This is a genomic window from Oribacterium sp. oral taxon 108 str. F0425, from assembly GCF_000214455.1.
Lineage (GTDB): Bacteria > Bacillota > Clostridia > Lachnospirales > Lachnospiraceae > Oribacterium > Oribacterium asaccharolyticum.
In genome coordinates, this window is sequence record NZ_AFIH01000001.1 from 1,428,995 (window position 1) to 1,486,665 (window position 57,671).

Genomic DNA, 57,671 nt, shown 5'->3' on the forward strand with positions numbered 1-57,671 from the left:
CGGAAAACTGCATCTTGGACATTATGTAGGATCTTTACAAAGAAGAGTGGAGTTGCAAAATTCCGGGGAATATGACGAAATCAATATTTTGATTGCGGATGACCAGGCCTTAACCGATAACTACGACAACCCGAAGAAAATCAGAGATAACATTATTGAAGTGGCTCTGGACTATCTTTCTGTCGGTATTGATCCCGCAAAGAGTACTATCTGTATTCAGTCGGCTCTTCCCGCACTGCATGCCCTGTCCTTCTACTACTTAAATCTGGTTACCACGCAAAGACTGAGCCGTAACCCGACCGTGAAGGCGGAAATGAAGCAGAAGGGCTATAGCGGAGAAAATGAAAACGACAACGAGGCGGGACTTCCTGCCGGCTTCTTTACCTATCCGGTGTCACAGGCTGCGGACATTACCGCCTTTAAGGCGACAACCGTTCCGGTTGGAGAAGATCAGCTCCCCATGATTGAGCAGACGAAGGAAATCGTACGACGCTTTAACCAACTTTATCAAAGAGAGGTACTTCTCGAGCCGGAGATTCTTCTTCCGAAAAATTCCAGCCAGAGAAGACTTCCGGGAATTGACGGAAAGGCAAAGATGAGTAAGTCCCTCGGAAACGGTATTTACCTTTCCGATGATGAAAAGACTGTTAAAACAAAGATTATGAGTATGTATACCGATCCTTCTCATATTAATATTACAGATCCCGGTCATGTTGAAGGAAATACGGTATTTACTTACCTCGATGCTTTTTCCAAACAAGAAGATTTTGCCGAGTTCCTTCCGGAATATGCGAATCTTGAGGAAATGAAAGAACACTACAGAAGAGGCGGTCTCGGGGATGTAAAGTGTAAAAAGTTTCTTCTAAAGGTTATGGAAAACATGCTTTCTCCCATAAGAGAAGAAAGAAAACGCTGGGAGAATCGCATTTCCGATGTCTATGATATTCTTTATCAAGGCACGGAAAAGGCAAAGGAAACGACAAATGCCACCCTCGAAGAAGTACGAGACGCGATGCGCATCAATTATTTTAAAGGAAATGAAATCATCGGAGAATGGGATAAATGGGTACATGGAAGTCAAGAGGGCTAAGAGGCTCTCTTCTGGAAGAGGAGCTGAATCAGACTATTTCCCTCTATAGGGAAAAGAACCTCGCCCTCATTCAGAAAATACCGACCCCGATTACTCCTATAGAATTGGATAAGAGTCATAAGCAGATTACCCTTGCCTACTTTGACCGGAAGTCCACTGTGGACTATGTGGGAGTAGTGCAGGGGATTCCTGTTTGTTTCGATGCCAAGGAATGTCATAAGGACTCGCTTCCTTTGCAAAACCTTCATGCACACCAAATGGCTTTTATGCAGGACTTTATGAAGCAGGGCGGAATCAGCTTCATCATTCTTTCCTTTACCGAGAGAAATGAAATCTATTATGTGCCCCTTCGAGAGCTTCAACGCTTCACAAAGAGAATGGAAGAGGGCGGTAAAAAGAGTTTTCGCTATGATGAGCTTCTGTGCTCGCACCGAATTTACCGAAAAAAGGACCTTTTGGTGCACTTTTTAGAGGCTTTAAATGAAGATATTTTACTATTAAATGAAATGTCTTCGGAATAAAGAAACAAACTTATATCATATTCTATCGGGTCGTGTTTTATTGGAAAAAACGAACTGGTATCGTGTTTTATTGAAAAAAAGAACTGATTTCATGCTTTATTAGAAAAACAAATACCGGTCTCATGAAAAGACAATAGTATAGAAAAAGGAAGATGAGATGAATATTATCGTAGTCGGATGTGGTAAAGTCGGTCTGAATTTAGCCGACCAATTAAACAAAGAAGGGCATAACATCACTATCATTGATAATGATGAAAAAGAATTACGACATGCTGTGGACTTTCTGGACGTCATGGGAATTCACGGTAACGGCGCAATGCCCCAAACTCTTCGAGAAGCGGGGATTAGCGACGCGGATGTACTGATTGCCGCAACGAATCAAGATGAAGTCAATATGCTTTGCTGCCTCTTTGCCAAAAAGGAAGGACACTGCAGTACTATCGCAAGAATCCGTGATCCGCAATATACGACGGAAATTAAGTATCTTAGGGATGAATTAAACCTCGCTATGGTTATCAACCCGGAAATGGCAGCCGCAAGAGAAATAGAAAGACTGCTTCGTTTTCCTTCCGCTATAAAAATAGACAGCTTTTCCAGAGGAAGGCTCGATTTGATTCGGGCAAAAGTACCGGAAAACAGTAAACTGGTGGGCATTCCTTTTTATTCTCTCAAAAATGAAATCGGTCTGGATGTCTTGGTATGCTGTATTGAAAGAGGAGAGGATGTTCTCATCCCAAAGGGTTCCGACTGCTTTATGGCAGGAGATGAGATCAGTTTTATCGCTTCTCCGAAAGATATTACAGACTTTTTCTTAAAACTCGGACTCGAATATACGCCTGTGCGGGATTGCATGATTGTAGGCGGCGGAAGAGTCAGCTACTATATTGCAAAATATTGCAAAGAAACACACTTGAAATTAAAACTGAAAATTATCGAAACCAATCGGGAACGCTGCGAGTTTCTTGCGGAAGAGTTTCCGGAGTGCAGCATTATCAACGGAAACGGCATAGACCAGGAACTCTTAAAGCGCGAGGGAATCGAAACCACGGATGCTTTTTGTTCCCTTACCGGTTTTGATGAAGAAAATATCATGTTGTCCCTTTATGCGGGAAAATTATCCGATACCCGACTGGTAACCAAAGTAAACCGTATCAGCTTCGAAAATGTCATTCGTGAAATGAATTTGGGTTCCGTAATTTATCCTAAGCAAATTATTGCGGACAGTATCGTTCGCTATGTTCGTGCATTGGAAAACTCGAAAGGCTCCAACGTGGAAACCCTTTATAAAATCGCGGACGGAAGAGCGGAAGCCATGGAATTCCGTGTATTAAATGACCCGGATTTAATCAATAGAAGCTTTTCCGACATGAATTTCAAAGATGGAGTATTAATTTGCGGAATCATTCGAAATCATAAAGTTATCACGCCTAATGGTTCCGATATGATGAAAGTGGGAGATCGCGTAATCGTGGTTACCAAGAATACCGGCTATAACGACTTAAGAGATATCTTGGAAGAGAAGGTAGAAGAGGAGAGTGTAATCCATTATGAACTTTAGTATGATTGTCTATATTTTGGCATGGGTACTGAAAATTGAAGGAATAAGCATGATTTTACCGCTCATTTGTTCCTTACTTTACAGAGAAAATGATATTGCACTTTGCTTTTTCTTTATCGGAGCGGCATCCATTTTACTGGGATATATTTTAACGGCAAAAAAACCGAAGAAAATTGCTTTTTATGCCAGAGAAGGCTTCGTGATTGTAGCGGCCTGCTGGGTTGTTCTTTCTCTGGTGGGTGCTTTACCCTTCTTTATTTCCGGAAGAATTCCGCACTATATAGACGCTTTATTTGAAATTGTTTCCGGCTTTACCACAACCGGTTCCTCCGTACTTTCCGATGTGGAGGCGCTTGGAAAAGGACTCTTATTTTGGCGTTCCTTTTCTCACTGGATAGGGGGCATGGGAGTTCTCGTCCTGGTTCTTACCGTCCTTCCTCTGGGAGGCGGCTATAATATGATGATTATGAAAGCGGAATCTCCGGGTCCGGAAGTTTCCAAAATGGTTCCCAGGGTAGCGGATACGGCAAAAGCGCTTTATAAAATCTACTTTATTCTGACCATTATCATGATTGTGATTTTTCTCCTTTCCGGAATGCCGCTTTTTGATGCCTTATGTATCGGATTCGGTACGGCGGGAACCGGAGGCTTTGCCATTCGAAACTCCGGAATGGCCGATTATTCCATGCTAAGCCAGTTTTTGATTACCGTATTCATGATTCTTTTCGGTGTAAACTTTAATGTGTATTACCTGATTCAGAGGAAGAAGTTTTCGGATGCATTTCATTCGGAAGAAGCCAGAGGCTATCTTATCATTATTGCGGCAAGCACTTTATTTATCACTTTGAATATCTTCCAGAGTATCGGAAGAGGATTTCTCTTTGCTCTGCATCATGCTTTTTTTACAGTAGGAAGTATTATCACGACAACAGGATTTTCCACCTTGGATTTTAATGAATGGGCTATGCCTTCCCAGATGGTAATTTTATTCCTGATGATTTGCGGAGCCTGTGCAGGATCGACAGGAGGAGGCCTAAAGGTATCGAGACTTCTGATTCTTTTAAAAAGTCTCGGAAAAGAGATGCACTTGATTATTCATCCCGAAGCCATCCGAAAGGTACGGCTGGAGGGAAAGTGCCTGGATCACGCGGTGGTTCGTTCCGTCAGTACTTATTTGATTGCCTATTGCTTTATTTACATGATTTCCATATTCCTCATCAGTTTTGACGGATATGATTTTATGACTAACTTTTCAGCCATTTCCGCAACCTTTAACAATATAGGACCGGGGCTGGGAAAAGTCGGACCGCTAAGCAATTTTTCCGTGTATTCTTATTTTTCAAAACTGGTCATGATTTTTGATATGTTAGCCGGAAGACTGGAAATATTCCCGATGTTGATTTTATTCTCCATAAAAACTTGGAGAAAAACAAACTAAGCCCGATTCGTAAAGCATTGAAGCTCTAAGTATCATTGTATTCAAGATAGGGCTATACCATTGATAAATAGCCTAAACCATTGATAAATAGACGGAACATAGAGGAAAAGAGTAATGAAAATAGGGCTATACCATTGATAAATAGCCTAAACCATTGATAAATAGACGGAACATAGAGGAAAAGAGTAATGAAAATATCGATATAACTATTCGCTAAACTCTTGTTTAACGAATAGTTATATGATAAAATAAGGGTATAGCTGAATAAGCTGTACCTTTTATATTGCAAATAAACAGCTACTTTAAAGATCTATAAAAGAATTATCAGGACTTACAATATTCAATGCTATTTTAAAAAAATGATGTGAGGTGAACCATGGCTTTAGCCTATCATGAGGAATTGGATAAAAAGAATACTTTAAAGCTCAGGAAATTACAAAAGGATCTTCCTGCTTTCTGTAATGCTTTTTTTCGCGGAATTGACCAGATTACCGCGTCTCGCACAAAGATAGCCTATGCCTATGATTTGAAGGTATTTTTTACCTATCTTATGGAAGAACTGAAACTGCATGATTCTATAGAGCAATTTACCATTTCGGATGTGGAAAATTGTTCTATACCGGAACTTGAGGAATATATGGAATATCTCAAGTACAGAACAAAAAAGAAGAAAAATGCTGACGGAGAAATGGAAACCGTCGATATTTTAAACCACAACAAGAGTATTAAACGGAAAATTTCTTCTTTAAAAAGCTTTTACAACTACCTTTACAAGGCCGGTTTAATCAGCAGCAACAAAGCTTCCCTACTCTCCCTCCCCAAACTCTCTCAAGAGGAGATTATTCGTATGGATCAGGGCGAAATTGCGGAGTTTTTGGATGAAGTGGAAAATGGAAATCAATTAAGCAAAAAAGAGCGTGAATTTCATGAGAAAAATAACGTTCGAGACCTTGCCATGATGCAACTTATGCTGGGAACCGGGATACGTGTTTCCGAGTGTGTGGGGTTAAATTTATCCGATTTAGACTTTAACAATAACGGAATTCGCATTCATAGAAAAGGCGGTAAGAATGTCACGATTTACTTCTCGGACGAGGTGGAAAGCGGGCTCCGTGCCTATTTAGAGGAAAGAAAGCTGAAAATTCCGGCTTCAGGACATGAAGAAGCCTTATTCTTGTCCATACAAAACAAGCGTATTTCCGTTCGTTCCGTAGAGAAAATGGTAAAAAAATATGCCGGCAGAGTTACGCCTTTAAAGCATATTACGCCGCATAAGCTGCGAAGCAGCTACGGCACAAATCTCTATCAGGAGACAGGAGATATTTATCTTGTTGCCGATGTGCTCGGGCATAGCGATGTAAATACAACGAAAAAGCACTATGCCGCATTAGAGGAAGAAAGACGAAGAAGCGTACGAAATGTTGTTCGCCTCCGGAAAGAAGAAGGAGAAAGCTAAAATGGCTTTCTTCCTTTTTAATGGCTTTCTCCTTTTTTTCGCAAGATAGAATTACACACTTACAAAGAGTTCGCATTTTACAAGGAACAATTCGATGAAACTGTCTAAAAGAACGACGAATTCTCTTCATTCCAGCGCTGTTCTTCCTTATATTTCTTGACTCGCCTTTGATAAGTCCTGAGCTGTACACCGGCATATTCCGCAACTTCAGCGCTCTTATGTAACTTACTGTAGAGGAATACTTCCGAAACTTTCTTTGCAGAACCGTAATCTCTTTTCTTTCCGGCAGCTCTTTTTAACCTGTCCAAGGCGATATCCCATTTTAATATAGACTTTTCTTCTTTATTTTGGGATAAAGAAAGCTTCATGCCATATTTTTTTAAAAGAGAATCCAGCTCTGAAACTTCTTTCTGAATCTGCAAAAAAGCTTCCTCATCCTCTACTCTAAGCTCCAGGCTTTCCACCACATGTTTTCCGAGACCCGGTTCAGACCATTTTTCCAACATAGGCTTTACTCATTATAATCCAAGACGAATCAATCCCACGGCTTTACCAAGGATGGTACAATCTTCAACAATAATCGGATCCATGCCATCATTTTCCGGTTGTAAACGAATATGTCCATTTTCTTTGTAAAAGCGCTTTACCGTGGCACTGTCATCCACCAGAGCAACAACCACTTCACCCTGGGCGCAGGTGTTCTGCTTAGCCACAATCAGATAATCTCCATGAAAAATACCGATGTTAATCATGGAATCTCCCTTAACCTTCAAGATAAAACTTTCCTGATTGGGAAGTAAATTCACGGGAAAAGGAATGTTCCCGGTGATATTCTCTTCGGCAAAAATCGGTGTTCCTGCAGCAACTGTTCCCACAATGGGAAGGGCAGCCATCTCTTCTCCGTAAGCTTCCGTAGAAACCGTGTCCTCATCAGAAGTCGTTTTTTCTATAGAAGAATCTTTTTCTATAGAAGAATCAACGGTTCCGGAATCGTTGTTTTGTTCCTCGTTCTGCTTTCTCTCCAAGCTTAATCCTTCACGGTTTAGAATTTCGATAGCTCTTGGGTGAGCAGGATCCTTTCTGATTAAGCCAAGCTTTTCCAAATCATTTAAATAAGTGAACACACTGGAGGTGGACTTTAAGCCAACTTTCGCACAAATATCCCGCACAGAAGGGGGATAATTCCGCTTCTGCACACAATCCTTAATGTATTCATATATTTCTTTCTGTTTTTCCGTTAAATTATCTATGCTATATACTTTTTTGGGTCTTCCCATGCTATCCTCCCGGAATCAGTTCTTCGTCTCTACAATCTCGCTCATATCTCTCTCACGAACTTTTGTTCTTATAAAGTATAGCATAAAGAATCTAAATTGCAAACATTTGTACGGAAATAGTTCTATTCTTTACATTTCCATTCTTTTCGCATCAGACCAGATTTTTTCCAGATCATAAAAAACTCTCTGTTCCTTTGTAAACAGATGCACCACAATATCTCGATAGTCCATCAGTATCCAACCGGAACTGCTCTCCCCTTCCTTATTTACCTCTAAACGAACATCCTCTTCTACCGCATCTTCCAATGCATCCAACTGCCTTACATTTTCAGCGGATGCCAATATAAAGTAATCAGCCAAAGTGGATATTTCGGAAATATCAAGAGCAAGAATATCCGTGGCCTTTTTTTCCTCCAAAATAGTCATGATTTTTTTTGCTAAAGCTTCTGATTCCATATTTATCCTTTCCGTTCCCTATTTTCTTTCCTATACTTTTTTGTTTTTCTATGTATGCTATCTTTTTCAATGCGTTTATTTTACTGTATTTCCGGCGCTTCCTCACTCCGCGCTTGATAATAACGTAATGCCTCCAGGGAGGACGTACAAAGTGGCTGTCCCTTTTCTTCGACATACTGTATCGTTTGAGATAAGGCTAAATACATCGCCTCATCCAGATTAGTAAAGGCTACTCTTCTCACCTCTTCCAGTTCCTCCCTATAGCCTCTTCTCACCTCAATATAATCCGCCAGATAAATTATTTTCTCCAGCAAACTCATCGCCGGTTTTCCGATAGTATGGTAGTAGATAGCCGATAAAATCTCTTCATTCTGAATTTGAAAATGCTTTCTGGCATATGTTGCACCGTAAATCCCGTGCAAGACCTGCGGAGCTGCAATATATTCCGGAAGAAGGGGGATATGCTCCCTTTCACAAGCGGAAATTAACTCTTTCTTCCCCATAAATTTTGCACAGTCGTGGCAAAGCCCTGCAAGCTCTGCAGCCTGTAAATCATAACCATGGGCCATGGCAAGGGCTATCGCCGAAAAGGAAACACTGATGGAGTGTTCGTAACGATTTTCCTGTAAATGCTCTTTCAAATGTTTCCGAATGGATTTGATTTTCTCCAGATATTCCTTTTCTTCTATCAAAGCAAGCTCCTTTTACGTCAATATTAATATTGACGTTTTCCATAAAATAATGGCTTTTTCTATAAATCTTCTTGCCATCTATAAAAATACAATTTCACAATGATTCCATTTCCGCAAATTGCCAACTCCGGCAACACAAACTTTATCCTATTTCTTATTCATAAAAGCGATTCTTTTGTATAAATTCTATTACCGGCTCGGGAAGCATTCCTTCTATTGATGCTTTCTCCTTAATTCGCTTCCGAATAAGGGAACTGGAATATTCTATTCTTTCCATCTCCAAAAAAGTACATTGCAGCCCATAATTTATTTTCAAGAATACAGTTCTCTCTTCCAAAGCTTTTTGCTCCGCTTCTCCGTTTCGATTGGCTACCAAAAACCTGAGCATTTTCCCTAACTCTTCAGTTTTGTACCAGTTCTCCAAGGTATAAAATTCATCGGTTCCGATAATCAAAAACAGTTCTGCATAAGGAAAAATCTTTTTTAAAAGAACAGCGGAATCATAGGTATAAGAATTGCCGCTTCGTTCTCCCTCCATCGTGGAAAAGAAAAATTTTGTTAGGCCATCCTGTTCAAAAGCAAGTTTTCTGTTTTCCTCTTGCAGTGCCAGTCTAAGCATCTCCGAACGTGCAGAAAAAGAAAGCAAATCTGTATTTTCCTTATGATAAGGGAGCCCTGTAGGCAAGAATAAAACGCATTCATTCGAAAGAAAACAATTCTTTCCCTCTTCAGTCACTCCGTCTTCGGATGCGGAAGCAATTGTACTGTCCTTTTGCTTATCATAATCCGGTAATTCTCGTTTGTAAGGTATCCATTTCCGCTCACATTGCTTACATTCCTGTGCTTCCAGAGCCTTTAGGGCCGTTCTCCCCAAGATTAAATGCCCGTAATGAACGGGGTTAAAGCTTCCGCCAAGGATTCCGAGCTTTTGAACCGAGGGAAAGCACAGTCCGTTTTCGATATCGGAAAGACTGAAGCATAGATTTTGCTTATCCATTAGAAGGCTCTGTTCTTTTCTTCTTTTGCCGGCTTATACAGTACTATTTTTCTTCCGATAATCTGTACCAGCTCGGTATTGGACCGCTCTGCTATAGTATTTCCCAACTCATGCAAATCTTCGTCGCAGTTCTTCAGCACATTAATCTTCATGATTTCATGCTTTTCCATGTATTCTTCCACAGAACGGGTAAACTCAGGCGTAAGGGCATTTTTCCCAACGGAAAGCACCGGATCAATGCTTTGTGCAGCACTTCGAATACGAGCCCGCATCTTACTATCTACAATATAAGACTTCATTCTTCCTCCCCGGACTCATTTTCATCCGCAGCTTCATCGTCATAATATTCAAATTCATGTGAGAAAATCTTAATGGTATCGCCTTCCTTCAAGCCCATTTTTTTAAGTTCTTTGATAATTCCCTGTTCCACCATAAAGCGCTGGAAGAAAAGGAACCCTTTTTCCGCCTCTAAATTGGTGTATCCAAGCATCTTCTCCATCTTCGGCCCCTCCACAAGGAAGAGTCCCTCTTCCGGATGCTCATACTTGATGGGAAGGGATTCTACCGCACCCAGGCTTTCCAGATCCACTTCACTTTCATAGAGCATTTCCTCTTTACTGATTCCTTCCAAGAGTTTGTATGCTTCTTCCAGAAGAGGATAAATTCCCTGATTGCTTGCAGCGGAAATTTTAAAGAAAGGATAATGCATTTCCTTGCAATATTTCTCCAAGTCCTTCAGTGCTTCTTCCTGCTCCTCGGATTGAATAAGTTCTACTTTATTTGCGGCAACAATAATCGGTTTCTTTAAAATCTCCGGATCATAGCTTTTGCACTCGGCATGAATGCTCTTTAAATCCTCCAAGGGTACCCTTCCTTCCGATCCCGCCCCATCCACAAGGTGTATAAGGACACGGCAGCGGTGAATATGGCGAAGAAATTGAAATCCGAGTCCCACTCCTTCACTGGCTCCCTCAATCAGTCCCGGAATATCCGCCATGACAAAGCTTCTGTCTCCCTTTAAATTCACCACGCCAAGGTGAGGATTTAACGTCGTAAAATGATAGTTGGCAATTTCCGGTCTGGCATTACTACACATGGAAAGAAGAGTCGATTTTCCTACATTCGGAAAGCCCAAAAGCCCTACATCCGCAATCACACGAAGCTCCAGGCGGAGAGTAATTTCTCTTGCTTCCTGCCCGGGTTGAGCAAACTTTGGAGCCTGCATAGAGGGTGTTGCAAAATGCATATTGCCCAAGCCGCCCTTTCCTCCCGGAAGCAGGACAATTCTGCGGTTTTCCCCGCTCATATCGGCAATCACCTTACCTGTTTCCGCATCCTTTAACAGAGTTCCGGCAGGAACCTTTAAAATCAGGTCCTTTCCGTTCTTGCCGTGCATTTTACGTCCATCGCCTTCCTGTCCGTCTCCGGCAGTATATTTTGTTTTATGGCGAAAAGAATCCAAGCTGTTCAGACCATCATCCACTTCTACGATAATATCTCCGCCCTTACCGCCATCTCCGCCATCAGGTCCTCCGGCCGGTACGAATAGCTCTCTTCGAAAGGAAACATGTCCATTTCCTCCCTTACCGCTTCTTACATAGATTTTTGCTACGTCAGCAAACATATAAGCTCCTTTTATATTGAAGAAAAAACCCCACACCGGAAACCGGCATGGGGTTAACATTTCTTTATGCCCTTGGAAGAACAGAAACCTGCTTACGATCTCTACCTAATCGGCCGAACTTTACAACACCGTCAACCTTAGCGAATAAGGTAAAATCATTTCCCAAGCCTACATTTTGACCCGGATGAATTCTTGTGCCGTTTTGCTTGTACAGGATATTTCCTGCCTTTACAAACTGTCCGTCTGCTCTTTTCGCACCAAGTCTTTTTGAATTAGAATCTCTACCGTTTTTGGTAGAGCCCATACCCTTATGATGAGCCATTTTTTACTCCTTCCTGCAATAAACGAGTTTGATACTTCCTACTCGTTACGAATTAACCGATCTTGTCAATCTTTACTTCCGTAAAGAGCTGTCTGTGACCGTTCTTCTTGTGATAACCGGACTTTCTCTTGTAACGGTAAACAATAACCTTCTTGCCCTTACCGTTCTGAAGAACCGTTCCGGAAACCTTCGCACCTTTCACAGTGGGAGTACCAATCTTCAGAGAACCGTCGTTAATAAGAAGAACCTGATCAAAGGAAACCTTTGCTCCCTCTTCCACTTCCAACTTCTCTACGCGGATTACATCGCCTTCACTGACTTTGTACTGCTTTCCGCCACTTACAATAACTGCATACATTTAGGACATCCTCCTATAAATTTACTCGCTAGCTTTGGTGAGTTGACACTGCTTAAACCTAGCTATGCGGCATCTAAGCTACTCTACAGTATTTTCCTTCTTCCGTCAAGCAGTTTTCTTGATTCCAAAGTGAAAATTTTCTTGATTTCAAGGTGAAAACAGAGCTATTTCTTCACACCGAAATAATCCGGCTTGGAAAGACCTTTAACGAATGAAATATCTATGGCAGAATACTCCTGTAATAAGGATAGTTTGCAGAAACCTCATCTACGGAAACGGTTCCTGCCGTAGAGTTCTCATGAATGGCAAGCATTTGTCCTTCTTCCGTCCATGCCAAAAACATCACAACATGGCTTTCCCCGCTGGGCTGAATCACCAGATCTCCGGGAATCAATTCACTGCGTTTAATTTTATTTCCCTTTCCAACGAGTTCCTTCGTACTGGAAGCAAAATCCAGGGGATTTTCCGTGCCGCTCCAATACGCCCATTGTACAAATCCCGAGCAATCCAGCCCCTTTTTATTTCTTCCTTTATAATCCCGTCCAACGGTTTTCCCGAACTGGTTTCCATCCAACCCCTGCTTTGCGGCCTTTCCGCCATAATAATAGGGAACCTTCCCTACAGCGCTTAGGGCATAGTATATCACATTCTTTCGTTCTGCACTCAAATTCTCCGGCAGCATACTCATGTAGCGGGAAATTTCTTCTTCACTAAGCGGCATCTTGGTTTCAACAGTGGATAAACTTAAACCGTATGCATTGAACCAGTCCGTATCTATTAATTGATTCACTGCATTAATGCATTCCTCATTCCACCCCTTCCATCGGGAGCTTGGCATATTGTCAAATGGCTCATCCTTTTTTAAAGAATCCAGAATGATTTCTTTCAAACCGTTTTGATCTCCAAATTTCTTGACTTGAATCGTAATCGTCAAATCGACATGACCGGGACAATAATTCTTCGGTAAACTCTTCTTCTCACTACTTTCGGTTGTTTTCTTTGCTTTTTTAGCACTCCCGTTTTCCATTTCAGAAGGACTTACTTTAGAACTGTCGTTCTCCCCTTCTTTCCTTTCTTTATTTGCTTCTTCAGCGGGGTCCGAAGCTGAACTTTCCTCTGTACTTTCAGTTGAAGCACTCGATTCGGGAGCCCCGGTGGAAGAAACAGTTCCCTCTATCTTCTGATTTTCCGCTACTTTTCCGTCTTCAATTTGTTTTCCCGATAATTTTTCTTCCTGTTCTTCCACTTCCTTTCCAATCTGCGTCTCGGAAGCACTCTCCGCCGAATCTTTCTTAGTCTCTTCCATCCCTTCCGTTTGTTTTTCTTCTTTTTGAATTTCTTCTACAGACTTTCCTCCCGCATTTTCCGCCTCTTCTTTGGCGCTGAGATTTACACAGCCATCATCATAATAGACAGGACTGATGGATAAGCTGTAGGAATGAGACTTTAAGTAGAGTTCCTGACAGATTTCCTTGAAATGCTCAATATCCAGATAATTATGCTTGTAGCTATAAACGGATACCATGGCAAGAATGTCTTTAACATTACTGGAATCCTCAATTTCCTGCCCGTCTCCGTTTAGAAATCGATAGTGAATGTTCTTGAAATAGGCCACAGGATAAGAAGCGGAACGATTTTCATTTTCTCCCTGTATTGCAGGATTATATTTTCCCATAATACGGGAACGTTTAATCCCCAGGCTTTTTGCCACCTTTTCCGGCGTTTCTCCTGCCTCATCCGTAATAGAAGCCAAGTACCGACTGTCCATACTCATCATTTCTTTATAGAATTGATCTCCTATGGATTGCCCTTCCTTATTTTTTTCATAGAAAAGATTATAAACATCAATCTTTGGACTATAATTTAAAAACACGTCTTCCGCTCTGTCATAGTACAGTTTCATAGTCGGTAGAGTACTACTGCTGACTACCGGTTCGGCAACCGGTACTTCTTCCTTTTTTTCAGATGTATTTTTCAAATATAAAAGACCCAGAAAAATAAAAGAAAGTACAATTATACATTTTTTTGTACCAATCCGTTTCATTTTCTCTTTAGCAATTTTTATCCATTTAAAAAAGTAAATCAAAACTCTCCTTCTCCCTAACCACTACCTTATTTCATTTCTCTCTTTATGAATTTCGTTATTCTACAACCGAAGTAAAATCTATGCTTTAAGAGTTTGATAAACTTCTATTACATTTCTTGAAAATTTTTATCTGCTTATTCGAAGTTTGTTCAGAAGCTTTTGAAAGTCTTCCGGATAATCTGCGGAAAATTCCATATACTCTTCGCTTCGCGGATGAACAAAACCCAAAACCATAGCATGAAGGGCCTGGCCTTTTATTGCATAAAGATTCTTTTTCGGGCCGTATAAAGGATCTCCCAATAGCGGATGTCCGATACTTTTCATATGTACACGAATCTGGTGGGTTCTTCCGGTCTCCAAACGGCATTCCAAAAGACTGGCATTTTGCAGATTTTCCAAAAGCCGATAATGGGTTATCGCTTCTTTTCCATGCTTGTAATTTATCGCCTGTTGTTTTCTGTTTTTTTCATCTCTGCCGATAGGAGCGGAAACGGTCCCCTGCTCTTCTTTCAATCTCCCCGAGCAAATAGCATGATAACGACGAGTAATGCTATGTTCTTCCAACTGCTTTGCCAAGGCCTTATGACTAAAATCATTTTTACAGACCAAAATTAATCCGGAAGTATCCTTATCAATTCTGTGTACAATTCCGGGACGTAAAACGCCGTTAATGGAGGATAAACTCTCTCCGGCGTGAGAAAGCACTGCATTGACAAGAGTCCCGGATGTATGACCGGGAGCAGGATGAACAACCATTCCTCTCGGCTTATTAATCACCATCAGATCATCATCTTCATAAACGATTTCCAAGGGAATTTCTTCCCCTTTTACAGCCAAAGGTTCCGGTTCTTTTTCAAACAGTTCAATTCTGTCTCCTGTCTTAATCTTTGTAGAAGCCTTAGACGGCTTTCCATTGTACAGAACCAAATTCTCCTCTATCATTTTCCCGATAAAAGATCTGGTATATTTTGCAGTATTTTTCTCCGCAAGAAAACTGTCCAGACGTTTTCCCGCATCGACGTCTTCAACAATAAAAACCATTAGTTTTCCGCCTCATTTTGTTTGGATGTCTTTTTTAAAAAGCCCATATCTTCTTCCTTGTAGTAAAACCCGAGTAAATACACAAGTAAGAAAGAAGCACAAGTAACATAGATATCCGCTACGTTAAATACAGGAAAGTCAATAGGACTGAAATAAATAAAGTCCACAACATAGGATTGAAGCTGCCTATCAATAAAGTTTCCGATTGCACCGGAAAAAACAAAACAAAGCGCAACAAATAAAGGATAATAAGATTTCCCTTTATTTTTCCGGACTCTTTCCCCTCCAAAATTATTCATCTTACAATGCAGCGGAAGCTTCCAAAGAACATATAAGATTCCCGTCAATACAATCACGGTAATCAACAAAAAGAAGCCCTGCTGTCCGTGTAAAATTCCGAAAGCGGCACCCGGATTTTCCACATAAACAAGAGAAAGAGTATGGGGAATGAGGGAAATTTCCGTTCCGGCCTTCAGCGTACTCACGGCCCAATGCTTCGTCCATTGATCCATCCCGACAAGAACCGCAGCAAGGGTAAAAAAAAGCAAATAGCGTCGAATCTTATTCATCTAGTCCTCCACGAAACGATAAAAAGCCTGCTCCAGTGTTTCCTTCTCCAAAGCCTCGTCTATATAAGGAGAACAGAGGTGATGCAGCAAAATAAATTGCAAATGGTCTTTATTTTGCTTTTTATCTTTTTTCATGGCAGAAAAGACTGACTCAAAATCCATTTTTTTGCAACGGACTTCCAAAGATAAATCTTGCATCAATTCTTCAATACTCTTTCTTTCTTCCTCGGATATCCCTGCACAAAGACTCAGCGCCATAAGGGAACCGAAGGCCACACATTGTCCGTGACTGTAGGAGAAATCGGCAACTTTCTCTATCGCATGTCCCAAGCTATGTCCAAAATTCAAGAATTTTCTGTCTCCATGTTCAAAAGGATCCTTTTCGACAAAGTATTTTTTGATTCTGTTGCTCTGATAAATGGTCTCTAAGAGGGTATCCGCATCTTTTTCGATTAATCCCTGTCTGTGCTCCATTAAATACGGAAGATACTTTGGATTATGAATTAATGCATGCTTAATAATTTCTCCCATCCCTGATGCATATTGCAGTGCAGGCAGAGAAGAAAGTGTATGCATCGAGGAATAAACCAGGCAGGGCATATGAAACGCTCCAACCATATTTTTATAATGCTGAAAGTCCACTCCTGTCTTTCCACCGATAGAAGAATCAACCTGGGCGAGAAGGGTGGTGGGAATCTGAATAAAGCGTATTCCCCTTAAGTAGGTTGCAGCGGCAAATCCTGTCATATCTCCCACTACTCCGCCACCAAGTGCAATCATAAAGTCCTTCCGTTGTAGTCCAAAAGCGATTGCCGCCTCATAAATTGTAGAAATATGGGATAAGGTCTTATTTTCTTCCCCGGAAGGAAGCACCACGGATTCCATTGAAGAGAAAGAGGAACGAATCTTATCCTCCAGTTCTTTAAGATAAAGCGGAGCAACATGGTCATCCGTTACAATCAAAACCTTCTGTTCCTTGCAATCCAGTTCCTTTAATTTTTCCGAAATTCCGGAAAAATTTTTCTCCAAATAAATGGAATAACTATGAAAATCTTTCTCGTAAATATCCAGCTTTCGCATATCTGCTCCTTGCATTAAAAAAAGGCATATCCTTTTCGGGATATGCCTATATACTTTTTATTATCTAAAGTTTAAAGCTCCAAAAGTACCTTCCCCATCTCCTCCAAAACCTGCACCGGAGAATTCACCGGAAAGATGAATTTCTTCAGGACTGATAATAAAGATATAGGTGGAAATCTTCTGCAGATTTCCATTAATGGCATAGGCTGTTCCACTCAAAATATCAATAATTCTCTGTGCAACCTCAGTATGTAAGCCTTCCATATTCAGCACAACAGCTCTTCCGCTAAGAAGATAATCGCAAATCTCTGTTGCATCTCCCATGGAATTCGGTTTAATCATTGTAACTTCCATGCTGGCTCTTCTTTCATTTGTATTGGACTTGGCTTTACTGAAAAAACGAATCTTGGGTTCAGCTTCTTCCTCCTCATCAACTCGTCTTCCAAAGAAGGAAGGCTTCCTCGGTGCTTCTTCTTCCTCTTCTTCGTACTCGTCGTCGAAGTCATAATCATGATCTAAATCATAATCATCATCGCTGTCTCTATTCAAATTCATCTTTGTCATAAGGTTACTTAAAAAGCTCATACTAATCTCCCAATATCGGCCATGTTAAACAAGATAATTTTACTCAATTTCCACGTAAAGTCAAGCTTGAAAGTTTCCTGCGATCATTTTCTATTGAAAGATCAGTTGGCCGTCACTCACCATATCTCCCTGTAATACAATATGATCGTAAACCTCAATTCCCGAAGAAGTATTCTTCTCTACTATAATATATTCGTCATTTTTTTCCAATGGAATAATCTGTCGAAAAACAGCATATCCTTTGTTAATATTATACACACCTTCCAAAGATTTTGTAGGGCCGATACTATAGGAATCCGAACTTCCCTCTTTCCGTAGTACGTCTCCCGTTTTCAAAACATGACTGTCTTCATCTTTAGGAATACTGATATAGGAAAACTGCTGATCTTTCCGATAAATCTCTGTGGCAATAAACTTAGTGCTTCCGTCACTCTCCTGCCTGTAAAATCCCTGGCTTCCGTCTGCCGAAACAGCCAGAAACTCATTTGGAATAACGTAGAATTCTTTTTGAACCACTGCGGATGCCGGAATTTTAAGTCCGCTTTCTTCCTTTTCTTTGAGAGAAAATTCGACAAAACGATCCTCCAGGAAATAATCTATATAATTCTTTAATTCTACCTTTCCGTAAAGCGCTCCGTCTTTTCCGTGAATAAAAAAGAGTTCTCCGGAAAGTTCCAAATCCGGATTGGAAAAGGAAAGTGTTACTTTGTGACGATTTTCCAAATTATTCCGCTCTTCCTCCGTTAAGGGAAAGACTAAACTCCAGTTCGAAGAAGAAATGATTTTATAGATTTCCGTTCCTTCCTCTACACGATCTCCGCCATGGATATATACCTTCTTTCCATTGGCATTTCGAAAAGTATCTGCCGAGAGATCCTCCTCTTTCCAGTTTTCATAGCCATCCAAAATATAGGACACTACGCCGGCTTCCTTGGCGTTTTCGACGGTATAAGAAATTCCCAGCTGATTTAAAATGCTGTTTAAATACTTTATTCCATCCTCTCCGGAAAATGCCAGATTATCTCCATCCATTCCTGAAGGAAAGGCATAGAGAGAATAAAACTCGTCATCTCGAAAAGAACGAGAGAAGCTTTCCAAACGATTTCGAATTTCCATGATTTGTTGTTCACTTAAATTCTCTTGCAGCTCAGGATGATCCGAAAGATATTTTTCCAAATTTCCGGTTTCATCCAAGGTATAAAGCTCCGCCCCCTTGGAAACTCTTCTGCCTTCCGATACCGTAAAATGAATATAACCGCTTTTAACCGCATTATAGGCTTTTTCTTCTCTCAATATCAGTCCGGTATACTGATTTTCCCGAACCAAGCTGCCTTCTCGCACTTCATAAAAACGAATTTGATCTCTCCTCAGAAAAGATATAACACTAAAAAGAATATAGAGAGCAATAATCATAAAGATTACTCCCTCTATATTGAAAAAACTTCTTCTTTTCTTTAAATAACTGCTATTTGCCATAATTAAAGTGCTAACGCAATATGATCCTTTAAGTCTGCAGGAACCTCATCCGGACTCATGGATAAGCTGCTTACAATATTTACTTTATACTTATCGGAAAGCAAATCCAGCTTTCTGATGCAATCAGTAATAGGCTTTCCCTCCAGAGAGGCTAATTTCAGAAAACTGTCGAGAAAAAGATATTCTAAATCATGATCTTGAGAAATAATACCGCTAACAAACCCGATAAAAGCGTCTTCAGAATCCAATTGAAACTCATTTACATTGATTAAACGAATTTTATTATTCAGTTCATACATATGTTGAGCGGAGCGATCCAGAAAATCGACATTTCCCTTCGCTTCTTTGACAGTAGAATTCGCTTTCTCAATCAGCTGCTTTGTCTTTCCTTTTCCTCTTTGTCCTACAATAAATTGAACCATTTGCATTTCCTCCTTGACAGAACAAGAATTTTACTTGCGTTTAAACTGCTAAAACTTATAAAAAGTATAGTACATTCAAGAAATCTTATCAAGCAAGATTGTCATATTTTCATAAAGAATGTCTTTTGTATCCGCTTTCATAACGATAGAAAAATAGTCCAAATCACTCCCCGTCTTCTCCGTATTCAAGGCCAGACAATAACCGGCTTCTTTGGTCGTTCCTGTTTTGGCTCCCATTATTTTTAGGCCCTCCGGCAGCTCTTTTTCTCCGGTACTGTAAAGATTTGTTGCTTTCCATACCTGCGTTTTTCGCGCTCCGTTCCGGTCTTTATAGACAACTTGGTATTCTTTTGTTCCTAATATTTCACGCAAAACTTCATGTTGCATTGCAGCACGAAAAATCAAATAAATATCATACGGAGAAGTATAATGATTTTCATCCGGAAGCCCGTGAGGATTGGTAAAATGGGAGGACAGGGCACCAATCTTTACCGCCTCTTCATTCATTTTCTCCACAAATGCATCGACAGAACCGCAACTTGCTTCTGCAACCGCAACGGCAGCATCATTTCCGGAAGGAAGTAGCATCCCATACAGTAAATCTTTAATTTTCAAACTTTCTCCGACCTGCAGAAAAGCGGTGGAAGACCCGCTTACCTTTATGGATGAAGCAGAAGAAATCACAAATTCCTGCTCTAAATCCTCAACTGTTTCCACACAAACAAGTGCAGTCATCAATTTTGTAATGCTGGCAGGATAAACTCTCTTGTATGGATTTTTATAAGAAAGAGCTCGGTCGGAAACGGTATTGCTTTTTTCTACCAGCAGAAAGCTCTCGGTATCCATCTCCTGCTCGTTATAGCTTTGATCCACAGGTATCGCAAGCTTTGCAGCAAAAGATTGTGCGGTATGATTTGCCTCCGTACCCCAGGATAGAGAAGTCAGCCTTTGTATACACTGTTCTTCCGAAAAGGCTTTCTCCGGTTTTCTTTCGCAAGAAACACAGAAAGACAGAATCAACAATAAAATTAACCATAGAAAAAAAGGAGTAGAGACTCTACTCCTGCGAAAAAACTTTAGCCTATATTTCTCCACTCCAACTCTCCTCTTTCCAATGCATGAATCAACAGCTCAGCAGTAGCAAGATTCGTCCCGATGGGAATATTGTACATGTCACAAAGTCGAATAACTTCTGTAAGTTCAGTCTCCCCGTCCGCTTCAGGAGAAGGGTCTCTTAAGAAGATAATCATATCCAGATTTCCCTGTTCAATCTGAGAAGCAAGTTGTCTTACCCCGCCGGTTTCTCCCGGTAAAAACTTATGGATCTTCAAGTTGGTCACTTCTTGTATTAAACTTCCGGTTGTCCCTGTTGCATATAAATCGTGTCTGGTCAAAATTCCTCTATAAGCGATACAAAAGTTCTGCATGAGCTTCTTCTTAGAATCATGCGCAAGCAAACCCACTTTCATCTCCTACTCCTCCTATGTTTTTCTTTGCAAAGCAACATTTAAGACTATTCCCAACCCGAAATAAACCGAAAGCAGGGAACTTACGCCTCTGGAAAAGAAGGGAAGCGTAATTCCCGTGTTAGGGAAGAGTCCTGTTGCAACTGCAATATTTGTATAGGTTTGGAAACCAATCCAAGCCATTACCCCCACAGATATTAATCTTCCGCTTAATGTTTTAGCCTTGTAAGCTATTATAAGGCATTCCAGAATAATCAACAAGAAGAATATAATAATTATTATTGACCCTCTAAATCCTAATTCCTCTCCAATTACCGCAAAGATAAAGTCATTGTCTTCCTCAACCAGAAAGTTTCCGTTCTTCACGGAGAAAATGGAGTGGTTAAAGAGCCCCTTTCCCTTAAACATTCCGGACCCGATTGCCATAATGGAATACATTTGCTGGGCAAAATCATTGGAATTCTCATCAGGGTGCAAAAAGGTCAGGATTCTTCTGACTTGATATCCCTGCAAAATCGGAATCTTATCGTATAATCCCGAAGAAAAAAGATAAAAAAGCAAAGCCAGAGCTATAAGCGCAATTCCGACAAAAGCCAGAATATAGCGTAACTTAAGCGGAGAAGCAAAAGTCATGGCAAACACGGTTACCGTCATAATAATAGCCGTGGAAAGATTGGGCTGAATCAAAACCAAACCAACCGGTAAGAGTAGGTATAATGCCTCCATAAGCAGTCCGTGAGGGGTATTAATGTCTTCCTTAACCCTTTGTAAATAGTCCGCAAAAAATAGAATCAAGGCTACCTTCACAAATTCCGCAGGCTGTATCTTTCCTAAAACAGGTACCGTAATCCATCTCATTGCACCATGTCCCGATGCGGTTCCGTATATTCGAACACCGGCCAAAAGCAGAATGGATGCTGCATATAGATAAGGAGAATACTTACAAAGTTTCCTATAGTCAAACAAGGAAATACCGATACTCATAGACAGGCCGACAAAAGACCCCATGATTTGTCTCACAACCAGAGTGTCTTTAAAGCTTTCCGCAGAAATAGCGGACCGCACAATAAAGACACCGGCGGTATTTAAGCAAATCATTAAAAACAGGAGCCTAAAGTCATATTGTTTAAAATCGTAATCCAACTTCATATCTTCTCTATCCTAATCACTCACAGTCAAAGAATTGATGTTACTTGCATCTCGAGAAAGGATTGTGTCCATACTTAATTTTCCGAAGCAATAGTCATACACCATATTGGCAAGGCTGGCCGCATTACCGGAAGAATAACCGTAAGGAATGTTCACGGTTACGGAGATTTCAGGGTTATCATAAGGAGCATAAGAAACAAATACGGCGTGATTTCCTCTGTCCTCTCTCTCCTGGGCAGTACCTGTTTTTCCGGCCACAGCTATATTTTGTCCGATAAATACACTTTTTGCCACACCTTCGGTAATCACCTTTCTAAGCCCTTCATGTACCGCATTCCAGGTCACATCACTATAAGAAAGGGTTTTTTCGAGTTCCGGACTCCTCTCTTCTACTGCATTATTCCGGGGATCTTTGATTTTATCCACAATCGATAATTTATAAAGAGAACCGCTGTTTGCTACAGCCGTAATGTAGCGGGCTAATTGCGCCGCATTAAATGCATGATTGGCCTGTCCCATTGCGGAACGTTCCGGGTCATACGTAGAAATTCTGGGTTCCGCCTCATCCAGTTCCACGCCCGACTTCTCATTTAAACCGAAGTCACTCGCATATTTTCGAATTCTTTCCATGCCCAGCTCTGAGTTATAATTTCCCTTACTGTCCGTCGCAAGACGATGGCCCAAATCGGCAAAGAAATAGTTACAGGAATTCTTGATTCCGTCTACCAAGTTCTCGTTTCCGTGTTGAGAAGGCCAAATCCAACAACGAATATTCGGTGTTACTTCTTCATATTTTCCGGTACAATCAATAATTGTATCGGTATTGATTACCCCTTCCTCAAGCGAAGCGATAGAACTGATCGGCTTAAAGGATGAACCCGGTGCAAGCTGTGTTTGTGTTGCTCCGTTTAATAAGGGGAGGGAAAGATCTTCATTGCATTTTTTCAAATAGGCGGCATCGCTGATTCTGTTGTTATCAAAACCGGGGTATGTGACAAGTGCACGGATTTTTCCGGTCTTAACATCCGTTACCACGACTGAACCGTTACAGGGGTCTAAAGCCAGCTGTGCGGGAGTAAGCTCAATTTTCCTGATTTTATCCAACAGGAAGGTAAAAGCCGTATGGGCATCGCCGGCAGCCAGGGCCTGGTAAGAAGCATCATCCTGTGTCAGTACATTTTGCTCAAAAAGAGCTCGGAGAAGCAGATTTCCGGAAATAGTCTGTTTTGCAATAGCATACTTATAAAGCAATTTATCAAACCCGGCATCACTTCGCAGATATTCCATGATTTTCTGTACAAAAAGGGCATAAATCTCATTCGTATCGGAATACTCCGTATTTAAAGACAACTTTCTGGTATCAATCCAGCCTTCCTCAATGCCTTTCATCAGAAAATCATGAAGAGAGATGGCATCATTTTTCCATTGTGTATAAGCCGAAGAGGATTTATATCTTGTATCTTCCGGATCCACAATTTCTCCTTTTTTACTGAGTAGATAATCATAAATATAGACCATGTAGGCCTGCAATTCCTGCGGCAGTCCGGAAAGTTCTCCTCCGTTTTCTTCATTTAAAATGGTCTCTATTTGAGAAAGCATCTCCTCCTTATTCTGCTTAAAACGAGAAGCTATCTCCTTCTCCGCCTCACCGGCCTCTTCTGTAAAAAAGTGATCCTTATTTAAGACGTTGTTGTTAATCAGTTGATAATAGGCGTCTTTTACCGGAATCATGAGCTGCGATTGTTTAATCTTACTTTGATCCAAATCATTATTTTCTGTCAGCTTGGAGGATAATATTCCGGCAAGTTCCTGTTCCAGAAGATGATAAATGGAAATCTGATCATTTGCGGAAATAGTGGTATAGATATCATTTCCGGCCATGGGTTTTTCTTCGGAAATCACTTCCATAATACTTCCCACATTGTTCAGATACATTTCCTTATATCCTTTTTTCCCTTTGAGAATCAAATCCTCACTTTTTTCCAGTCCCCAAACTCCCACGATATCATTAACCTCATAGGAATCATCAATCTTTTTTAAATCGGACAGCTGCCCTTCCTGTACCTGTCCCGTATATCCGACAATATGCGATAAATACGGCGCATAATTGTACTTTCTAACGGAAACATTTTCCACGTCGACTCCGGGAAGATCATACTTCGACTCCAGTATTTCAGCCATGCATTCTCTGGAAATATTCTCTACAATGTTTGTACTCATATAACGTTGATACGAGGTAAGGCGCAAAGTATAAATAATCCCAATCATATCCAAAGCAGTTCTGTCCGAAAGAGAAATCGGATTTCCGTTCTCGTCCGTCAGTTTGTTGAAATGATATAGTTTTTTAGCCTGTTCAAAGCATTCCTCCGCTGTACTGTTCCGCTCCTTCTCACTTAATTTATCGGGATCCTTACGAAAGACATTGGCCAGAAGCCGAAGCCTGTCCTGGTCGGACGATGTCGCATAACTAAAGCTCCCGTCTTCGTTGAGTATTACTTTAAACTGGCTTAAAATCGGATACTGATATTTTTCTATGATTATGGCCAGTTTATGCAACATTCTGTTTCGATTGTTGATTCCCTTCGGGGTCGAATTAAAAGCACCCGTATCCGCTATGGTAATGTTGTACTGTAATTCATTGTAAGCAAGCAGTTTACCGTCTTTATCGTAGATATTCCCTCTTGTTCCCGGAAGCACCAGATTTTTTCTGGTACTCTTCAAATGACTTTCCAGATAGCTCCGGCCCTGCATAATCTGCATCTGAAAAAGATGGATACCCAGTACGGAAAAAAGACCGGTAAAGATAAGAGCCAACGCGAAAAGACGGGATGAAAAAAGCCTGGAAAACAGTTCCTTAATCAAGCTGTATATTTCTTTAATCATAGCGCTTTTTCCTCCAATTGTTTGCTTGCACTAAAGAAGAAACGGTACATAATCAGCGTCAGTAAAAACGAAAAAACGATGGATGGAAGAACGATATGTACAGCGTAATAAGGAAGATTCCATTTTCCACGAATCAAAAAACGTAAAAGATAAATATAGCTGTGGTAGGCTAAACCGCTTAAGACACAAAGAAACAAGGGAAGCTGAATGTACTCCTCGTAATAAAAAGCATGAAAATATCCGTTTACATAACCGATAAAGACAAAAATCAGGGAATAAAAGCCGAAAGGCCCCGAATAAAACAAGTCCATAAGAAGTCCTGCAGCCAAACCGTAAAGCATCCCCGGAAGGGAGCCATAATAAAAGCCGAAGGAAAAGCAGAGAATTAAAAGAAGGTTTGGACTTGCGGAAAGAAAAGGGAGCAAAGGAAATACACTGGTTTGCAGTAAAAAAGCCAGAATCAAAAGAACAAAATAAAACAAAAATTGGGTATGGTGTTTTTTCTTTCTTCTAACAAATTTATTCCCCAACGTTACTACTCTCCTTTTGGAAGCGATCATCCTTCCTGTCTGTCAACACCAGAACTTCCTGTAAGTTTGTAAAATCGGCAGCCGGAATCAGATAACCGTTTTTCATCAGCCTTTTCTCATCCACCTCTATATCAATTGCGAATCCGACAAGGATTCCCGGAAGAAACTTGGAAGAAATATTGGAAGTTACGATACGGTCTCCATCTTGAATCACCGCATCTTTCTTCATATTGGTGATACGCAGTCTTCCTTCTTCATATAGCCGTAAATCCCCTGCTACAATACAGGTATCACTGGACTGAATTCCCATACAGGAAACTCTGGATTCATCATCGATAATGGAACGAACCGTGGCATAATTTAACCCCACATCCGTGACAATTCCCACAAGACCGCCCTTTGCCATGACATTTTGATCTACCTTGATGCCATCCTTTGAGCCTTTATCGATTCGAAAGACCTGAAACCAATTTTCCGAGTCCTTCGCAATAACTCTGGCCGCAACCTTCTTGTACTGTAAATACTCCTGATCCAGGCTGTAAAGTTCGCGCAGTCTTTGCAGCTCTTCCTCATTCTGTTTTAGAATATTATTCTCTTCCGTAAGCGTGTCGATTTTGGCTTGCAATTTCTGATTCTCCGCTTCCGCTTCCACAAGACTTTTATGCTTTTCCCATTGTAAATACATACCTCTACCGACACGGTTCACACCGGATTGCATGGGAACCAGAATGGTTCCTACCGCATTTCTCAAGGGATTCATCAGACCGTCCTTAATGGAAGACAGAACCACCATCATAATGCAGAGCACGGTAAGAAATATAAAGATGTATCTGCTCCTTCTATTTTCCACTAAAACTTCCCCTGTTCTTTAAAACTATAATAACGATTATCTCCAATAATGATATGGTCCACTAAGGGAATCCCCATATATTCTCCTATCCTTCTGACCGAATCCGTAAATGTCTCGTCTTCCTTGGAAGGTTCCGGGTCTCCGGAAGGATGATTGTGTACTAAAATAATACAATTGGCCGCAACCATCAAGGCTTCACGGAAAAGCTCTCTTCCCGAGATACTTGCGGAATTTCCGCTTCCCTTTGCCAGAAAATGTTCCTTTATAAGTTTCGCTTTTGTGTCCAGATACAGTACACGAACCTCTTCATGATCCAAGTAACGCATCTCTTCCTTAAAGTATAAGAGAACCTCATGTGGGGAACGGAAGCATTGCACTTTATCGCGAATTCTGCTGTTCCAAATCCGACGTGCAATCTCCCCGATGGCAAGAAGTTCTACCGCCTTAGTCGTTCCGATTCCTTGTATTTGTTTAAGTTCCTGCAAGGAAAAGTGCATGAGTCCGGTAAGACCCTTACAACATTCTCTTAGATGAAGAATTTCCTCGGAAAGCTCCAAAACCGAAGCATCTTTTCTTCCTGTACGAAGAATCAGGGCCAAAAGCTCCGTATCGCTCAAGGCGGAAAATCCCCTTTGACTTGCCTTTTCCCTTGGCAATAGATCCTGATAGTTTTTCCATTCTTCTTTCATATTTTCCTCCTTTTTATGGAGGAGTCTACAGAGGTTTTATTTTACCACGAAAACGAAGCTTTGCATAAAAACTTTTCTTAAGCTTTATTGCATAAAATGCTTTCTGCCCTATTCCGGTAAAAGCAAGGATAAAACATCAAAGTTTTATAAAGCCTTTTTTATACATGGTGTCCAAGGCCTTAATGACACCATACTTTCCATGCGGGAAGGTCAAACCGCCTTGGAAATATACGGTAAAGGGAGGACGAATCGGAGCATCTGCGGAAAGCTCAATACTGGAGCCCTGTACAAAAGCTCCTGCCGCCATAACGACCTGATCCTCATAGCCCGGCATGTCATCCGCTTCGGGACGCACAAAGGCATCTACAGGCGCTGCAGCCTGTATGCCCTCGCAAAAGGCAAGAAGTGCTTCCTTACTGCCCAGTGTAATCGCCTGAATAATGTCCATTCTTTTCGTATCTGCCGCGGGATGGCAGGAAAAACCCACTTTTTCAAAAAGACTTGCCGCAAGAATCGCTGATTTTTCCGCGGAAGCGGTCACGGTCGGTGCAAGGAAAAATCCCTCAATGAGATCTTTATTTAAGTTCAAAGACGGTCCCTGCTCTTTTCCGAGTCCGGGTGCATAAAGACGAACCGCACATCTCTCGATGCATGCCTTGGTTCCGGCAATGTAGCCACCGATAGGAGCGAGTCCGCCACCCGGGTTCTTGATGAGGGATCCCACAACCATATCCGCTCCGAAGTCACTAGGCTCCTCTGCACAGACAAACTCACCGTAACAGTTATCCACCATACAGATAAGATCCGGCTTAATCGACTTTACAAAGCGGATGATTTCTCCGATTTCCTCCGGACTGAAGCTTTTTCTATCGCTATAGCCCTTAGAGCGCTGGATCTCCACAAGACGCGTTTTTTCATTGATGGCATTTTTAATGCCTTCCCAGTCAAAACCTCCGTCCGGGAGTAAATCCACCTGCCTATATCGGATTCCGAATTCCTTTAAAGAACCTAAGGATTCCCGGATTCCGATAATCTCTTCCAAAGTATCGTAAGGCTTTCCGACCGGAGAAAGCATTTCCTCGCCCGGACGAAGATTGGCCTGTAAAGCAATAGCAAGAGCATGTGTTCCGCAGATAATTTGTCCTCTTACCAAGGCATCCTCCGTATGAAAATAGGCGGCATAGGCCTCTTCTAAAGCATCTCTTCCCGCGTCATTATGACCGTAACCGTTTGTTCCCGTAAGATGTGCCTCGGAAATCCCCGCCTTTTGCAGAGCGGCAAGCACCTTTAATTGATTTAACTCTGCAATTTCATCTATTCTTTTAAATCTCTCCTCAAGGCTTTTCACCACAGACTCGCTGTAGTCTATGACCTCTTTAGAAATCCCCATTTCGACATACATTTCTCTATAATCCATTCCGCTTCCTCCTCGCGACTTTGAAAATTTTCCGCTTCCACAAAAATAGTATTTTTTTCTCTCTTAAACCAGGTTAACTGCCTTTTTGCATAGTGTCTGGAATTTTGCTGAATCAGGGATTTGCACTCACTAAGACTGCATTCTCCTCGAAGATAAGGGAAAAGCTCCCTGTATCCTATTCCCTTAAAGCCCGGAGAATGCTCCGTATAGCCCTTTTTGTAAAAAGCTTCCACTTCCGAAACGAGGCCGTCTTGAAACATCTTCTCCACTCTAGCGTTAATGCCCTCATATAAGTCTTCTCTATTACGATTGAGAACCAGAAAAAGGCTGTCATAGAGTGCTTCTTTTTCCTTCTCCTCCTGATTATGCTTCGATATCGGACTTTTATGAAGATAAAAATACTCCAAAGCACGCATAATTCTTTGCCGGTTATGCGGATGAATTTCTTCTGCCGATACCGGGTCCACCCATTTTAATTCCTCATGTAAGGCTATACTCCCCCGCTCTTCCATCTCTTTTTCCAGTTTACTTCGAAGTCTTTCCTTTTCCTCTTCATCCTCTTCCTGAAAATCAATATCTCGCAGCATAGCCTGAATATAGAAACCGGTTCCGCCCACTAAAATCGGAAGTCTTTCCCTTTGGTAAATTTCTTCTACCTTCTCTCTGGCCATACGTTGAAAGGCACTGGCATCATAGTCTTCCTTCGGATCCAGGATATCCAAAAGATGGTGGGGAACCCCCTCCATTTCCTCTTCCGTGATCTTTCCCGATCCGATAGTAAGCCCCTTGTACACCTGTATGGAATCCGCGGAAACACATTCTCCGCCTAAGGCCTTAGCCACTTTAACGGAAATATCGCTTTTTCCTACGGCAGTGGGTCCCGCAAGAATCAATAGCGGTTTATCTTGTTGATACCGATTCATAGCCTTCCACTTTTCCTATCTCTACACAATTCTCTTAAAGATAATTTTCGAAATAATTTTAAACATCATTACACAATTCTCTTGAACATCTTTTCCAAATCCTGCTTCTTAAAAGCAACAATGGTGGGTCTTCCATGCGGGCAGGCAAAGGGATTCTCCAGCTGTAAAAGTTCTTGCAAAATGGTATCACATTCCGCTACGGAGATTTTTTGATTTCCCTTTACAGCCGCCTTACAGGACATGGAGGCAATCTTGTTGTATATACTTTCTCCCTCTAAGATAGCGGAATCCTCCATTAAGCCGTCTAAAATCTCGAGAAGGACTTCCTCCTGCCTCACGGTCGGAAAATCGACAGGAATCGCCGTAAGAGAAATCCCGTTTGACTCTTCCTCCCAAAGGTATCCCATCTCCAGAAATTCTTTCTTATATTCCTCCAAAACCTCTCTTTCTCCGGTAGAAAGATGAATCGAAAGCGGAATAATATTTTGACTGAAAACGTCCTTTTCTTTCTTCCGTCTCATCATACGCTCAAAATTGATTTTCTCGTGAGCGGCGTGCTGGTCCATGATGTAGAGGCTGTTTCCATACTCAATTAGCCAATAAGTCTGAAAAACTTCCCCGATAATTCTATGAGAAATTCTTGCCTCTTCCGAAAGGAAGGGGGCGGTAAACAGACTTTCCTGCCCTTCCTTCGTTTCTTTGGCTTCGTTACGTAAGTGTTCCCTCTCAGGACTCGGTGTATTATCTTTTTTCTTTTCCTGAAAAGCTGTATCGAAGACTTTGTCTACTCCAAACGATTGCGAAGAAACGACATCTTCTTTCAGAGTAAAAGTTTTCTCTGATGCAAAACTGTTCTTTTCTTGAGAATAGCTTCCCTCCTGAATGGAATTTAGCCCCTTTGTAAGATCGAATTCTTCATAACGTACAGGCTGCACCGGCTTCTCTAATACTCCGGCCTCCTGTTTCTCCTCTTTTTGACGAAAAACCGTTTCAGGATAAGTGATATCCTTTGGTACTTCCGACGCCCTATCCTTCACCAGTCCCTGCACCCTATCCTTCGTCAGTCCCTGCGCTCTCTCCTCCGACTCCTTCCGAAGTAGAAGCTCCGGCTGAAATTCCGCCTTCTTTTTCTCCTCTTTTAAGAAGACAGAGAGCGGATTCTCATCGATAAGGTTCGCTTCGGAAAGCGTTTTATTGACCGAATTAAAGACAGCCTGATAGATGCTGTCTCTGTTTTGAAAGCGTACCTCAAGTTTCTGCGGATGAACATTCACATCCACTAAATTCGGAGTTAAATCCAGAAAAAGAATGGCAAAGGGAAACTTGTGTTGCATTAAAAAAGGTTTATAGGCATCTTCCAGGGCACGGCTTAATAGACCGTCATGCACAAAACGCCCATTGACAAAAAAAAGTTCATACTGTCGATTTGCTCTCGTAATACTCGGTCTTCCGAGAATTCCCCGGATATGCACGGTCGGCATCCCGGTGATTTTTGAGGGATAATACGCCCCTTCTAAAGGGAGACTTTCCTTACTCTGCTCTTTCCCGTAAATGCTGTAAACCACATCTTCAATACGAGGGGAACCGATGGACTGAAAACGGGTCTTTCCGTCTCGAATAAAGTGGAAGGAAACGCGGTGGTTCGCTAAGGCAAGCTTCTCCACCATATCCTCCACTCGATTACTCTCCGTACTCTCACTGTATAAAAATTTCTTTCTTGCCGGCACATTAAAGAAGAGGTTTCGAATAATAAAGCTGGAGCCGTCCACTCCCGCAACTTCTTCGACTTCTCCCATTTCTCCGCCGTGAATTTGTATTCTATGGGCAAAGAAATCTTCTTTCGTCTTCGTAATCAGCTCCACATCGGAAACGGCGGCAATCGAAGACAGCGCCTCACCACGAAAGCCGAAGCTTAAGATACTGTCGAGGTCGGAAAGGTTTCGAATCTTACTCGTTGCATGGGGAAGAAAGGCATTTACAATATCGTCCTCCCCGATTCCTTCTCCGTTATCAGTGACACGAAGATATTCTATTCCGCCTCCTCTTATTTCTACGGTAATCTGCGTAGCATGGGCATCGACAGCATTTTCCACAAGCTCTTTCACCATACTGCTCGGGCGCTCAATCACTTCTCCCGCCGCTATTTGATTTACCGTATCCGTTCCCAGTACATGAATTTTCACTGTAAAAGCTCCTTTAATTCAAACAAAAGACTGCAAGCCTCAAAGGGACTGATTTTCTCCGGAATGATACTCCGAAGCTTCCGAAGAACCTCCTCTTCCCCCTCGGTAAGGGCAGCTCTGTCTTCCAGTTTATTTAAGCTCTTAAGAAGCTTTGCCCCGGAGGTACCACGCTTTGATTCGCCGTTCTTTGATTCGCCGTTCTCGAAAGCACCGTTTTCCGCCTGCTTTCCGTACCCTCCCGAGTTATCGTCTGTTTCCAAGCCGCCTTCTTTAGCGACGATATTTTTATTTTCCTGCATAAAATCATTGTCCGATAAAAAGGCGGAAATCTCTCTTGCGCGGCTTAGCACGCCCTCCGGCACACCGGCAAGCTTTGCCACATCAATACCATAGCTTTCATCCGCACCTCCCGGAATAATTTTCCGAAGAAAGCTGATTTCGCCGTCCTTTTTGGAAACGGCAATGCAGTAGTTCTTCACATTGTTCAGCTTTCCTTCCAGCTCCGTAAGCTCATGGTAGTGTGTTGCAAAAAGCGTCTTCGCCTGAATATGTCTTGCAATATACTCCACAACCGCCCAGGCAATGGAAAGCCCGTCAAAGGTCGAGGTCCCTCTTCCGATTTCATCAAGAATAAGAAGGGACTGCTTTGTGGCATTTCGTAAAATGTTTGCGACCTCGCTCATTTCCACCATAAAGGTCGACTGCCCCTGCGCAAGGTCGTCCGATGCACCGACTCGGGTGAAAATTCTGTCGCAAATCGGAAGCTCCGCCTCTTTTGCCGGCACAAAGGAGCCGATTGCGGATAACAGCACGATAAGCGCGACCTGCCGCATATAGGTGGATTTTCCCGCCATATTGGGGCCGGTAATAATCGCAATTTCCTGATTTTCCTCCAAAGAGGTATCGTTTGGAATAAAATGCTCTTCCTCTAATAGCTTCTCCACTACAGGATGTCTTCCCTCTTTGATGAAGAGACTTCCGCCCTCACTAAGACGGGGACGAACATAATTTTCCTTTATGGCAAGCTTCGCCAAAGAAAGATAGGCATCCAAATGAGCAAGCTCTCTAGCTGTTTTCTGTATCCTCGGGAGCTCCGCTGCAATTTCCTCTCTCAGGGTACAAAAAAGGGCATATTCCAGATCCTTCAGCTTCTCTTCCGCACCGAGAATCCGATTTTGAAGTTCCTCGAGTTCCGTTGTGATATAGCGTTCTCCCTGAGCAAGAGTCTGCCTCCGGATAAAATAGTCCGGAATTTCTCCCTGATAGGCTTTAGAGACCTCAAAGCAATAGCCGAAGATACGATTGTACTTAATTTTTAAATTCTTAATACCGGTTTTTTCTCTTTCCCTTGCTTCCAGCTCCTGCAGCCATTCCTTGCCATTCACTCCGGCATTTCGGTAGTCTTCCACATCCTTACTGAAGCTCGCCTTAATAAGACCTCCCTCCTTAACGGATAGAGGTGGCTCCTCCACAATTTCTTCTTCGATTTTTCGGTATATATCCTCTAAACAGTCCAGCTCCTCCCTCATTTTCGAAAGAAGCGAGGATTGAAATGGTAACAGTGCCTTTTTAATATCCGGTAAATACTGAAGAGACAGCTTTAAAGCAAGAAGGTCTCTCGCATTTGCCGTAGAAAGACTGATGCGGGAAAGAAGTCTTTCTATATCGTAAATGCTGTCCAGATACTCTCGGAGCTCCTCCATATCGATATAATGCCCGTTAAATTCTTCCACGGCATCAAGTCTGGCCTCTATCTTCTTCTTATCCCGAAGCGGTCTTTCCAGAAAATGGCGAAGCATACGACTTCCCATAGCCGTTTTCGTGTAATCCAGTACCCAAAGAAGGGTTCCTCTCTTCTTTTTCTCCCGAAGTGTCTCCCACAGCTCCAAGTTTCTCTGACTGTAGCTGTCCACAATCATATAGTCTTTATTTTGAAAATATTCTATTTTTCGAATATGCGTAAGCAGGTTCTTCTGTGTGTCATAAAGATAAGAAAGACAGCCTCCGAGAGCTCTTCTAAGATCCGCCTGGTCGGAAAGCCCGAGCCCCATGATAGAGGACTGAAAATGCGCCGTAATCAACTTATCCGCTTCCGTTAAGGAGAAAAACCGTTCTTCCTTTTCAGTAAGACTTATGCTAAAACGACTGTTTATCTGAGAAAAGAGCTCTTCTTCCTCTTTTAAAGAAGGATTCATCAGGATTTCCTTCGGAGAAAAGCGGGAAATCTCGTCAAGACATTCTTTAGACGAATCCACCGCTGTCGCATAGCATTCTCCGGTAGTGATGTCCACCGTCACAATGCCTCTTTTTTTCTCCCCCAAATAAATAGACATCAGGAAATTGTTTTTTCCTTCTTCTAAAGCCGTTTCCTCCGTCTGCGTTCCCGGGGTAATCACCTTAATAATTTCCCGCTTTACCAGTCCCTTTGCCTTCTTCGGATCCTCTACCTGTTCCCCTATCGCGACCTTATAGCCTTTAGAAACCAATTTACTGACATAGGAGTCAGCCGCATGATAGGGCACGCCGCACATGGGCGCTCTTTCCTCTAGGCCACAGTCCTTTCCGGTTAAAACCAGATCCAGTTCCTTCGATGCCGTAAGCGCATCGTCAAAGAACATCTCGTAGAAATCCCCGATTCTGTAAAAGAGCAGGGCATCGGGATATTCTTTTTTACTGTCTAAATACTGTCTCATCATTGGAGATAACTTACTCTCGTCCATTCCCCTAACTCCTTTACATCACTATTTTTTAATACATTCCGGTTCTTTATAAACATTATTTCATAAGGCAATTTGTCAGGAATTTATTTCTCAATAGAAATATTTCCTATAAAGCTATTTCCTAAAGATAAGTTAAACTACACTCCCGTAGTAGTAAAAGCCCATCGACTTTTCGAGCTTTACCGGAACAATCTCTCCAAGCAGTCGCTCTCCTCCTTCAAAATGCACCAAAATATTGTTTTCCAAGCGTCCTGTCAGCATATTCGTTTCCGTATTGCGCTCTTCCACAAGGACTTCCATAACCTTACCGAGGTCCTTTCCTTCGCGCTCTTTGGAGGATTCTCGCACGGTATCGAGTAATCTCTGAAAACGCTCCGCTACAATCTTTTCATCCACCGCATCCCATTTCGCTGCAGGCGTTCCGGAACGCTTCGAGTACTGGAAGGTAAAGGCGGAGTCAAACTTTGCCTCTCTCACAACATCCAGAGTATCTTGGAAGTCTTCCTCCGTCTCTCCCGGAAAGCCCACAATAATATCCGTGGTAAGTCCAAGCTCCGGAAGTCTTTCCTTAATTTTACGAAGTAAGGAGAGATAAGATTCCTTCGTATAATGCCGGTTCATTCTTTTTAAAATGTTCGTGGAGCCCGACTGTAAGGGCAGGTGAATATGATTACAAATATTCTCATTTTCCTGTATTACGGAAAGAAGTTCTTCCGAAAAATCCTTCGGATTTGGCGTCATAAAACGAATTCTCCGAAGTCCCGGAATCTTTGCGACCTCGCGAAGAAGTTCCGGAAAGGAAAGCTCTTCTTCCCTGTCTAGGCCGTAAGAGTTTACGTTTTGCCCAAGCAGCATAATTTCCTTCACGCCGTCCCGCACTAAAGCCTCGCATTCCTTCACGATTTCCCTCGAATCTCTGGATTTTTCTCTTCCGCGCACATAAGGCACGATACAGTAGGTACAGAAATTGTTACAGCCGAAGCTGATATTAACAGACGCACGGAAGGGATATTTCCGCTTGGAAGGAAGATTTTCCACGATAAGACTCGTATCCTCCCAGGTTTCCACCTTTCTCTCCTTGGAAATCAAAGCCTCCAAAAGAAGCTCAGCAAGCTTATAGATATTGTGCGTACCGAAAATAAGATGCACATAAGGATATTTCTTTTGAATGGTTTCCACCTCGTCCTTTTCCTGCATCATGCACCCGGTAATCCCGATTACCATGTCTTTATTATTTTTATATAAATGCTTTAACTGCCCGATTCTGCCATAGAGCTTCTGGTTGGCATTTTCCCGGACGGTACAGGTCGTAAAGAGAATCACATCCGCTTCCTCTTCCGACTCCGTACTCTGATAACCGGCCTCTTCTAAAATGCCTTGCAGCTTTTCTCCGTCCTTTGCAGACATCTGGCATCCTATCACCGAGACCATGGCTTTCGCCTCATATCCTTCGCCTTTCTTCATCTCCACAAAAGAACGAAGAGCCTCTATAAAATAAAGTTGCCGAGCCGGCTCCTCCTTCGGCGCATTTCTCTCTATCTCCTCAAAAACCATATACTTCACTAAATTTCCTCTCTATACTCTTACGGGCTTATAAAAATTGGATATAAACAATAGAACTGAATCTTTTCTTTGTTTGTGGATATGGGAACAAGGGGTAATCTGAGCCCGCCGGTACTTGCGAAAAACAAAGGTACTGCAGTTTTTCGCTTAGTACTGCTACAAGGACAAACTTTTCATCAGAAAAGTTGTACTGTACAAGACCAACTTCCTTCGGAAGTTGCTTTGCGTAGCAAAGTGAGCAATGGGCTACCGAGCCCATGCTCAGTCAGGCGAGGTTAGCGAGAGCGTGCCCCTGTTACCATATCCACAAACAAGAAATATATCCGTTATTGATATCCATTTTTTACCCCTGCTTATCATAAGACAAAATCAAACTTTCCGCTACCTTTAAGCCGTCCATTGCGGCACTCATGATTCCTCCGGCATATCCCGCACCTTCTCCTGCAGGATAAATCCGCCTTCCCATAGTGCTGTAGTCCTCTCCCCTAAGAATACGAAGCGGAGAAGATGTGCGGCTTTCAACACCGTAGACCAAGGTATTTCCCTTGGAAAAGCCCTTGATTTTCTTTTCGAAGGCTTCCATGGATTCCACAAAATCCTCCTCCAAATGACTTAATTTCGGGTAGTTTTCCAACCGGAACAGGGGCGAAATATCACATTCCTCTCCCTGCCCTTTCAGCATAAGGGTTTGTGTTCCCTCTTCGCTTGCGACATTTTTAATTCTGTCGTACCTACTGTAAGGAACTTTTCCTCCAGCTAAGCGAAAGGCCTTCTTTTCAAAGTCTCTTTGCAAAGCAATTCCTGCTAAAGGATCTGCTTCTCCCCCGTATTCTTCCTTAGAAACTGAAAAAATAATTGCCGAATTGGCCTTTCCGCTATCTCTACCGCTATAGCTCATCCCGTTCACGCAAAGCCCGCCTTCTTCCGAAGAGGAATTTACGACATAGCCTCCCGGGCACATACAGAAGCTGTAAAAGGAACGGTTATGCTTTGTGTGATGACTGATTTTATAGCTTGCTGCGCCAAGCAGTGCTCTCGTCTTTTCATCTATTTCCCCGTATAGCGCAAGGTCTATATCCTTTTGCTCATGCTGCACACGAAAGCCCATTGCAAAGTCTTTCGCAACCATGGGATACCCAAGCGTATGAAGCTCGCAGAAGCTATCTCTTGCACTATGCCCTATGGCAATAATGAGCGGTCTTTTTTCATGCTTTTCAAAATGATATTGGCTCTCAAAACGGACTTCTCCACCCAAGCTCTCTATTTCCTTTCGAAGAGAGGCCACAATGGAAATCAGGGCATCTGTTCCGACATGAGGCTTTGAATCGTATAAAATCTCTTCCTTTGCACCGTAATGAACAAAAGTTTCCAAAACAAAACGAGAGCGGCCGCAGCTGTCCTTTACCAAGGTGTTCAGTTTTCCGTCCGAAAAGGTACCGGCTCCTCCCTCGCCAAACTGCGGGTTGGAATTTGGATCAAGCTTTCCTTCCGTCCAAAGCCTTGTGACCGCTTCCTGTCTTTTTTCTACAGCCTGTCCTCTCTCATAAATGATGGGACGAAGCCCTGCTCTTGCAAGGAGGAGTCCGGCAAACATGCCGGCAGGTCCGAAGCCGACAATCACAGGCCTGTTTTCTTCTTTTTGAAAATACTCTTCCCGCGCTATTCCCTCTATTTCCAAGGGAAGCTCCGGAGCTTTATAGCGCACCGGTGCTGTGAGAACGATATCCTTCGAGCGAAGCTTTTTCACAAGCTTCTCTTCATTTACCCCTTTTAAACTGAGATAAACCGAATACACAAAGTAAAGCTTCGGTTTTCTTCTGGCATCAATAGAGCGTCTTTCAATCAAAAAATCGGAAATCACGGAGCAGTCCATATGTAATAGCTCCGCAGCCGCTTTCTTAATTTCCTCTTCTTTATGAAAAAGCTCCATTTTTATTTGCGAAATTCTAATCATTTCTTCTCCCCATTGCTCTGCCCGAAAGGATTCCCGAGCCAAAGGCAAAATGCAGGTTATAGCCCCCACAGAGTCCGTCTACATCCAGGATTTCTCCCGCAAAATAAAGCTTCGGGCAAAGCTTACTCTCCATCGTATCGGGATGCACTTCCGAAACGGAAATTCCTCCCGCAGTACACTGCGCCTTAGTAAAATCCGCTATTTTACTTGCTTTAAAAGGAAAATGAAAAAGCAGCCTGCAAAGCTCTCCGATTTTCTCTTTGGAAATCTCGGAAAGCGTTTTGTCTACGGGTAATTGTGCTTTTTGGAATAGAACGGACACAAGCTTATCCGGAAGGAGTGCTAGGAGAAAATCTCTTCCATATTGCGCGCTTCTTTCTTCCTTTCTTTTCAGTAAAAAGCGAAGGAATTCCTCTTCTTTAAACTCCGGAAAAAAAGAAAGAGAAAGCATCGCCTTTCCGTTTTTTTCCAAAAGCTCATGCACCAAGCGACTGCATTGAAAAACCACAATGCCGGAAATTCCGTATTCCGTGCATTGCAATTCCCCTCTATCTTTAAAAAGAAGCTTCTCTCCCTCAAAAAGACTCAGCTCCGTATCCACTCGAACACCGGCCCAAGCTTTTACAAACTTCTCTTCCGTATAAATCGGGCAAAGACTCGGAAAAGGGCTAAGTACCGTGTGTCCTAGCGCTTCCGCAAAACGATACCCCTCTCCGGTAGAACCCGAGCTTGGCATTGCAAGTCCACCTGTGCAAAGTAAAAGTCTCTTTGCTTGAATCTTAAAAATTCTTTCTTGCTTTACATCTTTTTCCGCTTTGGAAGCCTTCTCTTCCTTTAAAAATTTCTCTTTTCCAAAAGCTTTCCCCGGCTTTAAATCCTTCTCTTTTTTTAGCTCTTCTGCTATACAACAGCTTACTTCAAAAAGAGGATTCTCTTTCTTTCCACTATTCCGAATGGCCTTTACTTCCGTAGAGCACATCAGCTCTACACCTAATTCTCGCATTGCATTTTTCAAAGAAAAACCAAAGACTTCGCTTGGTCGGAGTGCGGATAAACATAGTCTCCTCTTAGCTTCTCCAAAACACCGACAGAATGGAAAAAGCGGAGGCTGTCCTCATAGGAAAACTGTTTTAAAAAAGCCTCAATAAAAGTAGGAGATTCCGAACGAAAACAAGAGGCTTGCATATTCCGATTCGTAAAATTACATCTGCCGTTTCCCGTCTGCTTAAGTTTCTTCCCTAAACAGTCATTTTTCTCAATAAGAAGAACCGACTGCGCGCCGGAACGCTTCGCAGCAATCGCTGCCGCCATTCCTGCCGCTCCTCCTCCGATTATCACACAGTCCTGCATCTCCACTCTACTCTACTCCATTCTATTCCATTCCTTATCCTTCCATTTTTACAGGAAGCGCTTCAGTCTTCCGCCCATCGGCATTTCATCCAAATCTTCCCTTGTCAAAGTATGGCTTTTTAAAAGAAGGAAGAAGTAAATCAAAATGGCGATAAAAACAGCAGGAAGAAGAGACAGAGCCGATCCCACTCTTCCCTTTCTTAAGCCTTCCGGAAGGACAATATGAATCACAAAGTAAATCACATAGGCTGCACCGCCCATAATCAGGCCCGAAAGCATCGGCATCACAAGACTTCGGAAGAGGTCAATCCGAAAACGGGTATGCCGGAAAATAGCTCGCTGATTTAAAAAACACATAATCAGTGCAAAAACAATATTCGATAAAACGACGCCATAGATTCCAAGACCCGCATAGAGGAAAAGCACCAGGGATACAAGGTGTAAAACGAGGGCAACCATGGAGTGATAAAGAGGCAGATTCAAGTGCCCGAGTCCCTGTAAAATCGCATTCGTAATCGTGGAAAGCGAGTAAAGCAGTATGGCAAAAGAGCCGACTCTTGTAAGCTGAATTAAAAGATGCACATTTTTACCGGGGAAAAGCATACGGGAAAGCGGATCAGCCAGCACGGCCATACCGATGGAACAGGGCACGGCAATGAGAAGGGTAAAGCGAATACTTACCCGAATCTGAGTCAGCGTTTTCTTTCTGTCGTGAGATGCCACCGCCATGGTAAGAGCCGGTATCAAAGACGAAGAAAGCGCATTCGCCAAGGCAACAGGAATATTAAAGAGCACATGATACTCTCCAAAAATTCCCCATTCCATGACAATCTGCTTCGTTTTTGAGCCGAGACTTGTCATAATAGAGGAATAGAGAAAATCATCCAAAACGGAAGAAATATTGTAAACCGTACTGGAAAAAAGAATCGGCAGCATGGTAAAGAGAAGGAGCAGTGCTGAGCGCTCATAGCTCTCCGTAAGCCCCTCGTCCCGCTTCGCCTTTCTTCTTAAGGCAGGGCTCTGATAGCGGTATAAGAGAAACATAAAGAGTAGGGCCAGTCCCGCACCCGCACCGGTGCCGATTGCGCCTCCCATTGCCCCGTAGGCATAGGAAAACTCCGTATTTTTATAGAGTAAATCCGCCTGCTGTCCTTTGGCAAATAAAACATAAGCCATTAAAACGGAAACGATGGCATTCGCAATCTGCTCCAGAATCTGAGAAATGGCAGTGGGAATCATATTTCCCATACCCTGAAAATAACCGCGAAGGAGTCCCAAGTAGGCCATAATCCAAACGGTCGGGGCTAAAGCGCGAAGCGCAAAGGCCGCATAAGGCTTCTTTAAAAGCTCCGCAATCCCGTCCGCTCCGAAGAAAAGAACCGACGCCATAACCGCCCCCATTAAGGAGGAATACAGGAAAGAAACGCGAAGCACACGCTCCGTGTTTCTGTATTGTTTTTTGGCTAAATTTTGAGAAATCAGCTTGGAAATTGCCGTAGGCATAGAATAGCTGGAAAGAATGAGGAGCAGAGTATAGATAGAAAACGCGGAGGTATAATACCCGTTTCCTTCATCGGAAATAATCGCCGTCAAAGGAATACGGTAAACCATTCCAATGATGCGGACTAAAATCCCCGCTACGGCAAGAAGGGAGCCTTGCAGTACAAAATTATTCCTATGTCCTGTAGCCTTAGAAGAAACTGTCGCCTTAGAAGAAACTCTTCCCTTACTCATCTTAGATACCCTCTGTTTTGTAAAATCGCTTCCTGCTTCTCTTCCATTTCCTTTCGCTCCTCCTCTTCCATGTGATCAAAGGAAAAGAGATGCAGCATGGAATGGGCAATCAAAAAAGCAAGCTCTCTCTCTACACTGTGTCCATATTCTTCCGCCTGCGAAAGTACCCTATCCCAGTTGAGAATAATGTCTCCAAGCAGAAGCTCACCACTGTCCGGATCAAAGTTACCAGGATCCTCTTCCAGTTCCTCCGTAAAAGCTCCGGGACTCTCCAGTTCGAACATCGGAAAAGAGAGGACATCGGTAGACTTATCGATTCCCCTGTTTTCCAGGTTGATCCTGTGCATTTCCTCATCCTCTATAAAAAGAACAGAAACGGAAATATCATAGGGGCAGCCGACAAAATCCGCCGCCTCTTCCACGATTTCTCTCGCAATCTTCTCATACGGAACGCTTGTTTCTTTCCCTACTTCCCACTCTATGTCGATTTGCATGGTTTTCCCTCTTTTTTCTCTCCTCATCCTTCTCGTAGGCATTGACAATTCTCTGCACAAGAGGATGCCTTACCACGTCTTCGCTGGTCAGCTCCGAAAAGGCGATCCCTTCCACATTTTTCAAGATAAACATGGCATCTTCCAGACCGGAACGCTTTCCCTCTTCCAGGTCCTTCTGTGTAAGGTCACCCGTTACAATGACTTTTGAGCCAAATCCGATTCTGGTTAAGAACATCTTCATCTGCGCAGGAGTGGTATTCTGCGCCTCATCGAGGATGATATAAGCGTTATCCAGCGTTCTTCCTCTCATATAGGCAAGAGGAGCCACTTCAATGAGCCCCTTCTCGGCATTTGCAAGGTACTGCTCCGGCCCCATGATATTATAAAGGGCGTCATAGAGCGGACGAAGATAAGGGTCCACCTTCGACTGCAGGTCACCCGGTAAGAAGCCGAGCTTCTCTCCCGCTTCAATCGCCGGTCTTGTCAGGATAATACGGGAGACCTCTTCCTCTCTAAAGGCGGTAATCGCCATAGCCATCGCAAGATAAGTCTTTCCCGTTCCGGCGGGCCCTACACCAAAGGTAATCATATTTTTCCGAATCTTATCGACATAGGACTTCTGCCCCAAGGTCTTCGGCTTTACCGGCTTCCCAAGAGCGGTTCTTGCCACGAAATCCTCTTCCAGTTGTAAAAGCTGCTCCGCCTTCCCCTCCTTTATGGTAAGGGAAATGGCATAGTCCACATTTTGCTCGGAAATCCGATTCCCTTTTTCGGATAACTTTAAAAGGGAAAGAAGAACCTCTTTTGTCTTTTCCGCATTTTCTTCTTCCCCAATAATCTTTAATAAACCGTCCCGGTCAATGATGTTCACCGAAAACTGTCTCTGTAACTTCCGTAAATACTTGTCCATATCCCCCAGGATATTCATTTCATGCTCTAAGGGGATGTCTAAAATCAGTTCTTTCTCTGCCATTACACTCCTTCATGGAAGGAAATAGCCCCAATTCAAAATGAATCGGGGCTATCTCTACGCTATAAACGAGACCAATAGCCTCGCATGATTTAATTGAACTTACGCTTTCTAGCCGCTTCAGACTTCTTCTTACGTCTAACGGACGGCTTCTCGTAATGCTCTCTCTTACGAATTTCTTGCTGGATTCCTGCCTTAGCACAGTTTCTCTTGAATCTGCGTAATGCACTGTCCAAAGACTCGTTCTCTTTTACGATAACACTTGACATGCGAACTCCCAAACCTCCCTTCGGGCACAAACTACGCTTTATTATAGCAAAATTTCCCTTTAAGTCAAATGATTTTTTTACATGGTAGCAGTCTGTTCACCTTCTTGCAGTAATTCTCATATTCTTCCCCGAAAAGTTCCCTAAGCCACTGCTCTTCCGTTCTCTTTAAAACCACAGTTAAAAGAATCCATTGAATCGGAATAAGAGGAAGTGTCCAAAGGTTGTGGAAAAGAAGCAAAATCCCGATTAAAACAAACCACCATCCCGTATACATGGGGTTTCTTGTCCATGCGTAAATTCCGTCGGTTTTCAGTCTGTTTTCCTGAATATACCTATCCACATCGGAATGCACTGCTCCGAAAAACCAAATCAATAATCCCGAGGAAATCAATAAAAATGCGACAAAATAAAACAAAAGCTTTCCCGACCCATTCACCGTTCCTCCCGATAAGACGGTAAAGGATAAGATGATTCCCAGTAAAGAAAGAAGGGCAACGGCCAAAATCAAAAACGGTCCTATGCCGTAAAGAGGCATTTTCTGATGTTCATTACAATAATTTTTCATACGACGATTCTCCTATAAGGAGAGTTTATAACGACTAACCATAGAAAACAAGCAACAAAGTTCCTGAAATCGAGATATTTCACACTTAAAAGACGCACGACATCCTGGATTGTGTTGTGATGAAACCACGATTCCCCTTGGAGTTATATCTACGATTGAATAAGGCTGAAAGCCCTGCATCCGTACATACGACCAGTCTAGTCAAGGAAAAATCTTCAACAAGCTTTTTTTCCAAAGGAACCATTGTTGTTTGTTCATTAGTATTTCCGGGATTGACACTGAAGGCAAGAGGAATACCATCACTGTCCATAAAAAGTCCCATCTGAACAATGGGAAGAGGCCGGTTTTCTTTATAGGCCCAATACTGTTTTAATCCATCTGCTTGCTTAAGCTCAAAAAAGTAGTTGGTGCAGTCATAGTAAATCACTCCGGTTATTCTTTTTGAAATCTTTAAGCTGTTCCGATAAAGTGTGGACTGAATGTAATCCGACTCTTCATTAATGATGGATAGGGAACGGTAAATATCTTCGAGAGAAAAATCCGGTTTTTCTATGAATCTTGAAGAAAGAGCGAAGGAAGATAGTTTTGAAGAAGGATAAAGGATTCTTGCATATAGCAGCCTTGAAAGAATTGAATTGAGGTTGTACTTAAATCCATGCTTTCTGACAATAGCTTTGCAAATCTTATCAAACCCCAACTGACAATAAATATCCTGTAGGAAAAGATAGCCTCCATTGAAGAGCCTCTGATCGTTCTGAGTAAGATGAATTGAGGGATCAAACGAGATCTCAATAGGTTTATTCATTTCAGCATTCTTATTTAAATTGGCGACGTATTCTCTTGCCCATGCAAGAGCATCAGAAACACCATGCTTTTTACAGATTTCTTTTTCGTTTCCTAATTTTTCGACGGTTACAGTCGTACGTTTTTTATTGATATAAGCAGATTTAATAACAGAGTAAGAAACTGAGTGAGCAGATTTAGTGGCTCTAAGTCTCATAGGCACCTCCTTTAAAATAAATTATATTATACCACGATACGTTTGCGTAAAAAAATAGAGGCTTTTCAAGCCTCCCGATACTGTTTATGTTATTTTAGATGTCAAAGTTCCGATAAACAGGAACGTATCTGGACTATTCAGAAGTTTGTTCAGTACGTAAAAGAGTTGGAAAAAATAAAATAGTGGCAATTTATAGAAAAATAACCCTATTTTTACTAAAGTGAAAAATCCTTGAAAATTCTTATTGCTTAATTAGTAAGAAATATATGCTATAACAGCAAAAAGCAATACTAAAAAAAGTTGGGAGTAATGCTTTACGAAGCATTGTATACGAGCGGTATGGATGAGTTTATTAAGGGTAAGCATAATTTTGTAAATATTCGACAGGGTGCAAAACTTGCGGGGGTTTCAACAGCGACTGTATCACGCGTTATGAATCATCCGGAGAAATGTCGTGTGGAGACGGTAGAAAAGTTCAAAAGCATAATTGACGAGTACAATTATGTGCCTAATGAAAATGTACAGTCGCTCATTGGTGGAGTATCAAATACTCTTGCTATCTTTATTCAAAGTATTGATAATCCTTTTTACAGTAAATTAATAACGGCTATTGATGAACAATGCTTAAAAAATCGCTATACCTTGATGATTTGTAATACACAAAATGATATTGAGAAAGAAAAAACCTATAGAGACTTTTGCTTGGCGAAACGATGTAAGGGAATCATTGTTACAGAGGGAATTTCGAATAATCTTTTTGAAAATATGGACATTCCACTGGTTTGGGCGGATCGTTATGATGCTCAAAAATCTCCATTTGTTACGAGTACAAATTATGAGAGTTCAATAGAAGTAGTGCGTTACTTATATAATTTAGGGCACCGTAAAATTGCTTATGTTAGAAATAGCCTTGATTTGCAATCTATCGAGAAAAGATTTAAAGGGTATAAAGATGGCCTTGAACAGGTGGGGGTATCATATGACCCACAGTGTATTTATAATAAAAAGGGGGAGTTGGCACCGTCATTATGAGAAAAAGCAATACGACATTTCCTGAGAATGACGGACTGTCCTACTGCTATCTACTGTGCAAACGATATGGTTGCCTTGGGAGTAATAAATGAAGCTAGACGATTGGGAATTCAAGTCCCTAAAGAATTATCGGTTTGCGGCTTTGATTACGGTGTAAAATATTTCAAAAAGAAAACGAATCATAAGAAGAGAATTCTGCAATATTGCGGAATTTTTTTTTGAATTTTTGCAAATAGCCATAGATCATGTATAGCAAAAAATTCGCCTTCTTTTCGACGGATTATTCTTTTGGGAAGAATTCGGATTGAAAAATAGAGTAGTATACAAAGGCTAATAGGACAAAACGTGTTGATAAAAACCGCTCTACAGCCGGATAAATAAAGGCTGTAGAGCGGTTTAATCTACCTTGTGAGGAAAGCGGAAAAATAATAGGAATCTCCTTTGTAGTATCCATCCACGTAATACAGGGGAGTGCCATTTTCCAGATGTGCTAGACAATGCATATGAAGCACAGTTCCACTTTTACTAATATCTAAGGCTTTTTGGACAATCTTACTGGGCTTTTCTGCCTCTAGTGTGATTCTTCCTACACCGATTTTTAGATGATATATTCCTTCGTAAATTTGGTATAAGGAGCTGGTTTCGTCTAGATATTTGTAGATTTCGGGGCATATTTTATATGGAATGTAGCTAATCTCCAAAGATATAGGATTTCCATCACCTTTTCGAATTCTTTCAATTCGATAAATTTTTTCGTCGTCTTTAAGATTTAAAACCTTTTGATAAGGAGAATCTATAGCTTCTGACATTGTACAAGAAATCATTTCAGAAGAAGGAGTAATTCCTCTTGCTTTCATTTGCTCCGTGAAACTCTCGAGGTGAGCTAAAGAATAATCGTGTTTCTTTTTTGCACAATAGTACCTAAAGATTTTTTCTTTTAATATATCCCTCTGCTTCTAATTTTGCCAAGGCCTTTCTCAATGTATCTCGGCTTATGTTAAATCTATCTTTTAGTTCATTTTCATTGTCCAACTTATCGCCGGGGTTTAGTTTGCCCGATTCAATGTCGTTTTTTAATGTTTGATATATCTCCTGATAAAGATACTTTTTTTTTCTTTTGTGTTCAAAACAGGACCTCTTGCTAACTGCGTAAATATATTTCTGGTTTTATATATTAGTATATGAAAATAAATAAAGTCTTGAATTGGGCTATATAAAAGCTTATAGCCCAATTCAGTTTCATGATTATTTTACAATTAGATAAAGGGATTTAGCAAGAATGAAAACTAAATCCCCTTTGGATATATAAAATTTTTTGATTATTGGTAAATTACTTTGCTGTGTATAGCGCGTAATGCTAAGCTGAATAGCTGACTATGTGTTGTTTTATAAATCATGCATTTAAAAAGCTGGTTACTGCCTGTGAAACTGCTTTTCCGGCCATTTTATCAATGGAGGTTCCAATGACAAGAATATTTACACCGGTATCTTTGAATGCTTGGAAATTATCCAGATTAATGCCTCCTTCTGCTAATGTTGGAACACTCACTGCTTGTACCAATGCTTCAAGACGTGCCTTCAGCTGAGGGTGAATCTGTCCGGCTTCAACACCTTCATAGCTCATGCCGGTCATTAAGCCAATCATATCTACTCCAATCTGTTCCATTTTTTTGGCTGTTTTAGCGACCTCTTCGGGTGATTCGGCAGGGATACCGAACATGTGACGATCAGTTGGAAGTCCAATATATGCATCGACACATAGTCCATAATGATGAGCTTTTTCAACAATTGTTTCTAGATCTTCAAGGCTGGATTTATGAGTGTGAAGGCCGTCAGCTCCGGCGAGAGCCATTTTCATAAAATCATCGTCAGTGAGAGGGGTGGGCATGGTTTCGGTGAAACCGCCGGGGATACCAACTGTTATATAGATATTTTCGCCAACAACATTGCGAACTCCACGTGTAACTTCAGCCATCTGCTCTACTGAAATTTCATGGCGGATTGCTTCTGCCTCGTGCATACTTGTCACTCCTTTATGGCCGCGTGCCAAAGCAAGAGCCGGATGGTTGGGTTCCAGCATTTTTGCACCGGCATCAACTGCTGCTTTTGCCATACGTGCATCATCACCTGTGATTCCGGTACTTAAGATAGTGTGTCCTTTTCCTTCCAAGATAGCTTGCTGTACTTTTTCTTTTGCAAATTCCATTTTTCTTTTCATATCATTTGTAATCATAATTCACTCTCCTTATCTACACTCTTTGATTATTTTTTGAGGATTTATTACATATTGAGACTAAAATAAATGTTATGGCCATTGAAAAAAGGATACATATGATAGCTTTAATTGCTCCATTTGACATAAGTGGTGCTACAAAGAAGGGAACATATGCGGTGCATTTTACATTTAAAAAGCCAATCAGTATTCCGGATAGAGTTGCAGAGCATATTACTGCCCCAAAAACCTTTTTGTCTGCGAACATAAAGGGGTATGAAGCTTCTGCAAACGTACCGAAAGCAAGGTTGATAATTAAATTGGGAATACATGCAATACGGTCACTTTTTTGTTTTGGAAAAACTATATTTGCAAGATTCAAGCCTGCTGTAACCATTATGAGCCCGCAAAGATCAATTGCTCCAAGGAAACTGAATCCGGTGGATTCCATTTCGAGAAGGATAATGGGAAGGATTGCAGCGTGGTAAACGCCACCTAGGATAGCGAACCAAATTGCAAAACCTGCAAGACCTCCTGCAAGGACTGGATTATAATCCAGAGCCCAGTCAATGGCTAATTTAATTGCATTTCCTGCCCAAGCTGTAATTGGGGCAATGAGCATCATTCCAACTAGTCCTGCAATGAGCCCTGATAGACCGCCTGCGGTAATATTGGCGGTTGTGCCCGGTACATTGTACTTAAAGCAGACTAGAATTAGATAGTAAGCTAAGACTCCTGCTAGAATACCTACGATTAACCCACCTATAATACCGCCATCTACGGCAAGAGCACCGGCAATAATTCCTGCAACAATTCCAACTTCATCAAGTCCGGAAACCTGTCTTGCGGCAATCGCGGCTAATACAATGGGGAGGTAACCAACTAATGTTTCAAAAACGGATTCCAGATTTCCTAATCCGGGGATTTTGCTTAATGCAAGACAGAGAGCCATGGAAATAAATCCGGGCATAGATGCCATCATAATTCCTCGAAAATTCACTCTCTTCCAAACATTTCCCTCTTGCATGTTTGGAGTATTGCTCCGCCCTAAAATGGGACGATATTTAATTCCCCATTCTTTGCTAAATGCTGTAATGGCAGATATCGCTCTTGTTTTGTTTGTTGTTCCGGTTGTTCCCGATGCGGCAATGACATTACATCCTAAAGATTGTGTATTAGCCATGGACGTTCCACCAGTGCCTGCAACGGGGATATGCTTTTCTGCGGCTGCGACTAAAGCCTTGTTGTTGATTCCTGTGGGATCACAGGAGAGAAGCATAATTCCGTCGATTTTTCCGTCAAGTATCAGTTTTGAAAGTTCATCATCTTTTTCTGTAGCTAAATGATTAATATCCTTTAACGTGCCTTCATCACTAGAGACTACATTATCACCTTCCATTGTCCAAAGACGTGCCTTTGCATCCGGAGAAATGCCATCCATTGAAGCGTTTGTTCCAACAAATTGGAGATAAGAAACTTTGATTTCTGCTGCTTTTGCCTGTGTAATAATCTCGTCCATCATCTTTGCAGGATCGCTTCCGCCTTGGTTATAAAGATTTCCTCCGCTACTTCCAATAATTGCCAAGTTTTTCATATCGCTCCACCTTTCCGAAACAGTAATTAGAAAATATTCCGTTTCTATGATAATTTCAGATATAGCACTATGTACGTACAAAGTCAAATAAATATATTTTCATTGTATGCTTTTAAAAAAATTATATGTTGATGATAACGGGAAAATAATGTAAAGAACCTTCCTTCTCGTCTTTAGCAATATATTATTCTATTAAATAGTTTCGCTCAGAATAATATTTACAGAATAATATTTACAGAATAGATCCTTGAATCAAATCCTAAAATGAATAAATGTTTCAACATAACGAAATGCATAAATTTTAAAAATAAATCAGTAAGAAATAGACAAAAATTGCCATCTATTCTTAACTATGTTACTAATATGAGGATATTAGGATTAATTCCTGTGACAACATTAGTATTTATTATTTGTGCTGCAATTACAGCCTTTGTACTTAATCATACTGCTACAGGGTCTCAGATTTACATGATTGGCTCTAATAAAACAGCGGCAAAATATGCTGCAATTCTGATTTGTGTTCTTGCAGGGATAAACCCTAACGGAGGAAAAGGAAAGGTTGGTGGTATGGTCTTAGCAGTCATCATTTTGCAGGTGCTCTCTTCCGATTTATCGATGTTTCACAATATATCGGACTATTATAAAAATCTGATATGGGGTCTTGTTCTAATTTTTGTGATGATTATTAATGTTTTAACTGAAAGAAAAAGTAGAGTCTAAATCAAATAAAATATTCAAAATATATACGGTGAATAATCTGCTATATTTTCTTCTTCTATACAAATTAGGAATATCGTGAAAAGTGTGAACATACTTTTCACGGTTTTTCCCTTCCCCCCAGAATGAACGAATGACATAAACCATGGATAATAAGGAAATCAATTAGTATATAATTGTACCTAGGTGATGTGGACTTATAGTTCTCGTATCAACATCCCCTTTTAAACAAACTCAATCTTTTTTCATAAGGAGCCATTCTGCAATATCTATTACTTGAATACCTTCGATATCATATTGCGGATTCCCTGTCCTTGCCAGTACTACCTTAGGATAGGCATCTTTAATTGCTTTTAAAGGGGCAAGTTCCCTATCCAATGTTTTGTTTTCTGCTATATTATCTGAGACCTGAATATAGATTTTTTCACTTCTTTTCATGACGACGAAGTCTATTTCCTTTTTATAGAGAGCACCGGCATAAATATCATAGCCTGAACGGAGTAGTTCTATTGCTACTATATTTTCTAAGGTTCTGCCATAATCCATATTTCTTTTACCTAGAAAGGCATAACGAAAAGAATGGTCACTTAGATAGTATTTGTCATAAGAAGAAAGATATTTTTTTCCTCGAATATCATATTTTCTCACTTTATAAAAAGCATATGCGTTGCATAAGTACTTCATATAGGAGCCGATAGTGGCATTGGAAGAACTAATATCGGATTTTGAAACGGCAGTGCTTATACTTCTGGCGGACGATATATTTGAAATATTATCCATCAAAAAGTCTGAGACACGTTCAATCAGAATGGTTTTTCTGATTTTGAATTTTTGGACAATATCTCTTAAAATGAGGGTATTATAGACATCCTTCAGATAATTCAATTTAAGATTTTCGTCTTTATAAACATAGGAACCGGCCATACCTCCTTCAACTATATATTGATTTAATGCCTGCTGCTTGTCTGTGATCTCGTAATAAGTACAAAATTCCTTAAATGAAAAAGGATATACTTCTATTCGGAAGGTTCTACCTGTAAAAAGGGTTGCCAAATCGCTGCTTAATAAGAACGCATTTGAACCGGTAATATAGATATCGTATTTTTCTTCACTATGAAAGCTGATGATAGCTTTTTCAAATCCTCGACACATCTGCACTTCATCAATTAAAAGAATATTCTCTTTTTCCGGAACATAATGATCTTTTACATAGTTGTTGAGTGCATGGTATTCCAGTAAAGTTTCATACTCGGTAAGAATAAGATTGATGTGAATAATATTTGCTTCCGGATGATTTTTTTGAATATAATGGTGAAAGGACTCCATAAGCTTAGACTTTCCGCTTCTTCGGACACCTGTTATCACTTTTATATCCGGAGTTCCATAAACTTTTATCAGTTTTTCAAGATAAGATGTTCTTTCAATAAGCTTCATAGATTTTTACCTCACTGAAAGATAGTATAGCAAGTCTATTAAACAAAAACAAATATTTTTCATTTTTGTTTAATAGACTTGCGGCTAAAATGTTGGACATAGCTTCAGTGCTGGAAGCATGTCCAATTATTTGAAGCGGGAAAATCGGAAAGATAAGAATCTTTAAGCTATTAAACAAAGATGAATATTTCCCCTTTTTCAAAATCCTCTTTTTATGGCATAATCCCGAATTTGACAGTCTATATAGCAAAAAAGCCCTGTAAATCGTTGAAATCAAGCGGTTTACAGAGCTTTTTCCTTTGTTATCAGATGTGTGTACAGATTTTTATTCTTTAGTCTGATGGCAAATATTTCTCATTTTTTCTATAGTGACGATCTGCATAGAAGTATTAATTCCAAAGGCTTTTTCTAGATTGTCTGTAAATTCTGTTTTTGCATATGTCGGGATAAATCCTCTACCTTCAATCTTTAGAAAGTTCATATCTTTTAGACCACGTAACAGTTTTTCGCATGAATACTTGCTTCCAAGTTGTTTGTCCAGGTATCTGTAGAGAATTAATGAAAGGAAGCAAAGCATAAAGTGTGCCTTAATCCTATCATCTCTGTGAAGGTATACCGGTCGTGCTTTGAATTCACTTTTCATAATGCGAAAGCATTCCTCGATTTGCCAGCGTTGTTTGTTTACTTCAATGATAGCTGAAGCATCATCTTCCAAGTTAGTGCATACAGCGTAGAAACTGTCATACTGTTCTTCTTTTCGAATAACATCTTCATTGAGTTCTAAAAAGCTCTGCTCGGTCAGTTCCCCCTCCGGCGTTACACTGTTTTTTTTAACAAAACGTTTGAAATCGGTTTGGCGGTTGTGGTCTATTTCTTTGGGATTATTAGTAATAAGGTTTTGGGCACGATTGATTTGTCCGCTCCGAACGCACCTTAGATAATCCCTGTATTTAATGGAATAGGATACAATCAGATGTTGTTCAAGACATTTTCATTTATCCACCGTTCTTTGTAAAAGATTTTATTGCTATCTTTTTCTCCGTCCAGTTCGGAAATGTCATACTTTTGCAAACTGCCTTTTAGATTCCAGTCTTTAGAATCAAGGCACCATTCTTTTAGAAAACCTTTTAACTTCTTTATGGATTGTGTTGTGATGAAACCACGATTCCCCTTGGAGTTATATTTGCGATTGGATAAGGCTGAAAGCCCTGCATCCGTACATACGACCAGTCTAGACAAGGAAAAATCTTCAACAAGCTTTTTTCCAAAGGAACCATTGTTGTTTGTTCATTGGTATTTCCGGGATTGACACTGAAGGCAAGAGGAATACCATCACTGTCCATAAAAATCCCATCTGAACAATGGGAAGAGGCCGGTTTTCTTTAGAGGCTCCATACTGTTTTAATCCATCTGCTTGCTCAAGCTCAAAAAAGTAGTTGGTACAGTCATAGTAAATCACTCCGGTTTTTCTTTTTGAAATCTTTAAGCTGTTCCGATAAAGTGTGGACTGAATGTAATCCGACTCTTCATTAATGATGGATAGGGAACGGTAAATATCTTCGAGAGAAAAATCCGGTTTTTCTATGAATCTTGAAGAAAGAGCGAAAGAAGATAGTTTTGAAGAAGGATAAAGGATTCTTGTATATAGCAGCCTTGAAAGAATTGAATTGAGGTTGTACTTAAATCCATGCTTTCTGGCAATAGCTTTACAAATCTTATCAAACCCCAACTGAAAATAAATATCCTGTAGGAAAAGATAGCCTCCATAACTCTATGCTGATTCCCTTCTTAAGTGCAGGGGAAATGCTTTTGGCTAAGGAAGTGGCAGACCCTGCCACCATTGATCTTACCTGGAGACTGGGTACCGGCTCTCCCCTTGGCCCTTTCCAGATTCTGGATATCGTAGGACTGAATACCGCTTTAAATATTGTATTCAACAATCTCCAGTCCCAGGATCCAAGCAGCATTCCAGGTACGATTAAGGCGATTTTAGAAAAGTATGTGGCAGAAGGAAAAATCGGTGTGAATGCAGGGGAAGGATTTTATAAGTATAAATAAGCTACATTTTATTAAAATAGAATACAAAATCTAAAAAAGCCTTCACAACAGTATAGAGCTGAAATTTGGGCATGCTCTTGTTAACCTTACCCACAAGGTCAGAATACCCACTTTTTAGCCTATACTGCATGAAGGCTGATACTAACATTCTAAATATCTTTTTTCTACATTGTTAAACTAAAAATTAACTTCTTCGATTATCTTATTGGCTATATAACTAAATTCCATTAGACGTACTGTTTTAACTCCTCTAGAGCCTTTTCGTCCAAATTTTCTCTATGTTGATTTGACTTCAGTAACTCCTTCCAAAGAATCACTAAAATTAAACCAAATGTACTAACTGCCATAAGAATCAGAAAAAATATTGCATATCCGGTATGTACCCTATATTGATCCAAGAGATTTCCAGCAAGAAGTGATACAAAGCTTTCCGGTATTGCTCCAAACATACAGATGATTCCTGCAGCTGTCCCGGTGTACTCTACCGGAATTACTCCCTCACTCATCATTGTCCAAGCCATAGCATAATTCATATGAAAAACAAATAGTACAAAGACAAATGAAAGAGCAGTAAGAACTAAAAATGCAGGAGTTTTCGGATAAAGGAATAGCATAATTTGTAAAACAATCATTCCCGAAAAGGCAAGAATCATCATATTGGTAGTCCCAATTTTATCACGAATATACCCGCCGGAAACATTTCCCAGAAAAGAGGAGAACTTCCGGGCGACTCCAAGAGCCGCCCCAAAAGCAATTCCGGCACCCAATACATCCGTAGAAAAAGGAATATAATAAGCTATCCCAATACAAAAAATATGATTACACAATGCCACCAAGCTGATAATCCATATTTCTTTTCTTTTTAATATCTGAAATAGGCCTTTAAAGCTGGGATTTTTACTATCCAGCTTTTCTTCCTTCTCTAGAAAGAAGAAAGTAAGAAGAGCAAAGGCGAAATTTAAAAAGCTATAAAAAAGAATCACAACTTTCATGGCAAAAAATGGATTAGATACTCTTGCACTCGCTAAGCGAAATAGAATAAGCGCTAAAGCAGCAGCTAGGCCGGCACCTATATTTTGCCCGCCTTCAAAGTATCCGTAAGCTTTTCCTTCATCCTCCTGATCCGAAGCAAGGCGCACAAGCTTAACCGAGGCTGGCCAAAAAGCAAAGGTTGTGGAAATTCCCCACAATGCATATACCAAAAGCAATCCTTTAAAGGATAAGGGAAGAAGGTGAAGCAGTCCACCTGCACCAGTTCCCAATAATGAGCATACTACAATTTTTCTTAATGATATTCCATCTGCCACAACACCCCCAAAAAGATAAGAAACAACTCCAAATACTCCTAAGACACTGGCAAGTATACCCATTTCCGTATTTGTCAAATGGTATTCCTTCATATAGCTGCCATAGTATTCTAACCGAAGCAGTGGTAGCGCAAAGATTACAGAACCTGCCAATGCCACAAGACAGATGAGGGAAAAATTCTTTTTCAACTTCCCTTGTAATTTTAAACCTATCATATCTTTTCCTTTTCAATCTGACGTATTCAATTTACAGATACCACATTAAAAGTCTGTCCCTGGTCATAGGTTCTTGTATGAATAATAAAGCTGTTGTAAAAAAATTTACCGGCATAAACACCTCTCTCACAGCTTTCACTACTCATTTCAAAATCGTTCCATTTCCCTACTTTGTTCTGTATCTCATCCTGAGTGATTTTTTCTCCTATCAAAGCTTCAGCTTCCGTTTTCTGCTTGCTCTCTGATTGATTTTTTTCACTTTCCTCTTTTGGGTCAAGCTTAGATTCTTTCGTATTATCTTCAGCCTTTACTGTAGCTGACTGATTTTCACTTGATTCCAAAGAAGCTTTTCCTCTATTATCCTCTATTTTAGCCATTTGGAACGCTAATCCGAGAAAAACAACCATTAGCAACACCAGCCCCAGTATTGGAACAAGTACTTTATTTTTTCCCATAAACGCCTTCTTTCCTCATAAAGGATTTTCAAAAAGAAAACTGATCCATTATGCTTTCTTTTTTGAAACAAGAATATTTACACCATCACTGACATCCTTGCCATTCTCATCCAGAACTGCATCAAGATACTTGTCGTAATGTACCTTTCTTCCCTCATGGTCAATAAATTCATTTCCCAAATTAGACCAAGGAATCCAACCATTTCCCCATTCCTTAACCTGATCTAAACCAACAGCTTGACACCAATACGCAATTTTTGCGGCTCCCCAAGAATCTCCACAGAAGAAGATGGCGGGCTTTTCCGGATCAACTCCATTTTTCTTCATATAAATTACGAGTTCTTCTTTGGTTCTCGGCGTAGCATCCGCATTCATAAAGTACTGACCGTTTTCTACATCATTTTCCAAACACCAGATTGTATTTTCAATTCTTCCTGCTAAATCATGATAAAAATAACCGGAATCCTCTCCATTCCACTGCTTTTCCGCCCTGTTATCAACGATTTGTCCTTCCTCTTCTCCTGCAAGGATCTTCTTGACTTCATCCGTCCAAATAATTTCATGAGGATTAGGAATATCCGTACTACCAAAGCTGTCCACTGCGCTGGGAAGTACTATTGAATCCTCTCCCTTATCTAAGGGGTATCCGGCATATCGCCATGCAGTCAACTTTCCGGTCATGGCATACGTTTTCACTCCGATAGTTCGTAACATGAATCCAAGTCTTCCATGGGCTTCTGCTGTATCTCCGGTTAAAATCACAATAGAATCCTTGTTAATGCCGTACTGCGGGCAGAGACTGTCTCTAAACTCTTCAATGGAAAGAAGTCTCCATTCTTTAGCATAATCTGAACGTTTTTCCGGAACATAAACTCTAGGTCTTTCATAGCAATCTGTATTGATATGGATTGCTCCGGGAACATGTCCCTCTGACAAATAAGTGGATTCCTTCATATTTCCCCACGCCACATCAATCAGAACAATTTTAGAAGGGTCACTTCCCAGTACCGCTTCAGCAGCTGCTGACAATTTCTCAGCCTCTCCAGTTTTTACATCAGAAACAGATTTTACGATTTCTACCGGAAGAAAATGATCATATCCCTGATAAGAAATCGTATCAGAATCTTTTAATAGTTTATCCGCATGGAAGATTTTAATGTTTTTAACACCCTCCAATGCCAAATAATTTGCAACATTTTTAGCTTCTTCTCCACCTCTGTCATAGACAATGACACTCCTATCCTTGTCAATCCCTTGATCCTTCATGGCACGGTCAAGATACATCTTCCTGGGAGTTTCTTCTGTGTAATAGCAATCCAGCCATCGGGACGAAAATAATAACGCATTCGACAGATGGCCTCCTTTTGTTTTTCCTTCTTCTGCCCATCCGCTATAATATTCTTCTCCACGGCTATCAATCAGAAGCGTATTTTCATCATTATCGCTCATATAGTTCTTTACTTCCTCTTCACTCGCTTCAGGGAAATCTTTTAACTCCTTCGGCAGCAGCGAATTATCTGTTTTCTTTTCAGCCTTCTCCGCTTCTGTCTCCGACTCAGTGGTATTTTCCGATTCCTTCTTCTCCGTAGCACTCTCCTTTACGGTAGACTCCTGACTCTTGCTTCCTGTATTTCCACAAGCGGAAAGTAAAGAAGCACCGGTGAGTAGCAATGTCACTCCTGTTAAAATAGCTCTTCTCATACAATCTCCTTTCCCAATGAAAAACAAGCTTCCTTTATAGAAGCTCGTTAAACTTATAACATATTTTATTTTATTTTGTATGTTTCGTCTAATTAATTGTTAAAATAATCATATTTATATATAGTATTTAACAATATAATTTTCCTACTGCATTTTAATTTCTATTTATGTATTATTCTTATTTTTTCTTTATTATAAGTCACAAAAGTATATTCTTTGAAAAATAGCAAAAAAAGAGAACACTCCCTTTCATTTATATTCTCTCAAGCTCATAAGCCTGATAGGAATCCACCCTGCCTCCGTCATGCATGGACACCAAATCAAAAATCCTGAAATAATCAGGAAAAATGCGGCAAAATAAAACAATAGCTTTCCCGGCCCATTCACCGTTCCTCCCGATAAAACGGTAAAGGATAAGAGGATTCCCAGTAAAGAAAGAAGGGCTACGGCCAAAATCAAAAACGGTCCTATGCCGTAAAGAGGCATTTTCTGATGTTCATTACAATAATTTTTCATACGACGATTCTCCTATAAGGAGAGTTTATAACGACTAACCATAGAAAACAAGCAACAAAGTACCTAAAATCTAGATATTTCATACTTAAAAACGCACAACATCTGTCAAAAATAAATTCAATTTCATTCCTTATTACAATTGATTAAATGTTTTTATTTAGATATTATTATCATTGTATTATTTTAAGATTATGATATTATTAATTTATGAATTAACTATTAAATTCAAGGAAAATTAGGAGGTATTTACATGGTTACAGATTGTACCCAATTCATTAAGAAGTGGGTTCGAGGAGAAGTACCGGCAATTTTGGTATTTTTTCTTGCATTCATCTTATCTGCATCCTTTCTTCCGTCCGATATGAAGTTTACCTACGCTCGTGAAGCGGGCAGCATCTATCTCAACGGAGAAACGGGAAATGACGAAAATGACGGAATGTCGGAAGGAAATGCAGTAAAAACTTTTGAGAAAGCTAAGGAACTCGCAGGAGCGGATCTCGACATAGAAACGATTTATATTAACGGTACTGTAGATATCTCCGGTGAAATCAGTCTGGACGGAACAAATGCCATTTTGATGCGAAACCCCGGTTTTCGTGACCACCTTTTACGGGTTAAGCAGGGTGAGACTGCAACACTGAAAGACATCACGGTTGACGGTGGCGGATTAAA

General features: G+C 41.0%; 57 protein-coding genes and 2 pseudogenes (2 of these 59 running past the window's edge). 10 read left to right on the forward strand and 49 right to left on the reverse strand.

All coding sequences use genetic code 11. The annotated features are described in order from the left end of the window. The 5 genes from trpS to HMPREF9124_RS06790 all read left to right on the forward strand — a co-directional run. A protein-coding gene (trpS, locus tag HMPREF9124_RS06770) for a tryptophan--tRNA ligase (RefSeq protein WP_009428444.1) crosses the window boundary here: on the forward strand, positions 1-1,090 show its 3' portion. 62 nt of this gene lie to the left of the window's left edge; 1,090 of the gene's 1,152 nt are visible here — the last part of the coding sequence; its start codon lies beyond the left edge, outside the window; its stop codon occupies positions 1,088-1,090. Beyond that, positions 1,063-1,611, forward strand: coding sequence for a Holliday junction resolvase RecU (locus tag HMPREF9124_RS06775; protein WP_009427930.1), 549 nt, complete (start codon positions 1,063-1,065; stop codon positions 1,609-1,611). The genes trpS and HMPREF9124_RS06775 overlap by 28 nt, the downstream gene beginning before the upstream one ends. Positions 1,612-1,768: 157 nt before the next feature. Next, positions 1,769-3,169: a Trk system potassium transporter TrkA gene (gene trkA, locus HMPREF9124_RS06780; RefSeq protein WP_009428539.1), complete on the forward strand. Its 1,401-nt coding sequence runs from the start codon at positions 1,769-1,771 to the stop codon at positions 3,167-3,169. Further along, the gene (locus HMPREF9124_RS06785) at positions 3,159-4,607 is read left to right on the forward strand and encodes a TrkH family potassium uptake protein (protein ID WP_009428027.1); all 1,449 of its coding nucleotides are present in this window, start codon (positions 3,159-3,161) and stop codon (positions 4,605-4,607) included. The genes trkA and HMPREF9124_RS06785 overlap by 11 nt, the downstream gene beginning before the upstream one ends. Before the next feature lie 376 nt (positions 4,608-4,983). Beyond that, positions 4,984-6,063 carry a tyrosine-type recombinase/integrase gene (locus tag HMPREF9124_RS06790; protein WP_009429882.1) on the forward strand — a complete coding sequence of 360 codons (1,080 nt, stop codon included), beginning with the start codon at positions 4,984-4,986 and terminating at the stop codon, positions 6,061-6,063. 104 nt (positions 6,064-6,167) lie between these two features. Here HMPREF9124_RS06790 and HMPREF9124_RS06795 read toward each other — a convergent pair whose 3' ends face one another. The 37 genes and pseudogenes from HMPREF9124_RS06795 to HMPREF9124_RS06975 form a co-directional block, all read right to left on the reverse strand. Beyond that, a complete protein-coding gene (locus HMPREF9124_RS06795) occupies positions 6,168-6,569 on the reverse strand; it encodes a hypothetical protein (protein ID WP_009429503.1) in 402 nt (133 codons plus the stop codon). A 12-nt stretch (positions 6,570-6,581) separates the two neighbouring features. Continuing rightward, the gene (gene lexA / locus HMPREF9124_RS06800; RefSeq protein WP_009428285.1) at positions 6,582-7,340 is read right to left on the reverse strand and encodes a transcriptional repressor LexA; all 759 of its coding nucleotides are present in this window, start codon (positions 7,338-7,340) and stop codon (positions 6,582-6,584) included. A gap of 129 nt (positions 7,341-7,469) precedes the next feature. Then, entirely contained in the window at positions 7,470-7,796 is a 327-nt protein-coding gene (rsfS, locus tag HMPREF9124_RS06805) for a ribosome silencing factor (protein WP_009427832.1), read from the reverse strand. Between the two features lie 80 nt (positions 7,797-7,876). Next, entirely contained in the window at positions 7,877-8,488 is a 612-nt protein-coding gene (yqeK, locus tag HMPREF9124_RS06810) for a bis(5'-nucleosyl)-tetraphosphatase (symmetrical) YqeK (RefSeq protein ID WP_009429733.1), read from the reverse strand. Positions 8,489-8,642: 154 nt separating this feature from the next. Next, on the reverse strand, positions 8,643-9,485 hold the full coding sequence (locus tag HMPREF9124_RS06815) for a nicotinate-nicotinamide nucleotide adenylyltransferase (protein ID WP_009429208.1): 843 nt from the start codon (positions 9,483-9,485) through the stop codon (positions 8,643-8,645). Then, on the reverse strand, positions 9,485-9,784 hold the full coding sequence (locus HMPREF9124_RS06820) for a YhbY family RNA-binding protein (protein WP_009427760.1): 300 nt from the start codon (positions 9,782-9,784) through the stop codon (positions 9,485-9,487). The genes HMPREF9124_RS06815 and HMPREF9124_RS06820 overlap by 1 nt, the downstream gene beginning before the upstream one ends. Beyond that, positions 9,781-11,109: a GTPase ObgE gene (obgE, locus tag HMPREF9124_RS06825; RefSeq protein WP_009428252.1), complete on the reverse strand. Its 1,329-nt coding sequence runs from the start codon at positions 11,107-11,109 to the stop codon at positions 9,781-9,783. Before obgE ends, HMPREF9124_RS06820 begins: the two co-directional genes overlap by 4 nt. A gap of 64 nt (positions 11,110-11,173) precedes the next feature. Beyond that, on the reverse strand, positions 11,174-11,431 hold the full coding sequence (gene rpmA / locus HMPREF9124_RS06830; protein ID WP_009429415.1) for a 50S ribosomal protein L27: 258 nt from the start codon (positions 11,429-11,431) through the stop codon (positions 11,174-11,176). Positions 11,432-11,483: 52 nt separating this feature from the next. Beyond that, positions 11,484-11,789 carry a 50S ribosomal protein L21 gene (rplU, locus tag HMPREF9124_RS06835; RefSeq protein ID WP_009429894.1) on the reverse strand — a complete coding sequence of 102 codons (306 nt, stop codon included), beginning with the start codon at positions 11,787-11,789 and terminating at the stop codon, positions 11,484-11,486. A gap of 220 nt (positions 11,790-12,009) precedes the next feature. Beyond that, positions 12,010-13,767 carry a C40 family peptidase gene (locus tag HMPREF9124_RS06840; protein ID WP_242821569.1) on the reverse strand — a complete coding sequence of 586 codons (1,758 nt, stop codon included), beginning with the start codon at positions 13,765-13,767 and terminating at the stop codon, positions 12,010-12,012. Positions 13,768-14,001: 234 nt separating this feature from the next. Further along, on the reverse strand, positions 14,002-14,916 hold the full coding sequence (locus HMPREF9124_RS06845; RefSeq protein WP_009428028.1) for an RluA family pseudouridine synthase: 915 nt from the start codon (positions 14,914-14,916) through the stop codon (positions 14,002-14,004). Then, positions 14,916-15,485 (reverse strand): signal peptidase II, encoded by a 570-nt coding sequence (locus HMPREF9124_RS06850; protein WP_009427751.1) that lies wholly within the window; start codon positions 15,483-15,485, stop codon positions 14,916-14,918. Before HMPREF9124_RS06850 ends, HMPREF9124_RS06845 begins: the two co-directional genes overlap by 1 nt. Beyond that, entirely contained in the window at positions 15,486-16,565 is a 1,080-nt protein-coding gene (aroB, locus tag HMPREF9124_RS06855) for a 3-dehydroquinate synthase (protein ID WP_009428236.1), read from the reverse strand. A 60-nt stretch (positions 16,566-16,625) separates the two neighbouring features. Beyond that, positions 16,626-17,150, reverse strand: a complete 525-nt coding sequence (locus HMPREF9124_RS06860; RefSeq protein WP_009429958.1) for a cell division protein SepF — start codon at positions 17,148-17,150, stop codon at positions 16,626-16,628. A gap of 90 nt (positions 17,151-17,240) precedes the next feature. Then, on the reverse strand, positions 17,241-18,626 hold the full coding sequence (locus tag HMPREF9124_RS06865) for an HlyD family efflux transporter periplasmic adaptor subunit (RefSeq protein ID WP_009428106.1): 1,386 nt from the start codon (positions 18,624-18,626) through the stop codon (positions 17,241-17,243). Between the two features lie 2 nt (positions 18,627-18,628). Continuing rightward, positions 18,629-19,048, reverse strand: a complete 420-nt coding sequence (locus HMPREF9124_RS06870) for a hypothetical protein (protein WP_009428269.1) — start codon at positions 19,046-19,048, stop codon at positions 18,629-18,631. 75 nt (positions 19,049-19,123) lie between these two features. After that, positions 19,124-20,143 (reverse strand): D-alanyl-D-alanine carboxypeptidase family protein, encoded by a 1,020-nt coding sequence (locus HMPREF9124_RS06875; RefSeq protein ID WP_009427770.1) that lies wholly within the window; start codon positions 20,141-20,143, stop codon positions 19,124-19,126. Next, positions 20,125-20,517 (reverse strand): methylglyoxal synthase, encoded by a 393-nt coding sequence (locus HMPREF9124_RS06880; RefSeq protein ID WP_009428727.1) that lies wholly within the window; start codon positions 20,515-20,517, stop codon positions 20,125-20,127. Before HMPREF9124_RS06880 ends, HMPREF9124_RS06875 begins: the two co-directional genes overlap by 19 nt. A gap of 12 nt (positions 20,518-20,529) precedes the next feature. Next, positions 20,530-21,663, reverse strand: coding sequence for an FtsW/RodA/SpoVE family cell cycle protein (locus HMPREF9124_RS06885; protein ID WP_009427667.1), 1,134 nt, complete (start codon positions 21,661-21,663; stop codon positions 20,530-20,532). 12 nt (positions 21,664-21,675) lie between these two features. Further along, a complete protein-coding gene (locus tag HMPREF9124_RS06890) occupies positions 21,676-24,546 on the reverse strand; it encodes a penicillin-binding transpeptidase domain-containing protein (protein WP_009429797.1) in 2,871 nt (956 codons plus the stop codon). Continuing rightward, entirely contained in the window at positions 24,543-25,076 is a 534-nt protein-coding gene (gene mreD, locus HMPREF9124_RS06895) for a rod shape-determining protein MreD (RefSeq protein WP_009429346.1), read from the reverse strand. The genes HMPREF9124_RS06890 and mreD overlap by 4 nt, the downstream gene beginning before the upstream one ends. Further along, a complete protein-coding gene (gene mreC / locus HMPREF9124_RS06900) occupies positions 25,066-25,926 on the reverse strand; it encodes a rod shape-determining protein MreC (protein ID WP_009428627.1) in 861 nt (286 codons plus the stop codon). Before mreC ends, mreD begins: the two co-directional genes overlap by 11 nt. After that, the gene (gene radC / locus HMPREF9124_RS06905) at positions 25,926-26,615 is read right to left on the reverse strand and encodes a RadC family protein (protein WP_009427965.1); all 690 of its coding nucleotides are present in this window, start codon (positions 26,613-26,615) and stop codon (positions 25,926-25,928) included. Before radC ends, mreC begins: the two co-directional genes overlap by 1 nt. A gap of 136 nt (positions 26,616-26,751) precedes the next feature. Further along, positions 26,752-28,032, reverse strand: a complete 1,281-nt coding sequence (locus HMPREF9124_RS06910) for a methionine gamma-lyase family protein (protein ID WP_036597709.1) — start codon at positions 28,030-28,032, stop codon at positions 26,752-26,754. Beyond that, positions 27,981-28,955 carry a tRNA (adenosine(37)-N6)-dimethylallyltransferase MiaA gene (gene miaA, locus HMPREF9124_RS06915; RefSeq protein WP_009429726.1) on the reverse strand — a complete coding sequence of 325 codons (975 nt, stop codon included), beginning with the start codon at positions 28,953-28,955 and terminating at the stop codon, positions 27,981-27,983. The genes HMPREF9124_RS06910 and miaA overlap by 52 nt, the downstream gene beginning before the upstream one ends. A 68-nt stretch (positions 28,956-29,023) precedes the next feature. After that, positions 29,024-31,138: a DNA mismatch repair endonuclease MutL gene (mutL, locus tag HMPREF9124_RS06920; protein WP_009429954.1), complete on the reverse strand. Its 2,115-nt coding sequence runs from the start codon at positions 31,136-31,138 to the stop codon at positions 29,024-29,026. Continuing rightward, positions 31,135-33,858 carry a DNA mismatch repair protein MutS gene (gene mutS / locus HMPREF9124_RS06925; RefSeq protein WP_009428123.1) on the reverse strand — a complete coding sequence of 908 codons (2,724 nt, stop codon included), beginning with the start codon at positions 33,856-33,858 and terminating at the stop codon, positions 31,135-31,137. Before mutS ends, mutL begins: the two co-directional genes overlap by 4 nt. Before the next feature lie 132 nt (positions 33,859-33,990). Beyond that, on the reverse strand, positions 33,991-35,421 hold the full coding sequence (gene miaB / locus HMPREF9124_RS06930) for a tRNA (N6-isopentenyl adenosine(37)-C2)-methylthiotransferase MiaB (RefSeq protein WP_009427776.1): 1,431 nt from the start codon (positions 35,419-35,421) through the stop codon (positions 33,991-33,993). Positions 35,422-35,764: 343 nt separating this feature from the next. After that, entirely contained in the window at positions 35,765-37,375 is a 1,611-nt protein-coding gene (locus tag HMPREF9124_RS06935; RefSeq protein WP_036597712.1) for an NAD(P)/FAD-dependent oxidoreductase, read from the reverse strand. Continuing rightward, positions 37,368-38,378 (reverse strand): aminoacetone oxidase family FAD-binding enzyme, encoded by a 1,011-nt coding sequence (locus HMPREF9124_RS06940; RefSeq protein WP_242821571.1) that lies wholly within the window; start codon positions 38,376-38,378, stop codon positions 37,368-37,370. The genes HMPREF9124_RS06935 and HMPREF9124_RS06940 overlap by 8 nt, the downstream gene beginning before the upstream one ends. Before the next feature lie 8 nt (positions 38,379-38,386). Further along, positions 38,387-38,725: an FAD-dependent oxidoreductase gene (locus HMPREF9124_RS12345; RefSeq protein ID WP_242821572.1), complete on the reverse strand. Its 339-nt coding sequence runs from the start codon at positions 38,723-38,725 to the stop codon at positions 38,387-38,389. A 48-nt stretch (positions 38,726-38,773) separates the two neighbouring features. After that, positions 38,774-40,459, reverse strand: a complete 1,686-nt coding sequence (locus HMPREF9124_RS06950; protein WP_009429699.1) for a putative polysaccharide biosynthesis protein — start codon at positions 40,457-40,459, stop codon at positions 38,774-38,776. Further along, on the reverse strand, positions 40,456-40,953 hold the full coding sequence (gene ybeY / locus HMPREF9124_RS06955) for an rRNA maturation RNase YbeY (RefSeq protein ID WP_036597715.1): 498 nt from the start codon (positions 40,951-40,953) through the stop codon (positions 40,456-40,458). Before ybeY ends, HMPREF9124_RS06950 begins: the two co-directional genes overlap by 4 nt. Next, a complete protein-coding gene (locus tag HMPREF9124_RS06960; protein ID WP_009428745.1) occupies positions 40,901-41,926 on the reverse strand; it encodes a PhoH family protein in 1,026 nt (341 codons plus the stop codon). The genes ybeY and HMPREF9124_RS06960 overlap by 53 nt, the downstream gene beginning before the upstream one ends. 89 nt (positions 41,927-42,015) lie before the next feature. Next, a complete protein-coding gene (gene rpsU, locus HMPREF9124_RS06965; protein ID WP_009429204.1) occupies positions 42,016-42,192 on the reverse strand; it encodes a 30S ribosomal protein S21 in 177 nt (58 codons plus the stop codon). Between the two features lie 64 nt (positions 42,193-42,256). Next, on the reverse strand, positions 42,257-42,757 hold the full coding sequence (locus HMPREF9124_RS06970) for a methyltransferase family protein (protein ID WP_009429741.1): 501 nt from the start codon (positions 42,755-42,757) through the stop codon (positions 42,257-42,259). A 106-nt stretch (positions 42,758-42,863) separates the two neighbouring features. After that, positions 42,864-43,757, reverse strand: a pseudogene (locus tag HMPREF9124_RS06975) (IS1634 family transposase); the annotation flags it as partial. A 339-nt stretch (positions 43,758-44,096) separates the two neighbouring features. Here HMPREF9124_RS06975 and HMPREF9124_RS06980 point away from each other — a divergent pair. Both HMPREF9124_RS06980 and HMPREF9124_RS12945 read left to right on the forward strand, forming a co-directional pair. Continuing rightward, positions 44,097-44,789 carry a LacI family DNA-binding transcriptional regulator gene (locus HMPREF9124_RS06980; RefSeq protein ID WP_175282430.1) on the forward strand — a complete coding sequence of 231 codons (693 nt, stop codon included), beginning with the start codon at positions 44,097-44,099 and terminating at the stop codon, positions 44,787-44,789. Positions 44,790-44,816: 27 nt separating this feature from the next. Continuing rightward, positions 44,817-45,011, forward strand: a complete 195-nt coding sequence (locus HMPREF9124_RS12945) for a substrate-binding domain-containing protein (protein ID WP_050791206.1) — start codon at positions 44,817-44,819, stop codon at positions 45,009-45,011. A gap of 179 nt (positions 45,012-45,190) precedes the next feature. Here HMPREF9124_RS12945 and HMPREF9124_RS06985 read toward each other — a convergent pair whose 3' ends face one another. The 4 genes from HMPREF9124_RS06985 to HMPREF9124_RS06995 all read right to left on the reverse strand — a co-directional run bounded on the left by HMPREF9124_RS06985 (position 45,191) and on the right by HMPREF9124_RS06995 (position 48,595). Next, positions 45,191-45,646, reverse strand: a complete 456-nt coding sequence (locus HMPREF9124_RS06985) for a GntR family transcriptional regulator (RefSeq protein WP_009428305.1) — start codon at positions 45,644-45,646, stop codon at positions 45,191-45,193. A 64-nt stretch (positions 45,647-45,710) separates the two neighbouring features. Beyond that, positions 45,711-45,944, reverse strand: coding sequence for a GntR family transcriptional regulator (locus tag HMPREF9124_RS12950; RefSeq protein ID WP_083816307.1), 234 nt, complete (start codon positions 45,942-45,944; stop codon positions 45,711-45,713). A 238-nt stretch (positions 45,945-46,182) separates the two neighbouring features. Beyond that, a complete protein-coding gene (locus HMPREF9124_RS06990) occupies positions 46,183-47,022 on the reverse strand; it encodes a hypothetical protein (protein ID WP_009428841.1) in 840 nt (279 codons plus the stop codon). Positions 47,023-47,038: 16 nt separating this feature from the next. Further along, positions 47,039-48,595 carry a PTS sugar transporter gene (locus HMPREF9124_RS06995; protein ID WP_009429672.1) on the reverse strand — a complete coding sequence of 519 codons (1,557 nt, stop codon included), beginning with the start codon at positions 48,593-48,595 and terminating at the stop codon, positions 47,039-47,041. Positions 48,596-48,982: 387 nt separating this feature from the next. Between HMPREF9124_RS06995 and HMPREF9124_RS07000 the strand changes: the two genes are divergently transcribed. After that, positions 48,983-49,315 carry a hypothetical protein gene (locus HMPREF9124_RS07000; protein ID WP_242821573.1) on the forward strand — a complete coding sequence of 111 codons (333 nt, stop codon included), beginning with the start codon at positions 48,983-48,985 and terminating at the stop codon, positions 49,313-49,315. Positions 49,316-49,546: 231 nt separating this feature from the next. On the opposite strand, the gene HMPREF9124_RS07005 is transcribed toward HMPREF9124_RS07000, so the two are convergent. The 4 genes from HMPREF9124_RS07005 to HMPREF9124_RS11445 form a co-directional block, all read right to left on the reverse strand. Next, the gene (locus tag HMPREF9124_RS07005; RefSeq protein ID WP_009428810.1) at positions 49,547-50,746 is read right to left on the reverse strand and encodes an ATP-binding protein; all 1,200 of its coding nucleotides are present in this window, start codon (positions 50,744-50,746) and stop codon (positions 49,547-49,549) included. 325 nt (positions 50,747-51,071) lie between these two features. Beyond that, positions 51,072-51,719 carry an IS1634 family transposase gene (locus HMPREF9124_RS11700; protein ID WP_083816308.1) on the reverse strand — a complete coding sequence of 216 codons (648 nt, stop codon included), beginning with the start codon at positions 51,717-51,719 and terminating at the stop codon, positions 51,072-51,074. Then, positions 51,716-51,985 carry a hypothetical protein gene (locus HMPREF9124_RS11985; RefSeq protein ID WP_009429229.1) on the reverse strand — a complete coding sequence of 90 codons (270 nt, stop codon included), beginning with the start codon at positions 51,983-51,985 and terminating at the stop codon, positions 51,716-51,718. The genes HMPREF9124_RS11700 and HMPREF9124_RS11985 overlap by 4 nt, the downstream gene beginning before the upstream one ends. 10 nt (positions 51,986-51,995) lie before the next feature. Beyond that, positions 51,996-52,475, reverse strand: a complete 480-nt coding sequence (locus HMPREF9124_RS11445; RefSeq protein WP_009429805.1) for a hypothetical protein — start codon at positions 52,473-52,475, stop codon at positions 51,996-51,998. A 38-nt stretch (positions 52,476-52,513) separates the two neighbouring features. Here HMPREF9124_RS11445 and HMPREF9124_RS07020 point away from each other — a divergent pair. Next, positions 52,514-52,804: pseudogene (locus HMPREF9124_RS07020) on the forward strand (3-hydroxyacyl-CoA dehydrogenase family protein); the annotation flags it as partial. 227 nt (positions 52,805-53,031) lie between these two features. On the opposite strand, the gene HMPREF9124_RS07025 reads toward HMPREF9124_RS07020, so the two are convergent. The 4 genes from HMPREF9124_RS07025 to HMPREF9124_RS07040 form a co-directional block, all read right to left on the reverse strand. Next, positions 53,032-54,327, reverse strand: coding sequence for an MFS transporter (locus HMPREF9124_RS07025; protein WP_009428962.1), 1,296 nt, complete (start codon positions 54,325-54,327; stop codon positions 53,032-53,034). 26 nt (positions 54,328-54,353) lie between these two features. Continuing rightward, complete coding sequence (locus tag HMPREF9124_RS07030; protein ID WP_009429495.1) at positions 54,354-54,782, reverse strand: hypothetical protein; 429 nt, start codon at positions 54,780-54,782, stop codon at positions 54,354-54,356. Between the two features lie 48 nt (positions 54,783-54,830). Further along, a complete protein-coding gene (locus tag HMPREF9124_RS07035; RefSeq protein ID WP_009428228.1) occupies positions 54,831-56,483 on the reverse strand; it encodes a rhodanese-like domain-containing protein in 1,653 nt (550 codons plus the stop codon). Between the two features lie 249 nt (positions 56,484-56,732). Then, positions 56,733-56,999, reverse strand: coding sequence for a hypothetical protein (locus tag HMPREF9124_RS07040; RefSeq protein ID WP_009428681.1), 267 nt, complete (start codon positions 56,997-56,999; stop codon positions 56,733-56,735). Between the two features lie 250 nt (positions 57,000-57,249). Between HMPREF9124_RS07040 and HMPREF9124_RS07045 the strand changes: the two genes are divergently transcribed. Continuing rightward, positions 57,250-57,671, forward strand: the beginning of a protein-coding gene (locus HMPREF9124_RS07045; protein WP_009427880.1) for a Cna B-type domain-containing protein. Its footprint extends 2,053 nt past the window's final position; only the first 422 of its 2,475 coding nucleotides appear in the window; its start codon is at positions 57,250-57,252; its stop codon lies off the right edge, out of view.

Coding starts and splice junctions, on each gene's coding strand:
- aroB (WP_009428236.1), bottom strand. CDS start 16,565: ATGCGAAAGCTGGATATTTACGAGAAAGATTTTCATAGTTATTCCATT.
- obgE (WP_009428252.1), bottom strand. CDS start 11,109: ATGTTTGCTGACGTAGCAAAAATCTATGTAAGAAGCGGTAAGGGAGGA.
- rpmA (WP_009429415.1), bottom strand. CDS start 11,431: ATGGCTCATCATAAGGGTATGGGCTCTACCAAAAACGGTAGAGATTCT.
- HMPREF9124_RS06995 (WP_009429672.1), bottom strand. CDS start 48,595: ATGAAAAACTTGGCAATTATTGGAAGTAGCGGAGGAAATCTTTATAAC.
- HMPREF9124_RS06885 (WP_009427667.1), bottom strand. CDS start 21,663: ATGAAGTTGGATTACGATTTTAAACAATATGACTTTAGGCTCCTGTTT.
- HMPREF9124_RS07040 (WP_009428681.1), bottom strand. CDS start 56,999: ATGAAAAATTATTGTAATGAACATCAGAAAATGCCTCTTTACGGCATA.
- trkA (WP_009428539.1), top strand. CDS start 1,769: ATGAATATTATCGTAGTCGGATGTGGTAAAGTCGGTCTGAATTTAGCC.
- rsfS (WP_009427832.1), bottom strand. CDS start 7,796: ATGGAATCAGAAGCTTTAGCAAAAAAAATCATGACTATTTTGGAGGAA.
- HMPREF9124_RS07030 (WP_009429495.1), bottom strand. CDS start 54,782: ATGGGAAAAAATAAAGTACTTGTTCCAATACTGGGGCTGGTGTTGCTA.
- HMPREF9124_RS06775 (WP_009427930.1), top strand. CDS start 1,063: ATGGGTACATGGAAGTCAAGAGGGCTAAGAGGCTCTCTTCTGGAAGAG.
- HMPREF9124_RS06970 (WP_009429741.1), bottom strand. CDS start 42,757: ATGAAAAATTATTGTAATGAACATCAGAAAATGCCTCTTTACGGCATA.
- HMPREF9124_RS06910 (WP_036597709.1), bottom strand. CDS start 28,032: ATGGATTATAGAGAAATGTATGTCGAAATGGGGATTTCTAAAGAGGTC.
- HMPREF9124_RS06980 (WP_175282430.1), top strand. CDS start 44,097: ATGGATGAGTTTATTAAGGGTAAGCATAATTTTGTAAATATTCGACAG.
- HMPREF9124_RS06950 (WP_009429699.1), bottom strand. CDS start 40,459: ATGAGTAAGGGAAGAGTTTCTTCTAAGGCGACAGTTTCTTCTAAGGCT.
- HMPREF9124_RS06860 (WP_009429958.1), bottom strand. CDS start 17,150: ATGAGCTTTTTAAGTAACCTTATGACAAAGATGAATTTGAATAGAGAC.
- HMPREF9124_RS06935 (WP_036597712.1), bottom strand. CDS start 37,375: ATGATTAGAATTTCGCAAATAAAAATGGAGCTTTTTCATAAAGAAGAG.
- HMPREF9124_RS06845 (WP_009428028.1), bottom strand. CDS start 14,916: ATGGTTTTTATTGTTGAAGACGTCGATGCGGGAAAACGTCTGGACAGT.
- HMPREF9124_RS06940 (WP_242821571.1), bottom strand. CDS start 38,378: ATGCGAGAATTAGGTGTAGAGCTGATGTGCTCTACGGAAGTAAAGGCC.
- HMPREF9124_RS06880 (WP_009428727.1), bottom strand. CDS start 20,517: ATGAAAGTGGGTTTGCTTGCGCATGATTCTAAGAAGAAGCTCATGCAG.
- HMPREF9124_RS06960 (WP_009428745.1), bottom strand. CDS start 41,926: ATGGCAGAGAAAGAACTGATTTTAGACATCCCCTTAGAGCATGAAATG.
- rpsU (WP_009429204.1), bottom strand. CDS start 42,192: ATGTCAAGTGTTATCGTAAAAGAGAACGAGTCTTTGGACAGTGCATTA.
- HMPREF9124_RS06815 (WP_009429208.1), bottom strand. CDS start 9,485: ATGGATAAGCAAAATCTATGCTTCAGTCTTTCCGATATCGAAAACGGA.
- radC (WP_009427965.1), bottom strand. CDS start 26,615: ATGAAAGAAGAATGGAAAAACTATCAGGATCTATTGCCAAGGGAAAAG.
- ybeY (WP_036597715.1), bottom strand. CDS start 40,953: ATGCAAATCGACATAGAGTGGGAAGTAGGGAAAGAAACAAGCGTTCCG.
- HMPREF9124_RS06990 (WP_009428841.1), bottom strand. CDS start 47,022: ATGATTACAAATGATATGAAAAGAAAAATGGAATTTGCAAAAGAAAAA.
- HMPREF9124_RS06850 (WP_009427751.1), bottom strand. CDS start 15,485: ATGAATAAGATTCGACGCTATTTGCTTTTTTTTACCCTTGCTGCGGTT.
- HMPREF9124_RS06820 (WP_009427760.1), bottom strand. CDS start 9,784: ATGAAGTCTTATATTGTAGATAGTAAGATGCGGGCTCGTATTCGAAGT.
- mutS (WP_009428123.1), bottom strand. CDS start 33,858: ATGGACGAGAGTAAGTTATCTCCAATGATGAGACAGTATTTAGACAGT.
- HMPREF9124_RS06985 (WP_009428305.1), bottom strand. CDS start 45,646: ATGAAAGCAAGAGGAATTACTCCTTCTTCTGAAATGATTTCTTGTACA.
- HMPREF9124_RS07025 (WP_009428962.1), bottom strand. CDS start 54,327: ATGATAGGTTTAAAATTACAAGGGAAGTTGAAAAAGAATTTTTCCCTC.
- HMPREF9124_RS06785 (WP_009428027.1), top strand. CDS start 3,159: ATGAACTTTAGTATGATTGTCTATATTTTGGCATGGGTACTGAAAATT.
- HMPREF9124_RS12345 (WP_242821572.1), bottom strand. CDS start 38,725: ATGCAGGACTGTGTGATAATCGGAGGAGGAGCGGCAGGAATGGCGGCA.
- HMPREF9124_RS06790 (WP_009429882.1), top strand. CDS start 4,984: ATGGCTTTAGCCTATCATGAGGAATTGGATAAAAAGAATACTTTAAAG.
- miaA (WP_009429726.1), bottom strand. CDS start 28,955: ATGAATCGGTATCAACAAGATAAACCGCTATTGATTCTTGCGGGACCC.
- HMPREF9124_RS06870 (WP_009428269.1), bottom strand. CDS start 19,048: ATGGTTCAATTTATTGTAGGACAAAGAGGAAAAGGAAAGACAAAGCAG.
- HMPREF9124_RS06890 (WP_009429797.1), bottom strand. CDS start 24,546: ATGATTAAAGAAATATACAGCTTGATTAAGGAACTGTTTTCCAGGCTT.
- HMPREF9124_RS06795 (WP_009429503.1), bottom strand. CDS start 6,569: ATGTTGGAAAAATGGTCTGAACCGGGTCTCGGAAAACATGTGGTGGAA.
- HMPREF9124_RS07005 (WP_009428810.1), bottom strand. CDS start 50,746: ATGAAGCTTATTGAAAGAACATCTTATCTTGAAAAACTGATAAAAGTT.
- HMPREF9124_RS06865 (WP_009428106.1), bottom strand. CDS start 18,626: ATGGCAAATAGCAGTTATTTAAAGAAAAGAAGAAGTTTTTTCAATATA.
- HMPREF9124_RS12945 (WP_050791206.1), top strand. CDS start 44,817: ATGACGGACTGTCCTACTGCTATCTACTGTGCAAACGATATGGTTGCC.
- rplU (WP_009429894.1), bottom strand. CDS start 11,789: ATGTATGCAGTTATTGTAAGTGGCGGAAAGCAGTACAAAGTCAGTGAA.
- lexA (WP_009428285.1), bottom strand. CDS start 7,340: ATGGGAAGACCCAAAAAAGTATATAGCATAGATAATTTAACGGAAAAA.
- HMPREF9124_RS07035 (WP_009428228.1), bottom strand. CDS start 56,483: ATGAGAAGAGCTATTTTAACAGGAGTGACATTGCTACTCACCGGTGCT.